At 48.9% G+C, this 55,343-nt stretch carries 59 protein-coding genes (1 of these 59 cut by a window edge); 25 read left to right on the forward strand and 34 right to left on the reverse strand.

The annotated features are described in order from the left end of the window. Positions 1-30: 30 nt before the first annotated feature. Both ACM67B_RS03760 and yciA read right to left on the reverse strand, forming a co-directional pair. Entirely contained in the window at positions 31-387 is a 357-nt protein-coding gene (locus ACM67B_RS03760) for an MmcQ/YjbR family DNA-binding protein (RefSeq protein ID WP_416190203.1), read from the reverse strand. 2 nt (positions 388-389) lie between these two features. Further along, the gene (yciA, locus tag ACM67B_RS03765; RefSeq protein ID WP_095503339.1) at positions 390-845 is read right to left on the reverse strand and encodes an acyl-CoA thioester hydrolase YciA; all 456 of its coding nucleotides are present in this window, start codon (positions 843-845) and stop codon (positions 390-392) included. 135 nt (positions 846-980) lie between these two features. Here yciA and pip point away from each other — a divergent pair, with 135 nt between their 5' ends. Further along, positions 981-1,910, forward strand: coding sequence for a prolyl aminopeptidase (gene pip, locus ACM67B_RS03770; RefSeq protein WP_416190204.1), 930 nt, complete (start codon positions 981-983; stop codon positions 1,908-1,910). Between the two features lie 227 nt (positions 1,911-2,137). Here pip and ACM67B_RS03775 read toward each other — a convergent pair whose 3' ends face one another. Together ACM67B_RS03775 and ACM67B_RS03780 are read right to left on the reverse strand one after the other, a co-directional pair. Continuing rightward, positions 2,138-2,737 (reverse strand): hypothetical protein, encoded by a 600-nt coding sequence (locus ACM67B_RS03775; protein ID WP_416190205.1) that lies wholly within the window; start codon positions 2,735-2,737, stop codon positions 2,138-2,140. A gap of 182 nt (positions 2,738-2,919) precedes the next feature. Next, a complete protein-coding gene (locus tag ACM67B_RS03780; protein ID WP_095503335.1) occupies positions 2,920-3,453 on the reverse strand; it encodes an inorganic diphosphatase in 534 nt (177 codons plus the stop codon). 194 nt (positions 3,454-3,647) lie between these two features. On the opposite strand from ACM67B_RS03780, the gene phoU reads away from it, so the two are divergent. Then, a complete protein-coding gene (gene phoU / locus ACM67B_RS03785) occupies positions 3,648-4,343 on the forward strand; it encodes a phosphate signaling complex protein PhoU (RefSeq protein WP_416190206.1) in 696 nt (231 codons plus the stop codon). 81 nt (positions 4,344-4,424) lie between these two features. On the opposite strand, the gene nudB is transcribed toward phoU, so the two are convergent. From nudB to ACM67B_RS03800, 3 genes are all read right to left on the reverse strand, one after another. After that, positions 4,425-4,880 carry a dihydroneopterin triphosphate diphosphatase gene (gene nudB / locus ACM67B_RS03790; RefSeq protein WP_416190207.1) on the reverse strand — a complete coding sequence of 152 codons (456 nt, stop codon included), beginning with the start codon at positions 4,878-4,880 and terminating at the stop codon, positions 4,425-4,427. Beyond that, positions 4,877-6,262 (reverse strand): mechanosensitive ion channel family protein, encoded by a 1,386-nt coding sequence (locus tag ACM67B_RS03795; protein ID WP_416190514.1) that lies wholly within the window; start codon positions 6,260-6,262, stop codon positions 4,877-4,879. Before ACM67B_RS03795 ends, nudB begins: the two co-directional genes overlap by 4 nt. 357 nt (positions 6,263-6,619) lie before the next feature. Beyond that, entirely contained in the window at positions 6,620-7,402 is a 783-nt protein-coding gene (locus ACM67B_RS03800; protein WP_416190208.1) for a helix-turn-helix domain-containing protein, read from the reverse strand. A 324-nt stretch (positions 7,403-7,726) separates the two neighbouring features. Here ACM67B_RS03800 and ACM67B_RS03805 point away from each other — a divergent pair, with 324 nt between their 5' ends. The 4 genes from ACM67B_RS03805 to ACM67B_RS03820 all read left to right on the forward strand — a co-directional run bounded on the left by ACM67B_RS03805 (position 7,727) and on the right by ACM67B_RS03820 (position 10,050). Then, on the forward strand, positions 7,727-7,915 hold the full coding sequence (locus tag ACM67B_RS03805; RefSeq protein ID WP_416190209.1) for a hypothetical protein: 189 nt from the start codon (positions 7,727-7,729) through the stop codon (positions 7,913-7,915). 265 nt (positions 7,916-8,180) lie between these two features. Then, complete coding sequence (locus ACM67B_RS03810) at positions 8,181-8,807, forward strand: glutathione S-transferase family protein (RefSeq protein WP_416190210.1); 627 nt, start codon at positions 8,181-8,183, stop codon at positions 8,805-8,807. Positions 8,808-9,108: 301 nt separating this feature from the next. Continuing rightward, positions 9,109-9,561: a ferritin-like domain-containing protein gene (locus tag ACM67B_RS03815; RefSeq protein ID WP_416190211.1), complete on the forward strand. Its 453-nt coding sequence runs from the start codon at positions 9,109-9,111 to the stop codon at positions 9,559-9,561. 57 nt (positions 9,562-9,618) lie between these two features. Further along, positions 9,619-10,050: an organic hydroperoxide resistance protein gene (locus tag ACM67B_RS03820; RefSeq protein ID WP_416190212.1), complete on the forward strand. Its 432-nt coding sequence runs from the start codon at positions 9,619-9,621 to the stop codon at positions 10,048-10,050. A 52-nt stretch (positions 10,051-10,102) separates the two neighbouring features. Here the strand turns inward: ACM67B_RS03820 and phoR are convergent, their stop codons facing one another. The 6 genes from phoR to pstS all read right to left on the reverse strand — a co-directional run bounded on the left by phoR (position 10,103) and on the right by pstS (position 16,121). After that, complete coding sequence (gene phoR / locus ACM67B_RS03825) at positions 10,103-11,419, reverse strand: phosphate regulon sensor histidine kinase PhoR (RefSeq protein ID WP_416190213.1); 1,317 nt, start codon at positions 11,417-11,419, stop codon at positions 10,103-10,105. Continuing rightward, positions 11,412-12,107, reverse strand: a complete 696-nt coding sequence (gene phoB / locus ACM67B_RS03830) for a phosphate regulon transcriptional regulator PhoB (RefSeq protein WP_095502632.1) — start codon at positions 12,105-12,107, stop codon at positions 11,412-11,414. Before phoB ends, phoR begins: the two co-directional genes overlap by 8 nt. A gap of 150 nt (positions 12,108-12,257) precedes the next feature. Next, a complete protein-coding gene (gene pstB, locus ACM67B_RS03835; RefSeq protein ID WP_095502631.1) occupies positions 12,258-13,013 on the reverse strand; it encodes a phosphate ABC transporter ATP-binding protein PstB in 756 nt (251 codons plus the stop codon). A gap of 55 nt (positions 13,014-13,068) precedes the next feature. Next, positions 13,069-13,911, reverse strand: coding sequence for a phosphate ABC transporter permease PstA (gene pstA, locus ACM67B_RS03840; RefSeq protein WP_416190214.1), 843 nt, complete (start codon positions 13,909-13,911; stop codon positions 13,069-13,071). Further along, entirely contained in the window at positions 13,908-14,867 is a 960-nt protein-coding gene (gene pstC, locus ACM67B_RS03845) for a phosphate ABC transporter permease subunit PstC (protein ID WP_416190215.1), read from the reverse strand. The genes pstA and pstC overlap by 4 nt, the downstream gene beginning before the upstream one ends. 120 nt (positions 14,868-14,987) lie before the next feature. After that, entirely contained in the window at positions 14,988-16,121 is a 1,134-nt protein-coding gene (pstS, locus tag ACM67B_RS03850) for a phosphate ABC transporter substrate-binding protein PstS (RefSeq protein ID WP_416190216.1), read from the reverse strand. A gap of 260 nt (positions 16,122-16,381) precedes the next feature. On the opposite strand from pstS, the gene rpsF reads away from it, so the two are divergent. The 7 genes from rpsF to ACM67B_RS03885 all read left to right on the forward strand — a co-directional run bounded on the left by rpsF (position 16,382) and on the right by ACM67B_RS03885 (position 21,699). After that, positions 16,382-16,753 (forward strand): 30S ribosomal protein S6, encoded by a 372-nt coding sequence (gene rpsF, locus ACM67B_RS03855; RefSeq protein ID WP_095502627.1) that lies wholly within the window; start codon positions 16,382-16,384, stop codon positions 16,751-16,753. Further along, the gene (gene priB, locus ACM67B_RS03860; RefSeq protein WP_416190515.1) at positions 16,750-17,052 is read left to right on the forward strand and encodes a primosomal replication protein N; all 303 of its coding nucleotides are present in this window, start codon (positions 16,750-16,752) and stop codon (positions 17,050-17,052) included. Before rpsF ends, priB begins: the two co-directional genes overlap by 4 nt. Before the next feature lie 6 nt (positions 17,053-17,058). Beyond that, a complete protein-coding gene (gene rpsR, locus ACM67B_RS03865; protein WP_054599043.1) occupies positions 17,059-17,289 on the forward strand; it encodes a 30S ribosomal protein S18 in 231 nt (76 codons plus the stop codon). 14 nt (positions 17,290-17,303) lie between these two features. After that, positions 17,304-17,756 carry a 50S ribosomal protein L9 gene (gene rplI, locus ACM67B_RS03870; protein WP_416190217.1) on the forward strand — a complete coding sequence of 151 codons (453 nt, stop codon included), beginning with the start codon at positions 17,304-17,306 and terminating at the stop codon, positions 17,754-17,756. Between the two features lie 157 nt (positions 17,757-17,913). Further along, positions 17,914-18,999 (forward strand): lytic murein transglycosylase B, encoded by a 1,086-nt coding sequence (mltB, locus tag ACM67B_RS03875; RefSeq protein ID WP_416190218.1) that lies wholly within the window; start codon positions 17,914-17,916, stop codon positions 18,997-18,999. Between the two features lie 175 nt (positions 19,000-19,174). Next, positions 19,175-21,199 carry a DNA polymerase III subunit gamma/tau gene (dnaX, locus tag ACM67B_RS03880; protein WP_416190219.1) on the forward strand — a complete coding sequence of 675 codons (2,025 nt, stop codon included), beginning with the start codon at positions 19,175-19,177 and terminating at the stop codon, positions 21,197-21,199. Between the two features lie 164 nt (positions 21,200-21,363). Continuing rightward, positions 21,364-21,699: a YbaB/EbfC family nucleoid-associated protein gene (locus tag ACM67B_RS03885; protein ID WP_095502622.1), complete on the forward strand. Its 336-nt coding sequence runs from the start codon at positions 21,364-21,366 to the stop codon at positions 21,697-21,699. A gap of 153 nt (positions 21,700-21,852) precedes the next feature. On the opposite strand, the gene ACM67B_RS03890 is transcribed toward ACM67B_RS03885, so the two are convergent. Next, positions 21,853-23,334 carry an aldehyde dehydrogenase family protein gene (locus ACM67B_RS03890; protein WP_416190220.1) on the reverse strand — a complete coding sequence of 494 codons (1,482 nt, stop codon included), beginning with the start codon at positions 23,332-23,334 and terminating at the stop codon, positions 21,853-21,855. Between the two features lie 456 nt (positions 23,335-23,790). On the opposite strand from ACM67B_RS03890, the gene adhP reads away from it, so the two are divergent. After that, the gene (adhP, locus tag ACM67B_RS03895; protein ID WP_416190221.1) at positions 23,791-24,831 is read left to right on the forward strand and encodes an alcohol dehydrogenase AdhP; all 1,041 of its coding nucleotides are present in this window, start codon (positions 23,791-23,793) and stop codon (positions 24,829-24,831) included. Positions 24,832-25,146: 315 nt separating this feature from the next. Here adhP and ACM67B_RS03900 read toward each other — a convergent pair whose 3' ends face one another. The 9 genes from ACM67B_RS03900 to ACM67B_RS03940 all read right to left on the reverse strand — a co-directional run bounded on the left by ACM67B_RS03900 (position 25,147) and on the right by ACM67B_RS03940 (position 31,305). Beyond that, positions 25,147-25,887: a pseudouridine synthase gene (locus ACM67B_RS03900; protein ID WP_416190222.1), complete on the reverse strand. Its 741-nt coding sequence runs from the start codon at positions 25,885-25,887 to the stop codon at positions 25,147-25,149. 433 nt (positions 25,888-26,320) lie between these two features. After that, on the reverse strand, positions 26,321-27,886 hold the full coding sequence (gene guaA, locus ACM67B_RS03905) for a glutamine-hydrolyzing GMP synthase (protein ID WP_416190223.1): 1,566 nt from the start codon (positions 27,884-27,886) through the stop codon (positions 26,321-26,323). Between the two features lie 95 nt (positions 27,887-27,981). Then, on the reverse strand, positions 27,982-28,992 hold the full coding sequence (gene arsB, locus ACM67B_RS03910) for an ACR3 family arsenite efflux transporter (RefSeq protein WP_416190224.1): 1,011 nt from the start codon (positions 28,990-28,992) through the stop codon (positions 27,982-27,984). A gap of 63 nt (positions 28,993-29,055) precedes the next feature. Beyond that, entirely contained in the window at positions 29,056-29,403 is a 348-nt protein-coding gene (locus ACM67B_RS03915; RefSeq protein ID WP_416190225.1) for a hypothetical protein, read from the reverse strand. Between the two features lie 216 nt (positions 29,404-29,619). Next, complete coding sequence (locus ACM67B_RS03920; RefSeq protein WP_416190226.1) at positions 29,620-30,036, reverse strand: hypothetical protein; 417 nt, start codon at positions 30,034-30,036, stop codon at positions 29,620-29,622. 28 nt (positions 30,037-30,064) lie between these two features. Then, the gene (smpB, locus tag ACM67B_RS03925) at positions 30,065-30,517 is read right to left on the reverse strand and encodes an SsrA-binding protein SmpB (RefSeq protein ID WP_416190227.1); all 453 of its coding nucleotides are present in this window, start codon (positions 30,515-30,517) and stop codon (positions 30,065-30,067) included. Positions 30,518-30,613: 96 nt separating this feature from the next. Beyond that, complete coding sequence (locus ACM67B_RS03930; protein WP_095502609.1) at positions 30,614-30,835, reverse strand: DUF1653 domain-containing protein; 222 nt, start codon at positions 30,833-30,835, stop codon at positions 30,614-30,616. Continuing rightward, positions 30,832-31,035 (reverse strand): branched-chain amino acid ABC transporter, encoded by a 204-nt coding sequence (locus ACM67B_RS03935; protein WP_416190228.1) that lies wholly within the window; start codon positions 31,033-31,035, stop codon positions 30,832-30,834. The genes ACM67B_RS03930 and ACM67B_RS03935 overlap by 4 nt, the downstream gene beginning before the upstream one ends. A gap of 66 nt (positions 31,036-31,101) precedes the next feature. Beyond that, positions 31,102-31,305, reverse strand: a complete 204-nt coding sequence (locus ACM67B_RS03940) for a cold-shock protein (protein WP_016687461.1) — start codon at positions 31,303-31,305, stop codon at positions 31,102-31,104. Positions 31,306-31,612: 307 nt separating this feature from the next. On the opposite strand from ACM67B_RS03940, the gene clpS reads away from it, so the two are divergent. Further along, complete coding sequence (clpS, locus tag ACM67B_RS03945; protein WP_416190229.1) at positions 31,613-31,924, forward strand: ATP-dependent Clp protease adapter ClpS; 312 nt, start codon at positions 31,613-31,615, stop codon at positions 31,922-31,924. A 3-nt stretch (positions 31,925-31,927) separates the two neighbouring features. After that, positions 31,928-34,213, forward strand: a complete 2,286-nt coding sequence (clpA, locus tag ACM67B_RS03950; RefSeq protein WP_416190230.1) for an ATP-dependent Clp protease ATP-binding subunit ClpA — start codon at positions 31,928-31,930, stop codon at positions 34,211-34,213. A 108-nt stretch (positions 34,214-34,321) separates the two neighbouring features. Here the strand turns inward: clpA and fumC are convergent, their stop codons facing one another. The 3 genes from fumC to ACM67B_RS03965 form a co-directional block, all read right to left on the reverse strand. Beyond that, a complete protein-coding gene (gene fumC, locus ACM67B_RS03955; RefSeq protein WP_416190231.1) occupies positions 34,322-35,710 on the reverse strand; it encodes a class II fumarate hydratase in 1,389 nt (462 codons plus the stop codon). A 234-nt stretch (positions 35,711-35,944) separates the two neighbouring features. Next, on the reverse strand, positions 35,945-36,781 hold the full coding sequence (locus ACM67B_RS03960) for a symmetrical bis(5'-nucleosyl)-tetraphosphatase (RefSeq protein ID WP_416190232.1): 837 nt from the start codon (positions 36,779-36,781) through the stop codon (positions 35,945-35,947). A 113-nt stretch (positions 36,782-36,894) separates the two neighbouring features. Then, a complete protein-coding gene (locus ACM67B_RS03965; protein ID WP_416190233.1) occupies positions 36,895-37,284 on the reverse strand; it encodes a RidA family protein in 390 nt (129 codons plus the stop codon). 209 nt (positions 37,285-37,493) lie between these two features. Here ACM67B_RS03965 and ACM67B_RS03970 point away from each other — a divergent pair, with 209 nt between their 5' ends. Continuing rightward, a complete protein-coding gene (locus ACM67B_RS03970; RefSeq protein ID WP_416190234.1) occupies positions 37,494-38,453 on the forward strand; it encodes an IS30 family transposase in 960 nt (319 codons plus the stop codon). Positions 38,454-38,540: 87 nt separating this feature from the next. On the opposite strand, the gene hemW is transcribed toward ACM67B_RS03970, so the two are convergent. The 5 genes from hemW to dapA all read right to left on the reverse strand — a co-directional run bounded on the left by hemW (position 38,541) and on the right by dapA (position 42,985). Then, positions 38,541-39,761, reverse strand: coding sequence for a radical SAM family heme chaperone HemW (gene hemW / locus ACM67B_RS03975; RefSeq protein WP_416190235.1), 1,221 nt, complete (start codon positions 39,759-39,761; stop codon positions 38,541-38,543). Positions 39,762-39,815: 54 nt separating this feature from the next. Continuing rightward, positions 39,816-40,412 (reverse strand): RdgB/HAM1 family non-canonical purine NTP pyrophosphatase, encoded by a 597-nt coding sequence (rdgB, locus tag ACM67B_RS03980; RefSeq protein WP_416190236.1) that lies wholly within the window; start codon positions 40,410-40,412, stop codon positions 39,816-39,818. Further along, positions 40,405-40,650, reverse strand: coding sequence for an NGO_0222 family membrane protein (locus ACM67B_RS03985; RefSeq protein ID WP_416190237.1), 246 nt, complete (start codon positions 40,648-40,650; stop codon positions 40,405-40,407). The genes rdgB and ACM67B_RS03985 overlap by 8 nt, the downstream gene beginning before the upstream one ends. Before the next feature lie 299 nt (positions 40,651-40,949). After that, entirely contained in the window at positions 40,950-42,092 is a 1,143-nt protein-coding gene (gene bamC / locus ACM67B_RS03990; protein ID WP_416190238.1) for an outer membrane protein assembly factor BamC, read from the reverse strand. 17 nt (positions 42,093-42,109) lie between these two features. Then, positions 42,110-42,985, reverse strand: a complete 876-nt coding sequence (dapA, locus tag ACM67B_RS03995) for a 4-hydroxy-tetrahydrodipicolinate synthase (RefSeq protein ID WP_416190239.1) — start codon at positions 42,983-42,985, stop codon at positions 42,110-42,112. Positions 42,986-43,489: 504 nt separating this feature from the next. On the opposite strand from dapA, the gene ACM67B_RS04000 reads away from it, so the two are divergent. The 5 genes from ACM67B_RS04000 to ACM67B_RS04020 all read left to right on the forward strand — a co-directional run bounded on the left by ACM67B_RS04000 (position 43,490) and on the right by ACM67B_RS04020 (position 48,960). Further along, positions 43,490-44,881, forward strand: coding sequence for a nucleobase:cation symporter-2 family protein (locus ACM67B_RS04000; protein WP_416190240.1), 1,392 nt, complete (start codon positions 43,490-43,492; stop codon positions 44,879-44,881). 189 nt (positions 44,882-45,070) lie between these two features. Further along, positions 45,071-45,601 (forward strand): anaerobic ribonucleoside-triphosphate reductase activating protein, encoded by a 531-nt coding sequence (gene nrdG, locus ACM67B_RS04005; protein ID WP_416190241.1) that lies wholly within the window; start codon positions 45,071-45,073, stop codon positions 45,599-45,601. A 40-nt stretch (positions 45,602-45,641) separates the two neighbouring features. Further along, positions 45,642-47,423 (forward strand): anaerobic ribonucleoside-triphosphate reductase, encoded by a 1,782-nt coding sequence (nrdD, locus tag ACM67B_RS04010; protein WP_416190242.1) that lies wholly within the window; start codon positions 45,642-45,644, stop codon positions 47,421-47,423. A 254-nt stretch (positions 47,424-47,677) separates the two neighbouring features. Further along, on the forward strand, positions 47,678-48,163 hold the full coding sequence (locus tag ACM67B_RS04015) for a DUF4189 domain-containing protein (protein ID WP_416190243.1): 486 nt from the start codon (positions 47,678-47,680) through the stop codon (positions 48,161-48,163). A gap of 200 nt (positions 48,164-48,363) precedes the next feature. Beyond that, positions 48,364-48,960, forward strand: coding sequence for a hypothetical protein (locus tag ACM67B_RS04020; protein WP_416190244.1), 597 nt, complete (start codon positions 48,364-48,366; stop codon positions 48,958-48,960). Between the two features lie 66 nt (positions 48,961-49,026). Here the strand turns inward: ACM67B_RS04020 and dut are convergent, their stop codons facing one another. Continuing rightward, on the reverse strand, positions 49,027-49,479 hold the full coding sequence (gene dut, locus ACM67B_RS04025) for a dUTP diphosphatase (protein ID WP_416190245.1): 453 nt from the start codon (positions 49,477-49,479) through the stop codon (positions 49,027-49,029). 106 nt (positions 49,480-49,585) lie between these two features. On the opposite strand from dut, the gene pdxH reads away from it, so the two are divergent. From pdxH to ACM67B_RS04040, 3 genes are all read left to right on the forward strand, one after another. Then, complete coding sequence (gene pdxH, locus ACM67B_RS04030; protein ID WP_416190246.1) at positions 49,586-50,218, forward strand: pyridoxamine 5'-phosphate oxidase; 633 nt, start codon at positions 49,586-49,588, stop codon at positions 50,216-50,218. Between the two features lie 249 nt (positions 50,219-50,467). Further along, a complete protein-coding gene (locus ACM67B_RS04035; RefSeq protein WP_416190247.1) occupies positions 50,468-51,598 on the forward strand; it encodes a pseudouridine synthase in 1,131 nt (376 codons plus the stop codon). A gap of 83 nt (positions 51,599-51,681) precedes the next feature. Continuing rightward, complete coding sequence (locus tag ACM67B_RS04040) at positions 51,682-52,611, forward strand: aldose 1-epimerase (RefSeq protein WP_416190248.1); 930 nt, start codon at positions 51,682-51,684, stop codon at positions 52,609-52,611. 275 nt (positions 52,612-52,886) lie between these two features. On the opposite strand, the gene rlmB is transcribed toward ACM67B_RS04040, so the two are convergent. After that, entirely contained in the window at positions 52,887-53,636 is a 750-nt protein-coding gene (gene rlmB / locus ACM67B_RS04045; RefSeq protein WP_416190249.1) for a 23S rRNA (guanosine(2251)-2'-O)-methyltransferase RlmB, read from the reverse strand. Positions 53,637-53,799: 163 nt separating this feature from the next. Continuing rightward, positions 53,800-55,343, reverse strand: partial view of a phospho-sugar mutase gene (locus tag ACM67B_RS04050; protein WP_416190250.1) — the 3' portion only. 175 nt of this gene lie beyond the right edge of the window; the window shows 1,544 of its 1,719 coding nt (coding positions 176-1,719); the start codon falls outside the window, past its right edge; it ends in the stop codon at positions 53,800-53,802.

Below are 55,343 nucleotides of genomic sequence, written 5' to 3' on the forward strand. Positions count from 1 at the left end.
TATTTTCCCAAAAAAGAGAGGCACATTTCATCACTTTTGCGTCAGCGCAAAACTTTGCGCCAGCAATTCCCACACCAAATCCGCATCTACTTCCGCTAAAACCAAGCTCACCCAATGCGTTTTGTTCATGTGGTAAGCCGGCAAAACGCCTGGCATCTGCCGCAAGCTGCCGACCATTTCCGGCGGGCATTTCACGTTTAGCAAAGCCACATTGCCAGCGCCTTTGCGACCGATTTTTTCAGCAGCCACCGGCAGATAAGCGCCGAACCATTTCTGTTTGCCATCAGCATGGCGGAACACGGCGTATTTGGGAAATTTCGCCCACAAATACTGCGGCTCGGCGCCGAAGCGCTTTGCAATGCCGCTGAATAAAGTTGCCTGATTCATATTCAGACGGCCTGTTTCGGCGATAGAAATGCATCCAAGCGCGGATTATTGTCGCGTGGAATCGGGCGCGGACGGCCTTCGTGGTCAATGGCAACGAAGGTGAATACCGCTTCTGTGACCAGCTCAAGCGGAATATTCGGCTCATCGGCGACAAATGGTTTCACCCACACTTCCACTTCGATTTTCAGCGAGGTATTGCCCACGCCCAAACAACGCGCATACACGCCGACCACATGGCCGACTTTGACCGGCCGCAGAAAACTCATTTCCTGTACCGAAACCGTGACAATCCGCCCCTGCGCGATTTCCGCCGCTAAAATGCCACCGCCCAAATCCATCTGCGACATAATCCAGCCGCCGAACACATCTAAATTGGTGTTGGTGTCTTTTGGCCGCGCGACCGTGCGCAGCATCAATTCGCCTTCGGGCTTGGCGTGTGTGGTTTGATTTTCGCTCATGTTTCTTCCTTTGTTGTCATACCAATCAAACTTTATTTTACGATGAAAACAGGCCGTCTGAAACCTTTATCCCGACTTTCAGACGGCCTGTTTTCAATGCTAAAATTTTGTTTCACTTCAAATCAGGATTTTCCCATGCACCCGATTCGCGAACCGCACCGCAGCGGCTTATTGCCCGTATCCGCACGCCATCAAATTTATTGGGAAGAATCCGGCAATCCCGACGGCTTGCCGGTGATTTTTCTGCACGGCGGCCCCGGTGCAGGCGCTTCGCCGGCGTGTCGCGGATTTTTTCATCCCGATGTGTACCGGATTGTGATCATTGACCAACGCGGTTGCGGCCGCTCGCTGCCTTATGCCTGCATCGAAGACAACACCACTTGGGATTTGGTGGCCGACATCGAAGCCGTGCGCCGCATGCTCGGCATTGAAAAATGGCTGGTGTTCGGTGGCTCATGGGGCAGCACCTTGGCCTATGCCCAAACCCATCCCGAGCGCGTGGCCGGATTGGTGTTGCGCGGCATTTTCCTGTGCAGGCCGTCTGAAACCGCTTGGCTGAACGAGCAGGGTGGTGTCAGCCAAATTTATCCGCAGCAATGGCAGCAGCTTCTCGCCCCAATTCCCGAACACAAACGCAACAATCTGATTGCCGCTTATCACGAATTATTACACGGCGAAGACGAACAAGGCCGTCTGAAAGCGGCCAAAGCATGGGCAGATTGGGAAAGCTATTTGGTGCAATTTGAACCGAAAGACGTGGACGAAGACGCGCAAGAATCACTCGCCATCGCCCGCATAGAAACGCATTATTTTGTGCATCAAGGCTGGTTGCAAGGCGATAAAGCGATTTTGAACAACATCAATCCAATCCGCCATATCCCAACCATCATTTGTCAAGGCCGCTACGATTTATGCACCCCGATGCAAAGCGCATGGGAACTGGCGCAAGCCTTTCCCGAAGCCGAATTGCGCATCGTGCAGGGCGGGCATTCTTCGTTTGATGAGGGGTTAAATACGGTATTGAAAGAAGCGGTGGCGGAGATGGTGGACAAGGCGGATTGGTAAGATTGGGAAAGGCCGTCTGAAATTTCAGACGGCCTTTAGGCTTTTTAAAGCACTGGTATATATAAAACTGGCGTCATTCCCGCGCAGGCGGGAATCCATTTTTTGATAAAAACAAACCTTTGAATAAAATCAGTCTCTTAAAATTTAAGATGGATTCCCGCCTGCGCGGGAATGACGGTTTAAAGATATGTAAAAAAATTACTACTTTTCAAAGTGTTATCATTTATTTAGAGCCCGACGACAGCTTTTAAGAATCCAATAACTTGCATTGCAGGAATGGTTTCAATTGCTTTTTCTGTAAGGGTTTCTAGTGCAGAGTTTTGTACAGTTTTTAAAGCTTCTTTTAATTGATTTTTTTCTTCTTCAGGAATTTCAGCTTCTGAAATTTTTGCAGTTAATAACTGTTGGATTGTCTCGGAATGCAATTTTACAGTTACAACATTTAGAATGGCTGATAATCCGCCATCTTGCTCTATAAAGTCTATACCTTTAGCTGTTATGCTAATTCTAGAGCCTTCTGGTATTAAGTTATCTTCATATTGAGATAGAATTTGAATTGATATAAGCGAATGCTCTTCCAAGTATAATAAATTTCTAATTAAATCTTTTTGAAATGGCAAATTCCGAATTGATTCATTAGATTCATCACTTGAACAATCTTCAGACTCTGATGATTCTTCATTATAATTTTGCATACCATTTATAATATTGTCATTATTTTCATGATCTAAATAATGCTCGAGCATCCAGAATTCTAAGGGATTCGGATATTGATCACGTAAGCTATGAAGAATATTGTTTTGTAATTCTCTACTTATCCAAGACATACTTTATCCTTGTTTTGAGTTAAATATGGATGAGTAAATTTTTAATAAATTTGATATTACTAGATAGAAAGGCCATCTGAAAAGCTAAATTAACCTTTCAGATGGCCGTTTGATTATTTTTGTAGTTGTAGGCTTAGCTTTGCTTAAAACTAAATTCAACTATCAGCTGCATTTAAATCTTGTTAAGCCTGTTCGTTCCAGCGCTCAATCGATTCTTTAATCACTTTTTTGGCTTCTTCCACATCGCCCCAAGATTCAACTTTGGTGGTGCCTGCTTTTTTCAGGTCTTTGTAGTGGTTGAAGTGGAATTCGATTTGTTTGATTAATTGTTGCGGCAGGTCGGCCAGTGATTGGTAGGCGTTGCCGTTGTTGCGGTCGTCGGCCGGTACGCAGACGATTTTGTCGTCCACTTCGCCGTCGTCCACGAATTTCATCACGCCGATCACACGGGCTTCTAAGAAGATGCCGGTGGCCAATGGCTGCTCAGTCACCAGCAATACGTCGAGTTCGTCGCCGTCTTCATCCAAAGTTTGCGGGATAAAGCCGTAGTTGGTCGGTTTGGCGAAAATTGCAGGCTCTACGCGGTCGAGTTGGAAAGCGGCTAATTTGCGGTTCCATTCGATTTTGTGGTTGCTGCCGCAAGGGATTTCGTTGACTACGTTGATGATGCCGCCGTCTACATCGCCCGGGGTCAGGATTTGGTTAAAATCTGCCATGTGTGTTTCCTTTGAAAATAGGTTGGGTTAAACGGGCAAAGTATAGCAAACAAAAGGCCGTCTGAACACTTGGGCGGGGTTGGTGTGGTGGCAAGGGGCTGATTGATGACAACAGATGCGCGTTGAAATATTTTTGTCAAAATATTGTCATAATAACCTGATATTTTAAGGGCTTCTTAATCTAGGAGACGAGAATGTCCGAGCATATTTCATCGCATTTCCATCAGGAATTGGAACAGGTGCGCACCGATGTATTGGCCATGGGCGGTTTGATTGAGCAGCAGCTCGGACAAACTCTGGAAGCCTTCAATGATGCCAACAAGGAAATTTTGGCGCAGGTGGTGCAAAACGACGATAAAATCAATGAGTTGGAAGTATCGATTGATGATGCCTGCCAAACGATTTTGGTGCGCCGCCAGCCGACTGCCAGCGATTTACGTTTGGTGTTGACCGTGAGCCGCGTGATTGTGGATTTGGAGCGTATGGGCGATGAAATCAAGAAAATCGCTTTGCACGCCAATGGTTTGATTGCGAAACACCATGTCAGCTACAAGCAGCTTTATGATACGCGCCGTTTGTTGGAAATGACGGTGCCGATGCTGCGCCAATCTTTGGATGCGTTTGCGCGTTTGGATGATGAAACCATTCTGAAAATCAATGAGTTGGATAAGTCTTTAGACATGGCCTACCACAATCAGTCGCGTGCCTTGCTGACGTATATGATGGAAGACCCGCACAGCATCGGTATTGGCATGGAAACAATGTTGATGAACAAAGCGGCCGAGCGGATTGGCGATCATGCGAAAAACATTTGCGAACATGTGGTTTATTTGGTGCGCGGGATTGATGTGCGCCACGTGCCGGTGAATGAGATTCACAAGAATTTTTAAGGCCGTCTGAAGGTTTGGGGAGATGAATCTGCTGTGTTTCCCGAAAAAAATGCCGTCTGAAATGTGTTCAGACGGCATTGATTATTTGTTCCCCAGCCTTTTTTGCAAAGCCAAAATCGCCCGTTTATTGGAGGGCGAAAACACTTTTTCCGCCGCTTCTTCGGCGCTAAACCAGCCATAAGCCACATGTTCCGCCGCTTGCAGCGTGATGACCGTATCGCGCGGAATTTCAGCGGAGAAGATGTGTTCGCGGTTTTCAAACACGCCTTTGGGGTAGCGGTGGCGCCAGTGGTGGTAGATTTCATAGACCGTGCTTTCATACCAATCAATCAATTGGCCGTCTGAAAGCGAAATGCCGGTTTCTTCCCGCACTTCACGCTTGGCGGTGGCGGCGATGTTGTCGTCTTCCGGTTCGATGCTGCCGGTGACGGATTGCCAAAAGCCTTGCGGGGCGGTGCGCTCGATTAAGAGAATATTGCCGTCTTTATCGTGCAGCACCACCAAGGCGGAGACAGGGTATTTCAGCGGTTTGCTCATCGGTCGTCGTGTTCCGCTTCAAAATTTTGGTCGGAACGCGTGTCCTTTTTCACTTCCATACCGGCACGCAGCATGGCGACATTGTCGGGCGCGCGCTCTTCATTAAGAATGCGGATTTCGCGTTGTGGGAATGGAAACTCAATATCGCTTTCGTTAAAGCGTTTCCAAACGTCCAGCAAAATCGCCGAAAACAGGCCAACAAAGCCGTTTTCCGGGTCTTTTACCCAAAAGCCGACGCGCAGATTCACGCCGTTATCGCCAAAGCTGATTAAAAAAGCTTTGGGGGCAGGGTCGGTTTGTATGCGTTCTTGTGCCTTAGCCGCTTCTTCCATAATCTTCATCGCCAAAGTCAAATCGGTGTGGTAAGCGACTTGCACGTCGATGCTCTGCCACAAAGATTTGGCGGTGTAGGATTCGTTGATTACGGTCGAGGTAATGAACGTCTCATTCGGAATCAAGGCTTCGCCCCCAGCGACGCTTTTTAAGACCACAAAGCGCGAAGTGATTTTGGTGACGTAGCCGGTGAAATTGTCCACTGTCAAACGGTCGCCTGGGCGGATGGAGCGGTCGCCCAAAATGATAAAGCCGGAAATATAGTTACTCGCCACTTTTTGCAGGCCAAAACCAATACCGACACCAAGTGCACCACCAAATACCGATAATACAGTCAAATCAATGCCCACCAGCGGTAACGCAATCAAAATCGCTAACACGGTTAAAAATGCTTTGACGACTTTCGACATCACGATGCGCAGGTTGAGATCCATGTGCTCGTTTTTCATCAGCCAGCCTTCAATCAGGCGGCCCAGCCACATGGCAAATGTCAACACCACAGCCACCCACATCAAGCCGGTGAGAATGGTGTACACGCTTAAGTCAATCGAACCGATACTCAGTTTGGTATCTTTCAAAATATCGATGAGTAAGTCATCAATACCCGACACCCAAATCACGAAACATACCCACAAAGTACCGGATAAGAAACGTTCCAACCAATCGGTTACTTTATGGCTCGGCAAGGCAGCATGCACCAAAGACAATACCAAGCGAATCAGAATCATCCAGCGTGCAGCCATGATGAGTAAGCGCAGCCATACCGAACGCAATTCAAACAGGTTCCATGTATAAAGTGCGATAATCGAAAAAATCAGCAGCAAAAAAGGCCACAGCAAGCGGTTGCCGATATGGCGGATACTTGCCCATTTACGACCGGGCAGTACAGGATATTTGCGAATCAGAAATTCCGACAAATAATAAGTCGTGATCATTAGCGCAATGGTGATGCCGATTTCCAGCCAACCGATCGGCTCGCCGAAGCTGCGTTCCAGTAGGTGGGAAGTAAATTGGTTCCGCGCAAACAGATTAAAGAAAAATTCTTTCAAACCATTGCCGGTCGATTCCAAAAGATGATTGGCGGCGTCTGTTACAGGCTTGGCTGTATGAGCAAATGAAAAAAGCATAGGCATTCTCGTGAATGGGTCGGAAATAGGATTGGGATAGCAAGGAACTACTGTGGCCGGATAATGGATTTTAACATTTCTTTCGATAAGGAAAGCATATATAGGTTAAGTTATCCGTTTATTTGAATTTATTGTGAAATCAAGAGGGTTGAAGCCATCTGAAACGGCAAATATAGTCGTTAAAAAAGGAATAAGATAAGGCTGCAGCGACCGTCGCAAACAACCGGTAAAGGGTATCAGTAACGCTGCATTATTTTTATTTTAAACGACTATAGTTTTTCAGACGGCCTGATGGTCTTCTTTAGGTGTGGTACCAAACATGCGTTTGTATTCGCGACTGAATTGGTTGGCGCTCTCATAGCCCACTTGATAGGCGATTTGAGTAATGGGCAAATCACGTTTCAAAATCAGGTTTTTGGCATGATTCAGACGAATTGATTTTTGATACTGTAAGGGCGTGTAGCCGGTAATCATCTTGAAATGCTGATAAAAAGCTGATTGCCCCATGCCCGATAATTCAGTTAAGCGGGCAACAGTTAATTTTTCGGCCCAATGCACCTGCAGATAATGGCAGGCTTTTTTGATTTTCTGCAATTGGCTGTTTTGATTGCAAAAAGCGAGCAAATGATTTTTCAGACGGCTTTCAAGTAAATAAAGCGCTAATTCGTGTTTGTAGCATTCGGCTAAAGCATGGCGCGTGGGGGAAGACGAGCCCAGCAGTGCAATCAGGCGGTACAGGCAATCTTGGATGGCCGGCGATATGCTGTCAAATCCCACGCCGAAAACTGGCACATTATCGCTGAGCAGTGAAGTTCGCGCAGCAATGTCGGCCAGCCATTGTTCGTCTAAAACCAAACTGACGCCTGTAAATTGCGCTTGAGCATGAGGCAGAAAGCGGGTTGAAATAGGCAGTTGGAACGGAATAAACAGCATATTTCCGCCACCCGCAATGAAAGATCGGTCACCCAGCCGCATATTTTGCTCGCCCGATAAAATAAATGTTACGGTGGTATATTCGGAAATTAAGTCAATTTCAACCGACGGCTTAGTAGCATGTAACATGATGCCTTCAAAAGGAAAAAATCTTGGTTGATTAAGGGTTTGAATATGTCGGCTAATGGTTTCAATGGCTGTAGAATTCATAACAAAATCTTTTGATACGATAAAACGATTCTAAACAATTCGTAGGATTGGGCAAGTTTTTTAAAGAATCGGGCAAGTATTATCCATTAAGATATTTATAATAAAAAACAAATTAAGCTCATAAAAAAATCTCATAAATAAAAAAGATAATGTGCGCTTACGCTTTTCACGCATCAACATGCCGTCTGAACCTTTCAGACGGCATGTTGAAATACGCTTTGTAAACAATGAAAGGAACCTGCCATGGAAATCCGCAGCCATATCTATTGTCCGAATTGTCAATTTGCTTATTGTCACCATACCCCTGACGGTTTGTTGCAATGTACACAATGCGGCCACACTTGGCAAAAAGCACAACAAGAATTAGCCAAACACGTTACTTACCAAAATGGTGAGGTCAAAGAAGTTAATCCAAGCGAAGGGGCAGATTAGAGCCATAAAATTATTATGGGGTAAAAGTTTATGCTTTTTTATCTGCATTGTTATCAGGCTGTCTAAGTTTTTAAACAGCTTGTTGAATATACATAATTTTTTAACCGATATCTCTAAAATAACCAGTTTAAATATATTTTATAAAATTATATTGTTCAAAATATAATTTTAGCGTATGATTGTATTGTTTTCATAAAAAATCAGCATGCCTTAAAGACGTTGCTTTCTTGTAACAAATCATTAACGATACTTTGGAGTAATTACCATGATCAAGCTGCATTACTTAAACAACTCTTGTTCGCACCGCATTGCGTGGTTGTTGGAAGAATTGGGTGTGGATTACGATGTGGCGGTGTATCACCGCCTGCCTGAAACTTCATTAGCGCCGGATGAGTTGAAAACGTTGCATCCTTTGGGCAAAGCGCCAGTGTTGCAAGATGGTTCGCTGACCTTGGCTGAGGGTAATGCGATGATTTTGCATTTGCTTGACCGATATGATAACGAACGCCGATTTACGCCGACTGCAAAAAGCGATGAATATTCACAATTTGCTTATTGGTTAAGCGTGGCGGCTTCGATGTTTTCTGCCAATTTATTGGGCATGATGTCGAAGAAATTCGATTTCGGTGCCTACAATGATTACGCATCAGGGCAGGTAGCTTTGTATTTTAATCATGTTGAGCAAACCCTTAACGGTAAAACATGGATTACCGGCGAGCAGCTGACCGGCGCAGATTTTGCCTTGAGTTTTCCGTTGCAATGGGGTTTGGGTCAGGTGAATCCGGCCGATTACCCGAATATTGTGCGCTATGTGCAGCAAATCGAATCGCGTCCGGCTTATCAGCGTGTGGCAGAAAAAACCGGCTGTGAATTGTGCTTAAACCAATTCTGATTTAAATTTTCAGACGGCCTGAAACAATAGGAATCCATAAAAACCTATTAGTTTATTAAACCCAACAACGGTGTATTGCTTAAAAGCGACCTTGTGATTGCGTAAATAATCAGGCCGTCTGATTTTTCTGTTGGGCAGTGAGCCCGATTAAATTTAGGTTGGGTGGTGCAGCTTTGGTTTAATCACAGCATGGATTTTCGATGAGTAATTACCTACTGAATTAAAAATTTTACAAAATTATATTGCACACAATTTAATTGTTAGATATAATGTTTTCAATGTCTAAGTTTGGAGCAAGCAAATGAATAAAATCCACGATTTATTAAATGAGATGTTGGCGGTTTATTGGTCAGCAAGTATTCAGCACCGTAGTCATGTGGCGGTGATTGATGCGGAAGGGGCAAGCTTGCTGGCGACTGAGATGGAAAGCAAAATTGCTGATGAGCCGGAAACGATTATCAAGCTGCAAAATCGCCTGCTTGATTTGGGTGGCCAAATTCGTTTTACCATTAAACAACCCAATATAGGCACCAATCTGCGTGAGGCGCTGGAAAATGATTATGAGCTGCAAAAAAATGCGCGTATCGGTTTAAATCAATGGGCAGAAACAGCAAGCAACGAACACGATGCCACCACGCGCATCTTAATTGAAGAAATTTTGGCAGACGAAGAAGAGCATTTGTCTTGGTTGGAGCAAGAATTGAATTTGCTGGAAAAACTGGGCGAGCCGCTTTATTTGTCGAAAAGAATGTAATTTAAGTTTAATTTTATTTTTGATTTTCCCAACTTATTAAATTGAAAGGAATGTAACATGAAAATTTTCTACCACACTTCAGCCACAGCTACCGGCGGCCGCGATGGTCGCACTCAAGTTGATGACGGCTCAATCGGTTTCGATTTGGTCGGCTTTCAAAACGAAAGCGGCAAAACCGGCACCAATCCTGAGCAGCTTTTCGCCATGGGCTATGCGGCTTGTTTCGACAGCGCGATGAACCACGTTGCGCCGACTTTGGGTCTCAAACCAACTAAATCCAGCACTACCGTGGGTGTGGGCATCGGCCAAAAAGCCGGCGGCGCATTCTCTTTGGATTTGGATATCACCATCACCGTAGAAGGTTTGAGCGTAGAAGAAGCGAAAACACTGATCGAAAAAGCGCACGAAGTCTGCCCATATTCAAATGCGACCCGTGGCAATGTGGACGTACGCTTGCATGTGAATGTGGTACAAACATTTGATTTGTAAAATCAAGCAAGAGGCCGTCTGAAATTTCAGACGGCTTATTTTTTATGCAAACCTACAATTTAATTTCAGTCGGCATTTCAGATGCCAATTCAAACAATACGGAAAACGTGCTGCCTTCGCCCAATGCACTTTCCACTTCGATTTTGGTGTCGTGCGCGGCCAAGGCGTGTTTGGCGATGGCGAGCCCTAAGCCGGTGCCGCCGCTTTGGCGCGAGCGGCTGGTGTCGACGCGGTAGAAGCGTTCGGTCAGACGCGGAATGTGTTCGGGGGCGATGCCGGGGCCGGTGTCACTGACGCTGAAGCGGACATGGTGTTCGCCTTCGGGCTTCAGGCTGATATGTACTTTGCCGCCTTCGGGCGTGTAGCGCACGGCGTTGAACGCGAGGTTGCTTAAGGCGCTGTACAACACGGGCTGAATGCCGCGAATGTTTAATTCCGGCTCGATGTCTTCGGTGATGTGGTGGCGGCCGTCTGAAAAGGTTTTGGTGCTTTCAAACAATTGTCGGCTCAGTAAGCTTAGGCTGATCAGCTCTTTGTTTTGCTCTTGGTGGTGCTGGCTTTCAAGTTTGGAGAGGGTGAGCAAATCGTTGAGCAAATCGAGCATGCGGCTGCCTTCTTTTTGCATCAGGCTGATGAATTGCTGGCGTTGCTCATTAGGAATATCAGGCATGTCGCGCATGGTTTCCAAAAAGCCGTTGATGACGGTTAGCGGTGTGCGCAATTCGTGCGACACGTTGGCCACAAAGCTGGTGTGGCTGGCTTGCACTTGCTCGATGGTGCTGACGTCTTGGCTGATGAGCATTTGGGTGTTTTTTTCAAACGGGCAGCGGGTAATCAGCAGCGTGCGTGGAATCGGGTGATTTTGCGGCACGGCCAAGCGGATTTGCACCTGCTCGGTTTGTTCCATAAAGGCATGAAACTCGGGTAGGCGGATGAGATTGAGCAAAATGCCGTTGCGGTCGCGCTCGCGGTTAAGGTTGAAATGAGTGGCGGAAAGGCGGTTTTGCCATTCGATGCGCATGTCTTTATCCAAAATCATCACGCCGGTGGGCAGGGCTTCGGCGGCGCGGTTGAAGCGCATCAGGGCGTTTTTCAGTTTGCGCTTTTGCTTGCGGCGGTTGCGGCTTTGCTTGAGCAGAGTGGAAAACACTTCGTCCCAAATGCCGCTGGCAAAGGGAATGGATTCCGGCTCGGGATTTTTCAGCCAGTCGAGCAGTTTGTACATCTGGCGGATGTGCAATAAGCTGATGAAGCTGAGCGTGGCAAAGGCGGCAATAAACGCGCCGGACACGCCCCAAAAGGCCAGTCCGGCGGCTGCAGCAAACAAAATGCCGAATATGGAAGGAATCAGGTAAACGAGATTATTCATTGTTGTTACCGAAACGGTAGCCGCCGCCGCGGACGGTTTGCACTAAATGTGACAGTTGGGCTTTTTCCAAGCCTTGACGCAAACGGCGGATGTGCACGTCAACGGTGCGCTCTTCGATAAAAACGTGGTCGCCCCAAATCATGTCGAGCAGTTGGCTGCGGCTGTAGAGGCGGTTGGGGTGCGCCATGAAAAAATGTAGGATTTTGAATTCGCTTGGGTTCAGTTGCAATTCAATGCCTTCGGTGGTGCTGACTTTGCGGTTTTCCGCATCCAAGCGGATGCCGAAAATTTCCAAAACCTGTTTGCTTTTTTGCGGTGCCATGCGGCGTAGCAGGGCGTTGATGCGGGCGATGAGTTCGCGCGGTGAGAAAGGTTTGGTGATGTAGTCGTCGGCGCCGATGTTCAAACCCAGCTCTTTGTCGCTCTCTTCGCTGCGGGCGGTGAGCATGATGATGGGCAGGTTTTGCGTGCGGGTCTGGCCGCGCAATTGTTGGATGTATTCGACGCCGGACACGTCGGGCAGCATATAGTCCATCAAGATAAGATCGGGCAATTCGTTTTTCAAAAGCTTCTCGGCATCGCTGACGCGCTCGGCGGTGGCCACGCGGTAACCGGCGGCTTCGAGATTAAAACGAATCAAGGTGGCAATCGCCGGCTCGTCTTCTACAATCAGGATATAGGCGGACATGTTTTTCTCTCTTTGTTGGGTTGCGTTTGGCTTTCAGACGGCCTTGCAGTTGGTTTGAAACACCATACGCAACATGGTTTTCATCAGGCCGTCTGAAAGGCGTTGCTTAAGTTTCAGACGGCCTATTATTAAAGGTTAAGCGATTGAAGCTTAACCAAATTTGCCGGTAATATAGTCTTCGGTTTCTTTTTTGCTCGGCTTGGTGAAGATGGTTTTGGTGTCGCCCACTTCGACCAATTCGCCCAAATACATATACGCCGTGATGTCGGACACACGCGCGGCCTGCTGCATATTGTGGGTCACGATGGCGATGGTGTAATCGTGTTTGAGCTCGGTCACCAATTCTTCAATATAGGCGGTAGAGATTGGATCGAGTGCGGAAGTCGGTTCATCCAGCAGCAAAACCTCGGGCTTGGTGGCAATCGCGCGGGCAATGCACAAACGCTGCTGCTGACCGCCGGATAGTGAATTGCCGCTTTGCTTGAGTTTGTCTTTTACTTCGCCCCACAAAGCCGATTTGTTTAATGCCCATTCTACACGGTCGTCCAATTCGCTGCGACTGAGTTTTTCATACAGTTTCACGCCGAAAGCGATGTTGTCGTAAATCGACATCGGAAACGGTGTTGGCTTTTGGAACACCATGCCGACTTTGGCACGCAGCAGGTTCAAATCGACGTTTTTATCGAAAATATTGCGGCCGTCGAGCAAAACTTCACCTTCGCCGCGGTTGCCCGGATACAGGTCGTGCATGCGGTTGAGTGCGCGCAGCAGGGTGGATTTACCGCAGCCCGATGGGCCGATAAAGGCGGTGACTTGTTTTTCCGGAATTTCTAAATTGATGTTTTTCAACGCATGGAACGAGCCATAGTAGAAGTTGAAATCTTTTGTCACGATTTTGGCGGTCATTTTGTTTCCTTAATAGGATGAATGGTGTGGAGGGCGTATCGCTGGTCGGCTGACCTTATGATTTTTTCGCCGCCCCTAAATAGCGTGCCAGAATGTTGGCGACTAATACCGTTACGGCAATCAGCAAGGCCGCAGCCCAAGCCAGTTCGTGCCAGTCTTCATACGGGCTCATGGCAAATTGGTAGATGACGTTGGGCAAGTTGGCAATCGGCTGATTCATGTTGGTGCTGAAAAATTGGTTGTTCATCGCGGTAAACAGCAGCGGGGCGGTTTCGCCGGTGATGCGGGCAAAAGCCAAGATAATGCCGGTCAACACGCCTGCTTTGGCGGATTTTAAGGTCACCATCGTTACCAGCTTCCATTTCGGCGCACCGAGCGCAAACGCCGCTTCACGCAGGCTGTTCGGTACCAGCTTCAGCATGTTTTCAGTAGTGCGAACCACAACCGGAATCACCAATAGCGACAGTGCCAACGAGCCAGCCCAGCCGGAAAAGTGGCCTTGTTTCACAACAACCAATTCATAGATAAACAAACCGATCACAATCGACGGCGCCGACAGCAAAATATCGTTCATAAAGCGCGTGGCTTGTGCCAGTTTGCTGTTTTGGCCAAATTCCGCTAAGTAAATGCCGCACATCAGGCCGATAGGCGTGCCGACCAACAGGCCGAATAAGGTAATCATAAAGCTGCCCAAAATGGCGTTGCGCAAACCGCCTTCCATGCCTGGCGGCGGGGTGTCGAGCGTAAACAGCGTGCCCGATAAACCGCTGAAGCCGTTGCTCAATAAGGTGTAGAAAATCCACGCCAGCCAAAATAAGCCGAATGCCATGGTGACGTAAGCCACGCCCAGATAAAAGCGGTTTTGCCACAAGCGGCGTTGGTAAATGCTGTTGCTCATGATTTTTTCCCTTCAGATTGCTGCATTCTGAGCAATAAGATTTTGGCGAAACACAGCACCACAAAAGTGATGAAAAACAGAATCAAGCCCAAGTAGAGCAGCGAGGATAAGTGCAGCGGGTCAACCGCTTCGGCAAATTCGTTCGCCAGCGCGGAAGTAATCGATACGCCGGAATTAAACAGGCTCGGGCTGATGTTGAAGGTGTTGCCAATCACGAAGGTCACCGCCATGGTTTCGCCCAAAGCGCGACCCAAGCCCAAAATAATGCCGCCGATGACACCGGCTTTGGTGTAAGGCAAGACCACGTTGCGGATGACTTCCCATTGTGTGCTGCCCAAGCCGTAAGCTGCTTCTTTCAAAGGCTGCGGCGTGATTTCAAACACATCACGCATCACGGAAGCAATAAACGGAATAATCATAATTGCCAAAATCAGCGAAGCGGTGAAAATACCGATACCCATCGGCGCACCTTGAAAAAGCGAACCAATCACCGGAACCGCGCCGAAATATTCAATGAAAAACGGCTGAAAGTGTTCGGCAAAGAAGGGCGCAAACACAAATAAACCCCACATGCCGTAAATAATTGAAGGAATACCGGCCAATAATTCCACGCAAATGCCCAAAGGCTTGCGCAGCCAAACCGGACAGAGTTCGGTCAAAAACACCGCAATACCGAAGCTCACCGGCACGGCAATCAGCAAGGCCAAACCGGATGTCACAATCGTGCCGTAAATCGGTGCCAGTGCGCCATATTCGCTGGCCACGGCATCCCAGTTGGAAGAAGTAAAAAAGCCGAAACCGAATTTTTCAATACTCGGCATCGCGCCCAAGATCAGCGAGAGCAGAATCCCGCCCAAACTGGCCAGAACCAGTATGGCAAAAAAACGCGTCGAGCCGACAAACAGCGCATCAAGCTGCTGCTGGCGTTTGAGTTTCTGTGCGGAAGAGGTTTGCATGAGTGTGCCTTTTATAGATTTAATGAGGCCGGATACGCAGGGTGTGATGTAAAGAGGCCGTCTGAAAAAATGTATTGGCTAAAGAATACATTTTTGCTTTCAGACGGCCTGATTCATACATTATTTAGTGAAAACCGCCTGACCGTTTTCATCTTGGATGTTGGCCCATTCTTGACGTACCAAGTCTTTTACTTCGGCAGGCAAAGGCACATAATCCAGTTTTTGAGCCGCTTCGTCACCGCTGGTGTAGGCCCAATCAAAGAATGCTAAAGCTGCTTTCGCTTTTGCCGCATCCGCATTTTTCTTGTGCATCAAGATGAATGTCGCCGCCGCCAAAGGCCATGCGTTGGCATCAGGTTGGTTGGTCAACACCAAGCTGAAGCCTTTTACGCTCTTCCAATCCACTTTAGAAGCCGCTGCGAAGGTTTCTTGCGAAGGTTGCACGAAATTACCGGCCGCGTTTTTCAATTGAATGTGCGACATATTGTTTTGTTTGGCATAGGCATACTCAACATAACCAATAGAATTCGCTACGCGTGATACATAGTTCGCTACACCTTCGTTGCCTTTACCGGCCACGCCGCTGGCAGCCGTCGGCCATTTCACGGTATTGGCCGCGCCGACTTGGTCTTTCCAGCCGCTAGATACTTGGCTCAAGTAAGTGGTGAAAATGAAGCTGGTGCCTGAGCCGTCTGAACGGAATACAGTGGTAATATTCGCGTCAGGCAGTTTTACATCGGCGTTTAATTCTTGGATTTTTGGGTCGTTCCATTTGGTGATGGTGCCCAAGTAGATTTCGGCCAACACTTCACCGGTTAATTTCAATTGGCCGGCTGCTACGCCTTCAACATTCACCACAGGCACTACGCCGCCAATCACGGTAGGGAATTGAACCAAGCCTTCTTGTTCTAATTTTTCAGCATCCAAAGGTGAGTCGCTGGCACCGAAATCAACGGTTTTCGCGGTAATTTGTTTCACACCGCCGGAAGAACCAATCGACTGGTAGTTGATGCGGTTGCCGCTTGCTTGTTGGAAAGCATTTGCCCATTGCACATAAACAGGTTGTGGGAATGACGCACCGGCACCGGTTACATCCAAGCCCACAGGCTGCTGCTGGCCGTCAGCCGCTTTAGGCGCTTCATTTGTTGTTGCCGCCGCACCGGCTTTAGGTGCTTCAGGCGCTTTGGATTCGCCGCCACAAGCAGCCAATGCCAAAACAGTTGCGATACTTACCACGAAAGCAGATTTTTTCATTTTAGGTGTCCTTGTTAGGAGGGTTGTTTGGATAACGCGGCCAGTTTATCCAGCAAGTATTACAACTTCATGACAAATTCAAGGAAATGTTACAAACTGTTACATCATTCTGAAATGATACAAATCCGCCACGACGCAGCATTTAAAATCATCAATAGCTTGTGTACTCAATCCATAAACGTTATAATCGAACGTTTTCCAACCTTGCCTTTTACTTTTCGCATGGTAGAAGGCTGTTTATGAATCCATAAGGAGATAACATGCGTCATTACGAGATCGTGTTTATCGTTCATCCTGATCAAAGCGAGCAAGTGCCTGCGATGGTTGAACGTTACAAAGCCATGATTACCGAAGCCAACGGTACCATTCACCGTTTGGAAGATTGGGGTCGTCGTCAATTGGCTTACCCAATCAATAAAATCCACAAAGCACACTATGTTTTGATGAACGTAGAAACCACACCTGAAGTTGTGGCTGAGCTGGAAACCGCTTTCCGCTTCAATGATGCCGTATTGCGTCATCTGACCATCAAAACCAAAAATGCTGTTACCGAGCCATCTGTGATGATGGGCGGCGAGAAAACCAAAAACTTGCTGAACGGTGCGGCTGAAGAAGTTGCAGCAGCCGAATAAGATTGAATAATCTTATCCGCCTTACCGCCCGGCTCGCCGAAATCGGCACGCTGAGGTACACACCGGCAGGCATTCCTGTATTGGATATCGTGCTCAAGCACGAATCATGGCAGGAAGAAAACGGACAACAATGTCTGGTCAAATTCGACATGCCCGCGCGGATTTTAGGTAAGCACGCTGAAGAATGGCAGTATCGGCAAGATATGATGGTTGAAGCAGAAGGCTTTTTAGCGCAACGCAGTCAACGTTTCCCACGACCGATACTCCGCATACAGAACATTAAAGAATATAAAGGTTAAACGACAATGGCTCGTCAATCATTCAAACGTAGAAAATTCTGCCGTTTCACGGCTGAAAAAATCCAAGAAGTTGATTACAAACAAGTTGACTTGTTGAAAGACTTCATTTCTGAAAACGGCAAAATCATCCCTGCCCGCATCACCGGTACTAAAGCACACTACCAACGTCAATTGGCGGTTGCTGTGAAACGCGCACGTTTCCTGGCTCTGTTGCCTTACACCGATCAACACAAATAATTGGAGCTTAGAACATGCAAATTATTCTGTTAGAAAAAATCGGCGGCTTGGGTAATCTGGGCGACATCGTGACCGTGAAAAACGGCTATGCCCGTAACTTCCTGATTCCAACTGGTAAAGCGAAACGCGCTACCGAAGCCAACATGAAAGAATTCGAAGCACGTCGTGCCGAATTGGAAGCCAAACAAGCCGAAATCTTGGCCGATGCTAAAGCACGTCAAGAAAAATTGGACGGTCAAACTGTTACCATCGCGCAAAAAGCCGGTGTTGACGGTCGTCTGTTCGGTTCTGTAACCAATGCCGACATCGCTGAAGCCATCGTTGCTTCAGGCGTTGAAGCTGTTAAAGCCAACGTACGTTTGCCAGAAGGCCCATTGAAAGCCGTTGGCGAATACGAAGTTGAAGTGGCTTTGCACACTGACGCTGTTGCGAAAATCAATGTTGTGGTGGTTCCTGCTGCCGAATAATCATTGATGAATCGTGATTGATTAAAAAGGCCGTCTGAAATTCAGACGGCCTTTTTATATGGGTTTTATAAAGGCATTTTCTGCTGAATCTTAAAGGGTTTATCTAAGCGCTTAATTTTGTTACACTCAAGCCCTTCCTCACATTTACGGATATCCCATGAAAAAGTCTCTTGTATTCCTTTCTATTGCCGTTATCGCGGCATTGGCTGCGTGCAGCACATCGAACAAGCCGAGCATCACCCGCGATGCGCAACCATTGAAACCGGTGAAGCAAGCCGAAAAACGCCCGACTTTTGATGCGGCAGCTGAATCAGTGGCGAGTAGTGGTTTTAATGCTAATCCGAATGTGCAGAATTTTATCCGTTACGAAGCCGCCAAAGGCCGCTTGAGCGCTGCCGAATTGCAAAATTTCTTTGATGGCGTGGTGTACAAAGGCAACATCATCAATATCATGTACCGCCCGGGTACATCGCGCCCATGGTATGAATTCCGCACCGGCAATTCGGGCGCGGCTAAATTCAATAATGGCCGCCAATTCTATGCCGACAACCGCGCGGTGATTGACGATGTGGCGCGCAAATACGGCGTGCCGGCTGAGTTGATTGTGGCGATTATCGGCATTGAAACCAATTACGGCCGCAATACAGGTAGCTTCCGTGTCGCCGATGCCTTGAGCACGTTGGCGTTTGACTATCCGCGCCGCGCTGAGTTTTTCCAAAACGAATTGAGCGAATTGCTGCTGATGGCCAAAGAAGAAAGCCGCGATGTATTCAGCTTCAAAGGCAGCTACGCCGGTGCGATGGGCGTGCCACAATTTATGCCGTCGAGCTTCCGTAAGTGGGCGGTGGATTACGATGGTGACGGCCGCCGTGATATTTGGAACAACATCGGCGATGTGGCCGCATCGGTTGCCAATTACATGAAACAACATGGCTGGCAGACCGGAGGTAAAATGGTGGTGCCTGTGCGCCTGAACATCACGCCGCATTTGCAGGCGATTATCGATGAGAAAACCGCGCTTACCCGCACAGTGGCAGATTTCAAAGCCTTGGGCGTGATGCCGCAAACGCCGGTAGCTGACCATGAAAAAGCAGTATTGTATCGTTTGGAAACCAGCCCGGGCGTTTACGAATATTATTTGGGCTTGAATAATTTCTACAGCGTTTGGAAATACAACAATAGCCGTATGTATGTGACCGCTGTGCGCGATATTGCCAATGCCGTTGGCGCTGCCGGTTTGTAATCTCACTTACGCCAAAACCACTTTGTTGCCGCAACAAAGTGGTTTTGTTTATGGCGGCAAACAATGCATTTGCACGTTTATGCGCCAAAAATGTTAAAATGCATCATCTTTCAATAGGCCGTCTGAAAGAATAGATTGTTCAGACGGCCTGATTATTATGAAGTAGAGAAAAGACATGGCTTATCAAGTGCTTGCCCGTAAATGGCGTCCGAAAACATTTGCCGATTTAGTCGGCCAAGAACACGTTGTCAAAGCATTGCGCAACGCTTTGGACGAAGGCCGTCTGCACCATGCCTATCTCTTGACCGGTACGCGCGGTGTCGGCAAAACCACCATTGCACGTATTTTGGCCAAAAGCCTCAACTGCGAGCATGCCGATCACGGCGAACCGTGTGGCGTGTGTCAAAGCTGCACGCAAATTGATGCCGGCCGCTATGTCGATTTGCTGGAAATCGATGCCGCTTCAAATACCGGTATCGATAATATTCGCGAAGTATTGGAAAACGCGCAATACGCGCCGACTGCCGGAAAATACAAAGTTTATATCATCGACGAAGTGCATATGTTGTCGAAAAGTGCGTTCAACGCCATGCTGAAAACGCTGGAAGAACCGCCCGAGCATGTGAAATTCATTTTGGCGACTACCGACCCGCATAAAGTGCCGATTACCGTGTTGAGCCGCTGCTTGCAGTTTGTGTTGCGCAACATGACCACGCAGCAAGTGGCCGACCACTTGGCGCATGTGTTGGACAGTGAAAATATTCCTTACGAAGCCACTGCTTTGCAATTGCTGGGCAGGGCAGCGGCAGGCTCGATGCGCGATGCCTTGAGTTTGCTAGATCAGGCGATTGCAATGGGTTCGGGTAAGGTGGCCGAACACGATGTGCGTCAGATGATTGGTGCAGTGGATAAACGCTACCTGTATGAATTGCTGCAAAGTGTGGTCAATCAAGACGGCCAAGCCTTGCTCAACAAAGCGCAAGAAATGGTCGCCCGTGCGATTGGCTTCGACAGCGCATTGAGCGAACTGGCGATGCTGTTGCAACGGTTGGCGCTGATTCAGGCCGTGCCCTCTGCCTTGGCCAACGACGACCCCGAGCGCGAAGCCTTGCTGCAATTGAGTCAAGCCATGAGCGGCGAGCAGATACAGCTTTATTACCAATGCGCGATTCACGGTAAACAAGATTTGAGTTTGGCGCCCGACGAATACGCCGGATTTGTGATGACTTTGCTGCGTATGCTGGCATTTGCGCCTTTGGCCGCACAAGCCCACGGCGTGAATGATGTGGTTGAACACACGCAATTGCAAGAAGTGGAACATAAGGAAACCGCTGCAAAAAAGCCGCTGACGATTCCGACGCCGTCTGAAAATCAACACAATATTCAGACGGCCTCAACTGCTGCGACCATGCCGTCTGAGAAAGAACCGCAGGCAAAAGACATTCCTCCGTGGGAAGAACAGCCGGTCAATAAAACGGTAGAAACCGAGCCGCTTCAGACGGTCTCTGTTTCAAATGAGCCGCCTGCTGTTATAGAAGAAACTCAGCCGCAATACATTGAGGCGGAAAATATTCCGGTTGAACGCCCAGCAGAAATTCAGACGGCATCTGACGAATCTTATCAGCCGTCTGATCTCGATGAAGAAGACATGCCGCCGCCTTATTTTGACGAAGATTCGTATGATTTTGCGGCAGAGCCTGATACGCTGCCTGTGCCGCCGATTGCGGATGAAAGCCCTGAAGCCGATGATGAGGAAGAAGACGAGCCGCAATTTATTGCCTTGCCTGATTTCAAGCCGGAAAATTGGGCGTTGTTGGTACAGCGTTTTGCGAAAAAGCTTGGTGCCGCGCAAATGTTGGCGCAGCATGCCGCTTGGGTGAATTACAATCCTGATACGCATTTGATGACCTTGTCGCTCACCAGCGAAGCCAAAGCCACCACCAACAAAGAGCGTTTGGACAAAATCCAAAACGTGTTGGCCGCAGCTTATAATTTGCCGCTGAAGCTGCAAACCCAGCCGTGGCAAGATGATCAAGGTTGGGAAACGCCGACCATGCGCCGCCGGCGTTTGCAGCAAGAAGGGCGGCAACAGGCACAGGATTTGTTGGATGCCGATCCGACCGCGCAGCAGATTTTGCAAACCTTTGAAGCGCAATGGCTGCCGGATACGCTGGAATTAAAGCAAGCAAATGAATCTTGATGTTAGGAATCAAAACTTGAAAGGCCGTCTGAAACGGATTGCTAAAAAATATACGTTCAGACGGCCTTGAATCCTATTTCATCATTAGCCCGTGCAAGCAGGGGCAAAACCTGATAGGATTCGCCTTGAATAATTTTCTCATACACGCAAATTAGGAGCATACGATGTTCGGAAAAGCCGGATTAGGCGGGCTGATGAAGCAAGCCCAACAAATGCAGGAAAACATGAAAAAAGCCCAAGCCAAATTGGCTGAAACCGAAGTAAGCGGCGAAGCAGGCAACGGTTTGGTGAAAGTAACCATGACTTGCGCGCATGTGGTGCGCAAACTCGACATCAGCGAAGACTTGATTAAAGAAGCGGCTGATGACAAAGAAATGTTGGAAGATTTGATTTTGGCCGCAGTAAACGATGCGTCTGCCAAAGCCGAAGAAACCAGCAACAAAACTATGGGCGCATTTACCCAAGGTTTGCCGGCCGGTATGGGTGATTTTTTCCGTTAATCGGTAAAAGCGTTTGCTTAAAAATCAGAAAACCGCTGTTTTGCTCAGGCAGAAACAGCGGTTTTTAATTGCTTTGTTTAAATAAAGAAACGACTAAAAAAGCCGTCTGAAAGATAATCTTTCAGACGGCCTCATTCAATCAATCATGAAAAATCAATACATGCCTTCGCGCTCTTCGCGGGTAGAAATGTAGATGTTTTTCACTTGGGTGTAAGCAGCCAACATCATTTTGTGGGTTTCGCGACCGATACCGGAAGTTTTGTAGCCGCCAAACGGTGCGTGTGCAGGCAAGCGGTTGTAGCAGTTTACCCAAACGCGACCAGTTTCCAAGGCACGTGATACACGCAAGCAACGGTTGATGTCGGTACTCCAAACACCGCCGCCTAAGCCGTATTCCGAATCGTTGGCCATTTTGATGACTTCTTCTTCAGTTTTGAACTTGATAACAGTTGCTACTGGGCCGAAGATTTCTTCTTGGGCTACGCGGGCATCGTTGTCTTTGGCTTCGATCAGAGTTGGCTCCAAGAATGCGCCGCCGGCCAAATCGCCTTCAGCTTTTTTACCGCCGGTAATGATGCGGCAGCCTTCTTGTTCACCGATTTTGACGTATTTCAAAATGGTTTCCAATTGGCCGGCGTTGACTTGCGCGCCCATTTGGGTGTCGTCTTCCCAAGGCAGGCCGACTTTGACTTTCTTGAATTCTTCTGCCAAGGCTTCAACGAATTTGTCGTAAATACCTTCTTGCACGAAAATACGCGAACCGGCACAGCACACTTGGCCTTGGTTGAACAAAATACCTTTTTGCGCACCTTCAAGCGCTTTGTCAAACGGCATGTCGTCGAAGAAAATGTTGGCTGATTTACCGCCCAATTCCAAAGTAGCCGGAATCAACATTTCTGCAGCAGCGATACCGATGCGGCGGCCGACTTCGGTCGAACCGGTAAAGGCCAGTTTGTTGAAGCCTTTGTGATGCAACATGTATTCGCCGGATTTCGAACCTTTACCGGTGATCACGTTGAACACGCCTTTTGGCAACACATCATTCACTTTTTGCGCGAAAGACAGCAGGCTCAGTGAAGTGCTGGAAGAAGGGTGCAATACGATGGTACAACCGGCCGCCAATGCAGGCGCGATTTTCCAAGCAGCCATCAAGAATGGGAAGTTCCACGGAATGATTTGGCCAACTACGCCGATTGGCTCGCGCAGAATCAGCGACAAATCTTCTTCGTCCAATTGGGTGGCCGTGCCTTCTTCACCGCGAATCACGCCGGCAAAGTAGCGGAAGTGGTCGGAAGCCAATGGAATGTCGGCAGCGCGGGTTTCACGAATCGGTTTACCGTTATCCAGCGTTTCTTGCAGTGCAAACAATTCGGCGTTTTCATCAATGATGTCGGCGATTTTGTTCAAAATCGCAGCGCGTTCGGTAACGGTGGTTTTTTTCCAGGTTTTGAACGCTTCTTGCGCAGCGGCAACGGCAGCATCCACGTCAGCATCGCTGGCATCAACGAATTTCGCCAATTCTTCGCCATTGGCCGGATTGGTGGAAGTCAATAATTTGCCTTCGCTGCCTTTGGTCCATTCGCCGTTGATTAATAAGCCGTATTCTTTGTCAAAAACGTTTAAATCTTTTGCCATGATGCTGTCTCCTGTATTTTTTTAGCAGTTGTAGTTGACTGTAAGCGAAACGCTTCATCGCTAGAATATTATTTTTTGCTATGGAGTTCAAGCGCTAAAAATGCAAAGAAACATGAATTAACACAGCCAAAGAGTAGGCTGAAAAGGTAATTCATGCAATAAAATCAATTGGTCAGATTATCTAGGCTGTCTGAAAAATAAAGATTATTTTATTTAAATGTAATCAGTTGATTTTTTCAATTATGAAATATGTGAATAAATATGTTACGGTATAACAAAACATAATAAATTCAACAGCCTAAGGCTTGACGAGCGCGATTCTAAAGTACATACTTAAATCGTGATGCAGCCAATAAATCATCATACAGGTAGTTTGTTTATATGTGATTAAATGTGTGCATCCCGTTATACAATGAAATACCGTTCTATCAATTAAGCCAAACAAGGAGTGTTACCATGAAAATGCGTGCAGTGGTGGTGAATCAAGCTGTTGAAGGTGATGTAGAAGTTGTAGAGCGCGACATCCGTGAATTGGAATCGGGTGAAGCTTTGGTAGAAGTTGAATATTGCGGCGTGTGTCATACCGACTTGCACGTTGCTGCCGGTGATTACGGTGAAAAACCGGGTCGCGTTTTGGGCCATGAAGGCATTGGTAAAGTCAGCAAAGTGGCTGATGACGTGAAAAGCCTGAAAGTTGGCGACCGCGTAAGTATTGCGTGGCTGTTTGAAAGCTGTGGCTCTTGCGAATATTGTAATACCGGCCGCGAAACCTTGTGCCGTAGCGTCGTAAACGCGGGCTATACTGCGGATGGCGGCATGGCGACACATTGTATCGTTACTGCAGATTATGCGGTGAAAGTGCCGGATGGTTTGGATCCTGCGCAAGCCAGCTCGATTACTTGCGCCGGTGTGACCACTTATAAGGGCGTGAAAGTATCGAATGTGCGTCCGGGTCAATGGATTGCCGTGTATGGCGCCGGCGGCTTGGGTAACTTGGGCGTGCAATACGCGAAAAAAGTATTTGGCGCACATGTGATTGCTATCGATATCAATGACGACAAACTGGAATTTGCTAAAGAAAGCGGCGCTGATTTGGTGATTAATCCGCAAAAAGAAGACGCAGCCAAAGTAATTCAAGAAAAAGTTGGTGGCGCGCATGCCGCGATTGTGACGGCGGTTTCTTCTGCTGCATTTAATTCTGCTGTTGATGCCGTGCGTGCCGGTGGCCGCGTGGTGGCTATCGGTTTGCCGCCAGAGTCTATGGATTTGTCGATTCCGCGCTTGGTATTAGACGGTATCGAAGTAGTCGGCTCTTTGGTGGGTACGCGCCAAGATTTGGCTGAAGCCTTCCAATTCGGTGCTGAAGGTTTGGTGGTGCCAAAAGTACAATTGCGCGATTTGGATGAAGCGCCTGCAATTTTCCAAGAAATGCGCGAAGGTAAAATTACCGGCCGCATGGTAATTGACATGAAATGCGCTTGCGGTCACGAGCATTAATCTGATTTATTCATAAAGATAAAAGCCGTCTGAATTGTTTCAGACGGCTTTTTTGTTGGGGAATGAATAGAATCAGGCCGAGATCTTTGCGAGACTAGTCAATTTTTAGAAATCTTTAAACCGTCATTCCCGCGTAGGCGGGAATCTAGGACTATCGGATTCAGAAATATTAACTATATCAGCAGTTTGACGTACTGGATTCCCGCCTACGCGGGAATGACGAACATAGTTTTCTTGGTTTAAATTGAGTTTTACAAAGGTATCAGGCCGTCTGAAATATTGAATATTTCAGACGGCCTGATTCATGTCATTGAATCAAAACGATTCATTGGCTTTCAAATAGCGCCATTTACCCGGCGGCAGTTTGCCTAATTTCACTTTGCCCATGCGGATACGTTTCAAACCCACCACGCGTAAACCCACCAGCTCGCACATACGGCGGATTTGGCGTTTCTTACCTTGTTTCAAAATAAAGCGCAGTTGATCTTCATTTTGCCATTCGACTTTGGCAGGGCGAAGCTTTTCACCGTCTAAGCTTAAGCCGTGGTTGAGTAAGGCCAAGCCTTTGTCGTCTAACTTGCCGCGAACACGCACTAAATATTCTTTTTCGCTGTTGCTGGTTTCGCCGATTAGTTGCTTGGCGATGCGGCCATCTTGTGTCAACACCAGCAAGCCCACCGAATCGATGTCCAAACGTCCGGCAGGGGCGAGGCCGAATTTGTGTTTTTCGCTGAATGAAATGCGGCTGTCGTCGCCTTCCCATTGGTTTTCGGCGGTAATCAGCTCCGCCGCCGATTTATAACCTTTTTCCGCCTGCGCGCTAACATAACCAACGGGTTTGTTTAGTAAAATCGTTACACGGTTGGCTTGCTGCTCATGCGCTTGTTTGTTTAAATCGATGCGGTCGCTTTCGACCACTTTTTGGCCGAGTACCGCGGTTTGGCCGTTGACTTTGACCCAGCCTTGTTCGATATAACTGTCGGCTTCGCGGCGCGAGCAAAGGCCGAGTTGCGCCATGCGTTTGGATAGGCGCATGGCTTCGTTGTTGGATTCCATGATTTTTCGCTTTGTGAAAATATGGTCGGATTATAGCATTAACGCAACTTTTAGGTTTTTGTGATTTTTTTCAGACGGCCTGAGGCCTTTGTAAAACTTAAAATCCGTCATTGTCGGGCTTAGATTATACAATCCAGCCGTTTCTCATTGATAACTGTGCTAAAAATTCCGAAATTTAAATCATTGACTTAAAAAAATTATTTTTCAATTTGGGTGTCTTTGAGATTCAAAGACTGGATTGTCGGATCTAAGCCTGACAATGACGGCTACAGGTTTGTTGATTGAATCAGGGGAGGAGAAAAGTTTTCGGATTTTGTGATATCGATATGAAGGGAACAGTTTTTGTATATCGGTCTGGGTTTGTATTGAAAAAATGCCGTCTGAAAATTTCAGAAGGCATTCTATCTGCTTTGATTAATTAACAATCAAATGCTTATTCCCACTCGATTGTGGCTGGCGGTTTGCCGCTTACGTCGTACACCACGCGGTTGATGCCTTTGACTTCGTTGATGATGCGGTTGGATACGCGGCCGAGCAGTGAGTATGGTAGCTCTGCCCAATGTGCGGTCATGAAGTCACTGGTGACAACAGCGCGTAAAGCAACAACATAATCGTAGGTGCGGCCATCGCCCATCACACCCACGGATTTCACCGGCAGGAACACGGCGAAGGCTTGGCTGGTGAGGTCATACCATGATGTGCCGTTTTCATCGGTGGTATTGCGCAATTCTTGGATGAAGATGTCGTCGGCTTGGCGCAGCAAGTCGGCGTATTCTTTTTTCACTTCACCCAAAATACGCACGCCCAAGCCCGGACCCGGGAATGGGTGGCGGTACACCATTTCGCGTGGCAGACCGAGCGCAACGCCCAGTTCGCGTACTTCGTCTTTAAACAAATCGCGCAATGGCTCCAGCAATTTGAGCTTCATGTTTTCCGGCAAACCGCCGACATTGTGGTGTGATTTGATGGCGTGGGCTTTTTTGGTTTTTGCGCCGGCGCTTTCGATCACGTCAGGGTAAATGGTGCCTTGTGCCAACCATTTGGCGTTGGTGAGTTTTTTCTCTTCGGCATCAAATACTTCAATGAACTCACCGCCGATGATTTTGCGTTTTTTCTCAGGGTCGGTTTCGCCGGCGAGTTTGGCCATGAATTGGTCTTCGGCATCAACGTGAATCACGCGCACGCCTAAGTTGCGGGCGAACATGTCCATCACATTTTTGCCTTCGTTCAGGCGCAGCAGGCCGTGATCCACGAAAACGCAGGTCAGTTGGTCACCGATGGCGCGGTGAATCAGTGCGGCGGCTACCGATGAATCGACACCGCCGGACAAGCCCAAAATCACTTCGTCGCTACCGACTTGCTCGCGGATTTTGGCCACGGCTTCTTCGATGTAGTTTGGCATGGTCCAGCTAGGTTGCGCGCCGCAGATGTCGAGCACGAAGCGGTTAATCAGCGCACGGCCTTGTTTGGTGTGGGTGACTTCCGGGTGGAATTGAATGCCGTAGAATTGTTTCTCGGCGTTTTCCATCATGGCAATCGGGCAAGACGGGGTGTCGCCGATCACGGCAAAACCTTCCGGTAATTTGGATACTTTGTCGCCGTGGCTCATCCACACGTCAAGCGTGTTTGGCTGGCCGTCGAAAATGTCGCGGGTCAGTTCGCTGTCGATGGTTTTCACTTGTGCATAACCAAATTCACGTTGGTTGCCCGGAGACACTTCGCCGCCCAAGTGGTGCGCCATAAACTGCATGCCGTAGCAAATGCCCAATACCGGCACGCCCAAATCAAACAGGCCGGTGTCGGCTTGGTAGTCGGATTCGTAAACGGAATTAGGGCCGCCTGAAAGAATAATGCCTTTCGGATTAAAGGCTTTGATGTCTTCCAATGACATGTCGAACGAATGCAGCTCGCAGTAAACATGGGCTTCGCGTACGCGACGGGCGATGAGCTGGGTGACTTGTGAACCGAAGTCGAGAATCAGGATTTTGTCTTGGGTCATGATGTTGGGCTTTGTGGAATGAAAAGAGAATGCGGCGCAATAAAAGGCCGTCTGAAAAATGGCGATATTGTACCAGTTTCAGACGGCCTATACCATTATCCCAGTGATTTATTGCGGCGGTTGATCCAGGTGACTAACGACAGCATCACCGGTACTTCTACCAACACGCCGACGACCGTAGCCAATGCGGCGCCGGAGTGTAAGCCGAATAGGGAAATGGCAACCGCAACAGCCAATTCAAAGAAATTACTGGTGCCAATCAGGCAGGCGGGAGCGGCGATTTCATGCGGCAAATTCAGGCGCTTGGCGACCCAATGGCCGAGAAAGAAAATGCCGTAGGTTTGCACCAGCAACGGAATGGCAATCAGCACAATGATAAACGGCTGGCTTAAGATGGTTTGCGCTTGAAAAGCAAACAACAGCACCACCGTCAGCAGTAAGCCGAAAATCGAAAAAGGCTTGAGTTTGGCGGTGAACGAGCCAACTGGAAGGCGTTTGCCCAGCAGTATTTTGCGCGTGATTAATCCGGCCAAAAGCGGCAGCAACACATATAAAATCGTGCTGTACACCAAGGTTTGCCAAGGAATGCTGATGTCGCTCACGCCCAATAAAAATCCGGCAATCGGTGCAAAGGCAAAAATCATGATGATGTCATTGACCGAGACTTGAACCAGCGTGTAATTCGGGTCGCCTTTAACCAATTGCGACCACACAAAAACCATGGCTGTGCAGGGTGCGACACCGAGCAGAATCATGCCGGCGATGTATTCTTGTGCCGACTGCGGATCAACCCAAGGCGCAAACAGCCAGCGGAAAAACAGCCAGCCAATAAGCGCCATGGTAAACGGTTTCACCAGCCAATTGACCACGACCGTCATCAGCAAACCTTTCGGTTTTTGCCCGGCATCTTTGATGGCCGACCAATCGATTTGAATCATCATCGGATAAATCATCAGCCAAATCAACACGGCGACGGGTAAGTTGATGTGCGCCACTTCCATTAAGGCGATGTGTTGTATGGCGTGTGGAAAAAGTGTACCGATGCTGACACCGGCGATAATGGCGAGCGCTACCCAAATACTGAGAAATCGTTCGAAAATACCCATGTTTATCTAAAAATCATTAGTGGTTAGCAAAGAAAAAGGCCGAGTGATTCTCGGCCTTTCGGTTTAGTGAGACAAGCGGTCTGGCTGCTTGGGCATTTTATATGGAATCATGTTGCTGCGCGAGAGCAACAACAAGCAGCCCAGCACCATCATGCCTAAGGCGATCAGTGGCGAATAGGCAAACCAGTATTCGGTACGCAGATAAATGGCCGCACCGATATACATCAAAATCGGACCGGAAATAATCGATTGCTTGTTGATACCGTCCATAATCATCACGGCCAATCCGGCAACGCCCAAGCCGATGGCAATCAAGGTGGCGGTGGCGGGCAGGATGCCGGTGGTTTTTAAAAACCAAACCGCGCCAAACAGAATTAAAAACAAAGGCAGGGCAAGTGAGGCTTGTCGCATGGTGTTTTCCTTCGCAGGATAATGGGTTTTCAGACGGCATTATTATTGTGGCAGAAGCGCATCTTGAAAAGCGGATAAAGTGCAATCTTGCGTGTTTTTGAGAAAGGATTGAGATGGAATATGTAAAACGCTATCCGCTGCAAATATTTCAGACGGCCTATAATGACCATCATCTTACTTGGGTCAAAAAAGCCGTCTGAAAAGATGTAGAGCAGATTATTTCGTTGTTTTGCCAAAGAGGCGTGAAATTAGGCTGTCAGTTTGCTTTTGTAAATCCTGCTTCTGATTGAAATTGTCACGTAGGCTGGCAACGGGATGCTCTGGTGTGCGCACTAGTAGGGAAATGGCATTGGTGCGCGTGCTGTAGCGCAAGTTGTAACGGCATTCCGGCTCGTACAGACGCTTGCGGTTTTCAGTGATGTTGACGTTTTCGCTGCTGATGCCGAGTTTGTCTAAAGAAGTCGAAAGATTCTGTATTAAGGCACGATTAGGTGTTTTGGGGTTATCTAAAATGCAGACGTGGTTAATTTTTTGTAACTCTTGTGGGCCGTAATTGCCGATGCGGGTTTTGCCGCTATGGCAGGCTGTCAGGACAATCAAGCCGGTCGCGATGAATAAGGTTTTTATTTTCATGGGTTTCTCCTGTTTCGGGGGGTTGGTTTTAAGATGAAGTCACATTTTTCATCAAACGCTGTTTCTCACGCTTCCAATCGGCTTCTTTCAGGCTTTGGCGTTTGTCGTGTTGTTTTTTACCTTTAGCCAAACCGATTTCCATTTTGATGCGGCTACGATTGTAATGCAGATTGAGCGGCACAATGGTGTAACCCGCCCGCTCGGTTTTGCCGATAAGCTTGTTAATCTCGGCTTGATTGAGCAGTAATTTACGCGGACGCACCGGATCGGGTTTGACGTGGGTTGAGGCAGTCGGCAGAGCCGTTACGTGGCAGCCGACCAGATAAAATGCGTCTTTTTTCCAGTAGATATAGCTTTCTTTGAGCTGCACACGACCGGCGCGGATGGCTTTTACTTCCCATCCTTCCAGCACCAAACCGGCTTCGATTTGGTCTTCAATAAAGTAATCGTGAAAGGCTTTTTTATTATTGGCAATACTCATAATGCTGATTCTTGATAGGTTTTCAGACGGCCTATTTTATCAGGCCGTCTGAAAAAGGGAAATAACAGGTCAAAGGCTTTGAGGCCGTCTGAAAATTTAAAACGCTTTCACGAGGGCAAAACGTGCCACTGTTTCGCCGTTGAATTCAACGGTTTCGGCAAACATGGCGGCAGGGCGCACCCACAAACCGAATTCGCCGTATAAAGCGCGGTAAACCACCAATTCTTCTTCGGTTTCGCTGTGGTGGGCAAGGCCGGTGACTTCGTACAGATTGCCTTTGTAATGGCGGTAAATGCCTGCAGGAATGGAATGTTTCATGATCGGATATGGCGCTGGTAAAAAAGGTTGATGTTGGCGATGTCTTGGGTGTGCTGCGGTTTTAAATCGATTTTTAAATCCGCCAGCTTGATTAACAGGCGGTCTTCCGCTTCTGCAACAGCGCAGGAAACTTCGCCTTGGCTGCGAAAATGTGCAATTAACTCATCGAGTTGCTTTAATGCACGTTGATAATTGTCCATGTCGTACCCACAATAAAAAATGGCGGGAAATCCCGCCATCACATTACGGCTGACGCCGCGCACTCATTAAGCAGCTTGAATGTTAGCAGCTTGTTTGCCTTTAGGGCCGGTGGTCACTTCGAAAGACACGCGTTGGCCTTCTTTCAGGGTTTTGAAACCATCCATGTTGATCGCAGAGAAGTGAGCGAACAAATCTTCGCCACCTTCATCTGGAGTGATGAAACCAAAACCTTTAGCGTCGTTGAACCATTTTACGATACCGGTTGCCATTGAGAACTTCCTATACTTAAAAAATTTAACAAAAACAGCAAATAAGGCAATACGTCAAACCAAAAAGTTTCAAGTTTCTCCCTAAAAACAATTATGCTTTTTCGAGTGCCGACTCTGCTTAACCGTCTTTTTACATTCGTTAATGTCTGTAGTCAAGTAATGTTTGGGAAAAAGCGAAAATTTTATTAAAATAGTACAAAATACAACAGAAATAACCCGTTTTTTATTTATTAAGCATAGATTTGCGCATGGTGCGTGATATTGTACTAAGCCCAGTTTAAAAACGGTTTTGGAGCCATATATATACATGAGCAATAGCCATACTCATCACGAATCGGAAACATTAATAAATGACCGACAAACCCAGCCGCCGAAACGTTACGGCGTTTTCCTGTTAAACGACGATTACACGACCATGGATTTTGTGGTGGCGGTGTTGACCGAAATTTTCATGTTGAGCGAAGAACAAGCCGTCGCGGTGATGCTGCTGGTTCATCATGAGGGCAAGGGTTTGTGTGGCACATACACACGCGACATTGCCCAAACCAAACAGCAGCAAGTCATGCAGCGAGCCAAGGTAGAAGGCCATCCGCTGCAATGTATCGTTGAGGAGGTTTAATCCATGCTGTCATCAGAATTAGAACGCATTTTACAAGTGCTTTATACCGAAGCGCGCGGCGAACGTTATGAATTCATCAGCTTAGAGCATTTATTGCTGGTGTTGATTGATGAAAACGAAGCCGTCAGAAACACGCTGGCTGAGTGTGGTGCCGATTTGAAACTATTGTCCGATCAGCTTACCGACAGTGTGACCGAAAACACGCCGCAGATTCCCGAGCATTTGTTGGACAGCACCGAAACGCAGCCGACTTTAGGCTTTCAGCGCGTGATCCAACGTGCCATGGTGCACACCCAATCAGCAGGCAAAAGCGAAGTTTCGCCGCTGGACTTGCTGGTGGCGCTCATGAGCGAGAGCGACAGTCATGCCGTGTATTTCCTGAAACTGCAATCCATGAGCCGTTTTGAAATTTTGCGCAGCATTGCGCATGGCGGTTTGAATGCCGCCGCGCAAGAATCTTTAGACGGCCAAGATGCCGAAGCAGGCGAGCAGGGAGAAGAAAAAGGTAATCCGTTGGCCAAATACTGCGTGAATTTGAATGACGAAGTGAACGCCGGCCGCATCGATCCGCTCATCGGCCGCAAACATGAAATGGAACGCCTGGTGCAGATTTTGTGCCGCCGCCGCAAAAACAATCCTTTGCTGGTGGGGGAAGCTGGTGTCGGCAAAACCGCCTTGGCCGAAGGTTTGGCGCATCAGATTGTCAACGGCAATGTGCCGGAAACGCTGAAGAATGCGGTGGTGTATTCGTTGGATATGGGCGCATTACTAGCCGGCACCAAATACCGTGGCGACTTTGAAGCGCGTGTGAAAGCTGTGTTGAAACAATTGGAAAAAGTTGAACACGCCATTTTGTTTATCGACGAAATTCACACCATTATCGGCGCGGGCAGTACCAGCGGTGGTACGATGGATGCGTCCAACCTGCTCAAACCGGCATTGGCCAAAGGCCTGTTGCGTTGCATTGGTGCGACCACTTACGACGAATACCGTACCATTTTCGACAAAGACCATGCCTTGAGCCGCCGTTTCCAAAAAATCGACATTGTCGAACCGACTGTGGACGAAACCGTACAAATCCTGCGTGGCTTGAAGCCGATGTTTGAAACCTTCCACCAAGTGCGCTACACCCAAGGCGCATTGGAAGCCGCCGCCGAGCTTTCTGCCCGCTACATCAACGAGCGTTTCCTGCCGGATAAAGCCATCGATGTGATGGACGAAGCTGGTGCGGCGCAACGTATTTTGCCGAAATCCAAGCAGAAAAAAGTTATCGGCAAGGCGCAAATTGAATCGGTAATTGCCAAAGTTGCCCGCATTCCGGAAAAAACCGTGTCACACGACGATAAACAAGTGCTGCAATTCTTGGCGCGTGATTTGAAAAACATGGTTTACGGCCAAGACGATGCCATTGAAGCCTTGGTTGCCGCTGTGAAAATGTCGCGTTCTGGTTTGGGTTTGCCTGACAAACCGATCGGCAGCTTCCTGTTTTCTGGTCCGACCGGCGTGGGTAAAACCGAAGTCGCCCGCCAATTGGCCTTCTCGTTGGGTGTACCGCTACAACGTTTTGATATGTCGGAATACATGGAACGCCATGCCGTGTCGCGCTTAATCGGTGCGCCACCGGGCTATGTCGGTTTCGATCAAGGCGGCTTGCTGACGGAAGCCGTGAATAAGCAACCACATTGCGTGTTGCTGTTGGATGAAATCGAAAAAGCGCATCCCGATATTTTCAACGTGTTGCTGCAAGTGATGGATGCCGGCCGCTTAACCGACAACAACGGCAAAAGCGCCGATTTCCGCAACGTCATTTTGATTATGACCACCAATGCCGGTGCCGAAAGCTTAAGCCGTCCGACCTTCGGCTTTACCAGCAAACGTGAGCGTGGTGATGAAATGCAGGCCATCAACAAAATGTTTACGCCTGAATTCCGCAACCGTTTGGATGCGATTATCCCGTTTGCGCCGTTGTCTGAGCCGATTATCATCAAAGTGGTGGACAAATTCCTGCTGCAATTGGAGCATCAGCTGCTCGACAAAAAGGTCGAAGCCGAATTCACACCGGCATTGCGCCAATACTTGGCTGAAAAAGGATTTGATCCGCAAATGGGCGCGCGCCCGATGCACCGCCTGATTCAGGAAAAAATCCGCAAAGCCTTGGCTGATGAGTTGCTATTTGGCAAATTGGCAGATGGCGGCTACGTCAAAATCGACTGGAACCGCGAGAAAGGTGAAGTAGTGTTGAAGTTTCAAAAAGGTGCAGCCAAGAAAAAAACGCAAGAGGCCGTCTGAAAAAGATGTGTTTATGTGTTGAATTAAGTTGGTATTGAAAGAAGGGCCGTCTGAAAACTGATTTTCAGACGGCCTTTTATTGTGTTCTAAATCTGATTTAAAACTGTTTTAACGCGGATGCACCATATCGGCAGGCACGACCAATTGGTCAAATTCTTCGCCGCTCAATAAGCCGAGCTCGATGGCGGTTTCGCGCAGGGAGCTGTCGTTTTTATACGCGGTTTTGGCGACTTTAGCGGCATTTTCATAGCCGATTTTTCGGTTTAAGGCGGTAACCAGCATTAATGAGTGATGCAGGAAATAATCGATTTTTTCCGGTACCGGTTCGATGCCAACGGCGCAATGCTCGTTGAAGCTGTTGCAGGCATCACCCAACAGGCGGATGGATTGTAGCAGGTTGTAGCCGATAACGGGCATATAAACGTTCAATTCGAAGTTGCCCGATGCGCCTGCCATGCCGATGGTGACGTCGTTGCCGAATACTTGGCAGCACACCATGGTCAGCGCTTCACATTGGGTCGGGTTGACTTTGCCCGGCATGATGGATGAACCCGGCTCGTTTTCCGGAATTTTGATTTCACCCAAGCCGCAACGCGGGCCGGAAGCCAGCCAGCGGATATCGTTGGCGATTTTGTTCAAGCTCGCGGCCAAGGTTTTCAGTGCGCCCGAAGCGTATACGGCGGCATCGCGCCCAGCCAGGGCTTCAAATTTGTTCGGCGCAGTAATAAACGGCAACCCGGACAATTCGGCGAGTTTGGCGGCTGATTTTTCGGCGTATTCTGGATGGCTGTTCAAACCGGTGCCGACGGCAGTACCACCCAACGGCAATTCATAAAGCCCTTGCAAAGCATCGTTCAGACGGCCTAAACCGTGGTCGAGCTGGGAAACGTAGCCGGAGAATTCCTGGCCCAAAGTCAGTGGCGTGGCATCCTGCAAGTGGGTGCGGCCGATTTTGACAATCGGTTCAAACGCTTTGGCTTTGTCATCAAGTGTATCGCGCAGGGCTTTGACAGCCGGAATCAGCAGGCGATTGATTTCGATGGCGGCGGCAACGTGAATGGCGGTTGGAAAGCTGTCGTTGGTCGATTGCGCGTGATTGACGTGGTCGTTGGGGTGGACAGGCTGGTACGCCGCCAAACCGCTGCCTGCGATTTCATTGGCACGGTTGGCGATGACTTCGTTCATGTTCATGTTGGACTGCGTGCCCGAACCGGTCTGCCACACCACCAGTGGGAATTGGCCGTCGAGCTTGCCGTTTAACACATCATCCGCCGCCTGTGTAATTAAATCGCCTTGCTCAGCTTTGATGCGTCCCAAACACACATTGGTCGCGGCGGCCGCTTTTTTAACCAAGGCCATGGCGTAGATCAACGGCTGCGGCAGGGTTTCGCCGCCGATTTTGAAATTGTCGCGGCTGCGCTGGGTTTGCGCGCCCCAGTAGGCTTCAGACGGCACTTCAACATCGCCCATGGTGTCGTGTTCGATACGGGTAGTCATGATTTCTCCTGTTTTAATTTAAAATGCGAACCATTCGCATAAATTAATTATAGCCAGTCATGCTCCTTATGAAAAGGTGGGTTGAATTTTTAAATGTATCGTTGTTCTGGATAAAAAATAATACAACGCTGCCAGCTCCCTTATGTATTAAATGTACAAAGCAGTCGTTGTTGTCTTGTCTTATTTTTCTTTGAAACAGCTATCATCAAGATGATTCATTGGTTATGGCTAGTTTTAATCTTTTTTCAAGGCCGTACGCCAATCCAAGCCGTTGATGGCGGGGATTTGGGTCACGACTTCCGTGTCGAGGTTGATAGCGGTGAGTTCGCCACCCCACAATGCGCCGGTGTCGAGCGAGATGATGCCGTCGGTGTTCATGTAGCCGAGTGACGACCAATGGCCGAACACGATTTTATGGCTTAGGTTTTGGCGGTTGGGTACGCGGAACCATGGGCGCAGGTAGATCGGCATTTTGTCGAGCGTGGCTTTAAAATCGAAATCGAGTTCGTTTTGATAAGTGAGCGCGCGCATTCGGCTGAACACGTTGACGATAAAGCGTAAACGGCTGTAACCGCTTAAATTTTCGTCCCACGCGATTGGGGTGTTGCCGTACATTTTGGCAAAGAATTTTTCGTATTTACTGCCTTGCAATTCGGCTTCAGCTTCACGCGCCAATTCTTCGGATTGGGCAACCGACCATTGCGGCAGGATGCCGGCATGCACCATCACATGGTTGTCGTTGCGGATCATCAAGGGCTGATGACGCAGCCAGTCGAGCATTTTGCGGCTGTCGGGGTGATTCAGAATTGGGGTGATGGTGTCGCTGCGTTTGGTGGTGCCGTAACCATAGCCGACGGCAAGCAGGTGGAAATCGTGGTTGCCGAGAATGATTTGAACGCTGTCGGGATGCTGCATGGCAAATTGCAGCGATTCCAAGGATTTGGGGCCGCGGTTGACGATGTCGCCGGTGAGCCACAGGGTATCGGTGCCGTGGTTGAAGTCGAGTTTTTGCAGCAAAACCGAAAGTTCGTCGTAGCAGCCTTGGATGTCGCCGATTGCATAATGCGCCATGTTGATTTTGATTCCTGATGTGGGATTTCAGACGGCCTACAGAAAAATAGGCCGTCTGAAAACAATATTGCTTGAGGCCGTTTCAGACGGCCTTTATTTTTGAAATAAATAGTTTACGCGTTTAACACCAATACCGCTTCGGCTTCAACCTGCACACCTTTAGGCAGGCTGGCGATGCCGACGGCGGCGCGGGCTGGGAACGGCTCGGGGATAAATTCAGCCATCACTTCGTTGAAAATGGCGAAGTTACTCAAGTCAGTCAGATAGGCGTTGACTTTAACGATGTCGCTCAAAGAGCCGCCGGCCGCTTCTGCTACGGCTTGCAGGTTTTTGAATACTTGCACCGCTTCGGCACGGAAATCGCCGTCGCCGACTACTTGCATGGTGGCCGGGTCAAGCGGGATTTGGCCGCTCATGTAAACAGTATCGCCCGCCCGCACGGCTTGGCTGTAAGCGCCGATGGCGGCAGGGGCGTTGTCGGTGTGAATGATGGTTTTCGCCATGATGTTTCTCCTGAAAAAAGCAGTTGGAATAGGCTGTTATGATACAAAATTTTGCGTGGCTTAGGAAGCTGGGCGGTGTGTTTGACTGCGTTTCAGACGGCCTGTTTTGAATCAAGGCCCTTACATTCGCCTAACAAGTGCAATTTCCAATAACAGAAAAGGCCAGTATGCGGTAGTATACTGCCTTTCCTGACAAGAAAGATTGCAATATGGCCTACACACAACTGACCTCACACCAAAGATACTACATTTCCAGACATTACCGCAACCTACCCCTAAACCAAATCGCACAGAACATCGGTTGTCATCCCGCCACCGTCAGTCGGGAAATCAGACGGCATTCCGTCAACGGAACCTACTGTTACCGAAAAACACAACAGCAAAGCGAAGTTAAAAAGAAAAACAAAAAGCCAACCAAACTGACTACTGCCGTCAAACAGACTGTTAACAAACTGATTACCCAAAAATACAGCCCCGAACAAGTCTGCGGCTACCTGCTGAAACATCAACACATCAAACTGCACCACAGCACCCTTTACCGCTATCTCGCCAAAGACCGTCAAAACGGCGGCGACCTGTACACCCATCTGCGTATCGTTTCCAAACCCTACCGCAGAAAATACGGCAGCGGTGCATGGACAAAAGGCAGCGTACCGGACAGAACCGACATTGAACACAGACCTGCCATTGTTGATCAAAAAGAGCGGGTCGGCGATTTCGAGATGGACACTATTGTCGGTAAAGACCAAAAAAGCGGACTGGTGGTTGCTGTTGAAAGAAAAACCAAATTTGTCGTTATCCGCAAAATCAGCAATTTCAAAGCAGAAGATGTAGCCCGGGTAGTGATTCGGGCATTGAAGCCGTTTAAAGATATCATTCAAACGATTACTTTGGATAACGGTAAAGAGTTTTACCGGCATAAAACCTTTGCCAAAGCCCTGGGTGCGGAAACTTACTTCTGCCGTCCATACCATTCTTGGGAAAAAGGCTTGGTGGAAAATACCAACGGGCTGATCAGACAATACTTCCCCAAAGGGACGGATTTTAGGAAACTGGGTGCTAAAAAGATTAAAGCGGTTGAGGAGGCCCTTAACCGCCGACCGAGAAAGACATTGGACTATGAGACACCGGGTGATCTGTTTTCAGCAGCCCTTGCCAATGGCATTTGAGCGTTGCACTTGAAATGTGAATGTAAGGCCGTCTGAAAAAGTTTAAGGATAAATTTCAGACGGCCTTTATCTTGTTTTATCAATATTCTATAAAAAACATTGCAATAAATCGTTTAAAAACAGGCGGCCTTGTGCGGTGGGTTTCAACACGGTCGGATCTGCTTCAAGCAAGCCTTTTTGGCGTGCGGTTTCGATTTGCGGCATGATGTGGGCAGTTGAAATGCCGGTGCGCTGTTGCAGCATGGCTGCGGGTACGCCGTCGGTCAGGCGCAGGGCGTTCATCATGAATTCAAAGGCCAAATCATCGTGCTGAATGATTTTGCGCTCGATGCCGCTGGTCGGATTGCTTTGCATGGCGGCAAGGTAATCGTTGGGATGGCGGCGGCGGGTGGTGCGCTCGATGTGGTCGGCGTAGGAAATTTTGCCGTGCGCCCCCGCGCCGATGCCGATGTAGTCGCCAAACTGCCAATAATTGAGATTGTGGCGGCACTGCATTCCGGCGCGGGCAAAAGCGGAGGTTTCGTAATGGATGAAACCGGCTTGTTCTAACGCGGCATGCACAGCGTCTTCAATGTCTAAAGCGTTTTCATCGCTCGGCAAACCGGGCGGTGGCGTGTGGCCGAAAGCGGTGTTCGGTTCCATGGTGAGGTGATAGGCGCTGATGTGGCTTGCGCCGGTGGCGATGGCGGTGCGGACATCGTCTAAGGCCGTCTGAACGGTTTGGTTTGGCAGCGCATACATTAAATCGATATTGACTTTATCAAATAAATTCAAAGCAGTAGCGATAGCAGTTAAAGCTTCGCGGCTATTGTGCACGCGGCCTAGGCGGGTCAGCATATCGTCGTTGAAACTTTGCACGCCAATGGAAAGGCGGGTAATGCCGGCTTCTTTAAAGCCTTGAAATTTTTCGATTTCAAACGTGCCGGGGTTGGCTTCGAGCGTGATTTCTGCATTGGGCTGCAATCGCACCAGTGAACGTACGCCGCTCAGCAGCCTGTCGATGGCTTGTGCGCTGAACAGGCTCGGTGTGCCGCCGCCAAAGAAAATGGTTTCGACCGGCCGCCCCCAAATATTGGGCAATTCGGTTTGCAAATCGGCCAGTAAGGCATCGATATAAGCATCTTCGGGTAAACCGTTTGGGGTAGTTTGTGCAGGCGTGATGGTGGCAAGTGGTTGATAACGCGAAATATTGTGTGAATTAAAATCGCAATACGGGCATTTTTTGATGCACCACGGGATATGGATGTAGAGCGATAAAGGCGGCAGGGCGGTGAGTTGGCCTGCTTGGTTGAAGGTGATTGGGGTCATGGTGTGGAGTGTGTGCGGCCGTCTGAAAGCTTTCAGACGGCCTGTTTGAATGAATTAGATGGCGGCTTGGATTTTTTTGAGCAATTCTTGCAATGCTAAACCGCGGTGGCTGACAGCATTTTTGACTTCAGGCGCGAGTTCGGCGGCGGTGCAGCCGTGTTCGGGTAGGTAAAAATGCGGGTCGTAGCCGAAACCATTGCTGCCGGTGGCTTGTTGTTGCCACTGACCGCGCCAAATACCTTCGGCGATAATCGGTTGCGGGTCGTGTTCGTGGCGCACGAAGACCAACACGCACACGTAATAGCAGCTTTGGTCGGCTTTATCGGCCAAGTCGGCAGAGAGTTTGGCGTTGTTGGCGGCATCGGATTTTGGGTCGGCTCCGGCATAACGGGCAGACAACACGCCCGGTGCGCCGCCTAAAGCATTGGCACAAATGCCGCTGTCGTCGGCTAAGGCAGGTAAGCCGCTGTGTTTGGCAGCATGGCGGGCTTTGGCCAGCGCGTTTTCAACAAAGGTGAAATACGGCTCGGGGCATTCGGGCGTGTCAAATTGCGATTGCGGTAAGATGTCGATATTGTGTTCGGCAAACAAGCGGGAAAATTCTTTGAGTTTGCCGGCATTGCCGCTGGCCAAAACGATTTTGTCAAACATGATTTTTTCCTTGATTGTCTTGTGCCTGTATCTGCATATATTGCATTTTGGCTTTTAAACGCAGATAAAGTGCCAAGCTAGCAATTTGGCCGAAGATAGCGGCAAATGCAAATAAAAATGCGGCCACGGCAAATTGTTTGCTGCCGATGGAAAGCAGATAGCTGCCCAGTAGCACCAAGGCCATAAACAGCAGGGTAAAAAAGACAATGCAGAGTAGGTAGGTTTTGCGTTGGTTCATGAGCCGATTTGCCGCAGAGTGAAATGCCGTATTATAGCGGATAGAGAAGGCCGTCTGAAACTATTTGCATTTCAGACGGCCTGAGACCTTTGCAAAATCCCTATCTTTGGCACATTTCTTCGTTGTGCGCTGCTCGAAATCTTGCCTATCTATTTGATATGTATGCGCTTTCTGCTCTGCTACAACTTTGAACTGTACTCAAATCTAGGGTTTTGCAAAGGTCTCGGCCTTGTATAGACAAACAAAACCGCTTTTGAATATTGAATTCAAAAGCGGTTTAATCTATTTAAATAAATGGCTTAACGCAATTCTGAATGCAGGCGGCCGATCAGGGTGGAGGCATCGTTGCCTTTGTAGCTGCTGCCGTCTTTGTTTAACAGGCTGATACGTGCACCATTATTCACCGGCTCAACGTAAACAATCAGCTCAGGGTATTGCACTTGTTTGGTTTCAGCTTTTTTGCCTTTGCCAAACCAGCGGCTGAACATGCCCGGCTTTTGATTTTTCACGGCTTCGCTTTCGGTTGGCGCTTGTTGTACCAAGAAGGCGTGGCGTTCGGCATTTTGACCCAATACGGTCAGACCAATGCGATCCAGTGCCAGCGCAGTGCGGCGCCAGTTGCGGTCGTAGTCGCCATTGAGCAGCAGGGTTTGGCCTTCTACTTTGGCCAAATCACCGGCATTGGCGCGTGGTGCCACGCTTTGACCCAAAGCGTTTTCAGCTTGTTTTTCGTCCATGCCCAAATATTGCATGAAACGCGCCAAGAAGGCGGCTTCTAAATTCGGGTCGTTCGGGCGCGGCTGCCACATGGTGGTATCTTTGTTTTTGTCGCCATACACTTCTTCCATGCCTTTGTGGGCGAAGAAGACATCGGTGGTGCCGTTTTTGCCTTTTTCAACGCGGATAATGAATTTGTCGCGCTCACCGGTTGAATACACACCGCCTAAGCCAACTTTGTCAAATAAGCGGCGTAAAGTGTCTTGCGGGATTTTGGCGCGGTTTTCCGCCCATTCGGTTTCCATTTGACCGATGGCAGGTTCTTCCGATTTGATGTCAAAGCCGTTTTCTTGCCAGAAGGCTTTCAATAATGGCCACAATTCGGCCGGCTGTTTGCCGTCAACCACTACCCAGCGTTGGCTGCCGTCACGCTCTAAGCTCACGCCTTTTACCGATTGCAACACGGCTTGGTTGGCCGGTTGCTGCGTGGCTTGGGTGCGGCTGCGGCGGTTGTCGAGTTCGGTCGCACGCACGGCACCATTACCCGCAGGCAGGTTGTAGAGATTGCCTTGATCCGGATTGGTCAAATCAGGCGGTACTTCCAAATTCACGATTTTGCGTGTTTGGCTTTGGTAATCCAGCTTAGGTTGCTCTTTTTTGCCGCTAGAGCAGGCGGTCAGGCTAATCAGGGCGATAGCCACGGCTATCGGTTTGAGGTAAGTCATCTCGGTTTCCTGTGAGGTTAAATCAGTTTGGCTGCTTCCAATGCGCGGCGTACTTTGGCTTGGCCATCTTCAGTCAGGGCAACCAAAGGCAGGCGCACATGCGCTTCACATTTACCCAATGCTGCGGCTGCCCATTTTGGTGCGGCAGGGCTTGGTTCGCAGAACATGGTGTTGTAGATTGGAATCAGTTGGTTATTGAGTTGACGTGCCGCCGCAATGTCGCCGGCCAATGAGGCGCGGCACATATCGGCAAATAATTTTGGTGCAACGTTGGCTGCAACGGTAATCACACCGTGGCCGCCAGAGAGCATAAAGGCCATGCCGGTCGGATCGTCGCCCGACAATACGGTAAAGTCTTCCGGTGCGTTGTTAATCAGCTCGATGTCGCGGCCGATGTCGCCACTGGCTTCTTTGACGCCGACAATATTCGGGATTTCGGCCAAACGCAGAATGGTTTCATTGCTCATGCTCACAACGGTACGACCCGGTACGTTGTACACAATCATCGGAATCGAAGTGGCTTCGGCAATGGCTTTGAAATGTTGGTAGATGCCTTCTTGTGAAGGTTTGTTGTAATAAGGAACCACCGACAAGCTGTAATCGGCGCCGACTTTTTCTGCGGCTTTCGATAAAGCGATGGCTTCGGCGGTGTTGTTGGCGCCAGTGCCGGCAATCACAGGCACACGCTTGTTGACGTGTTTCACCGTGGCTTCAATCACGGCCAAGTGTTCGTCAACATCTAATGTTGCGCTCTCGCCGGTGGTGCCGACTGCAACAATGCCGTCGGTGCCGTTGTCGATGTGCCAGTCAATCAGGCTTTTCAGGTGTTCGAAATTAATGCTGCCGTCTTGATTCATGGGGGTAATCAGGGCAACCAAGCTACCTTTTAACATAATGAAACCTTTATTCGATAATGATGAGGTCGGTTATGTCGGCGATTGTAGCTTACTTTGTTGTTGCTGTGAAACACTGCTTAAACAGACGGGGCCGTGCAATGGATGGGTGTGTTAGGATGGTTTTAACGAATAAATTTATTAAAAACAGATAATTGCTTGTGAATTTGTGGCTTTTTTGTGTCAAGGCTAAAAAGTGTTAAATATTCAAAAATGGACTCATGCCGTCTGAAAGTAATAGGCTTTCAGACAGCCTTTATATTGGCATCCTTCCTATGCATCTAAAACTTATCTTGTGACAGCGGAAGCATTTGAGAAGCTCAAACAATCAATTGCCAATATTGATGTATCAGAAATCAAATTGAGTCAACTATTTAGCAAGTGTTGCGACTACATGTCATTACGCCTTGCAGGCCGTCTGAAAAATTGCCCAAATGTCAAAGCTTGTATACAATTTCGCCCTTACAAAAATTATCTGTTTATTACTAACTTTAAAGGATAGGTATGGCGCACGTGACGGACAAACAGGCTCAATCGCCTGATTTGGTGTATGGTTTGGAAGACAAACCGCCTTTTATGAATGCTTTGTTGAGTGCGATTACGCACTTGCTGGCGATTTTTGTGCCGATGATTACGCCTGCACTGATTGTCGGCGGTGCGTTGAATCTGCCGGTGGAAATGACCGCTTATTTGGTGTCGATGGCGATGGTGGCTTCCGGCATCGGCACTTATCTGCAGGTAAACCGCTTCGGGCCGATTGGCTCGGGTATGCTGTCGATTCAGTCGGTCAACTTTTCGTTTGTGACCGTGATGATTGCCTTGGGTACAGGCATGAAAGAAGGGGGTCTGACTGAGAGCGCGATGATTTCGACTTTGCTGGGCGTGTCGTTTGTTGGTGCGTTTTTGGTGTGTTTTTCTGCGTGGCTGCTGCCTTATCTGAAAAAAGTGATTACGCCGACTGTGAGCGGTGTGGTGGTGATGTTGATCGGTTTGAGCCTGATTCACGTCGGTATTACCGATTTCGGTGGCGGCTTCGGCGCTAAGGCGGATGGCACATTCGGCTCGATGGAAAATCTGGGTTTGGCGTCGCTGGTGTTGTTTATCGTGTTGTTGTTTAACTGCATGAAAAATCCGCTGCTACGCATGAGCGGCATTGCCGTGGGCTTGATTGTGGGCTATATCGTGGCGCTGTTTTTGGGTAAAGTGGATTTTTCCGCGCTGCAAAACCTGCCGCTGATTACCATTCCTGTGCCGTTTAAATATGGCTTTGCGTTTGATTGGCACGCGTTTATCGTGGCCGGTGCGATTTATTTGTTGAGTGTGTTTGAAGCGGTCGGCGATTTAACCGCCACGGCGATGGTGTCGGATAAGCCGATTGAAGGCCCTGAATACACCGAACGCCTGCGCGGCGGCGTACTGGCCGATGGTTTGGTGTCGGTGATTGCGACCGCGTTGGGTTCGTTGCCGTTGACCACGTTTGCACAAAACAACGGCGTAATTCAAATGACCGGCGTGGCTTCGCGCCATGTGGGTAAATACATTGCTGCTATTTTGATTTTGCTGGGCTTGTTCCCTGTAATTGGCCGCGCGTTTACCACGATTCCGAGTCCGGTATTGGGCGGTGCGATGGTGTTGATGTTCGGTTTGATTGCGATTGCCGGTGTACGCATTTTGGTGAGCAACGGCATCCGTCGCCGTGAAGCGGTGATTGCGGCCACTTCGGTCGGCATCGGTTTGGGCGTGGCGTTTGAACCAGAAGTGTTTAAAAATCTGCCGGTGTTGTTCCAAAACTCGATTTCTGCCGGCGGTATCATGGCGGTGATTTTGAACTTGGTGTTGCCGGAAGACAAAACCGATACCACAATTCATGTGAATACCGACAGTTTGGAACACTAATTTAAAAGCGAATGAAAGACCGTCTGAAACGATTGTTTCAGACGGTCTTTTTCTATATTAATTAGCTAAGTTAAATCATATCTATAAAATTTTTCTATGTTAAGCAAAAATCAGATTTAAACTTAAAAATACCATATTTAGTATTAATGTGATTAAATGAGCACTAAATATAGTATTTAAACATCCAATATGCAAACGCTCACTTTTACTACCGAACACATCGTCTGGCAGGAAGTGCCAAATGAAACCTCACTGGCATTCCTGATTGCCGGTTGTCCGCTGCGCTGCGTGGGCTGCCACAGTGCCGACAGTTGGAAAGCCGGTTTAGGCAAGGCGTTAACTGCCGAATATTTGGCAGACCGTCTGAAACGCTATCGAGGCTTGATTAGCTGCGTGTTGTTTATGGGCGGTGAATGGCAGCCTGAAGCATTGCTGCCGCTTTTGAAGCTTGCTCAATCCGCCGAATTGAAAACCTGCCTCTATACCGGTTTGGAACGCACCGAACTGGAAGCGGTTTCAGACGGCCTGATTGAGCATTTGGATTATTTGAAAACCGGCCGCTGGGTGAGGGAATTGGGCGGACTCGATAGCCCGACGACCAATCAACGGTTCACCGATTTGCGCACAGGCGAAGTGCTGAATCACTGGTTTATCAAAGACCATCCGCAAAAAACGTTCGCCATCACACCGGTACACCCCAACTTTTTTCAGACGGCCTGACCGTCGCTGCTTATTAACCAACCTTATTTAGGAGAACAACATGATTCGGCTGCATCCCGAACAGTTAAACGGCAAACTTAATTTTATGCACGATTACATCCACGCGACCAATGCGGCCGACGGCTCGAAGATGGACGCCAATGCCAATGTGACGCAGAAAAACATTGCCACGATGGAAGCGGAATTGATGAAAGATTTTTTTGTTCAGATTAATCGCAGTCAGGTATCGCGCAAGATTGCCGAATTGTTCGGGCAGGGGGCAGCCGATGAGTACATCCGCCAAATCGAGGCGCACGAAATTTATGTGCACGATGAAACCAGCTTGAAACCCTATTGCGTGTCGGTGACGTTGTATCCGTTTTTACTCGACGGCTTAACCAAGCTAGGCGGCGAATCGAAAGCGCCCAAGCATTTGGCTTCGTTTTGCGGCTCGTTTGTGAATTTGGTGTTTGCCATCAGTGCACAATTTGCCGGTGCGGTGGCGACGGTAGAATTTCTGACTTATTTCGACCACTTTGCCCGCCGCGATTTCGGTGACGATTATTTGCAAACCCATGCTGATGAGGTGGCCAATCACTTGCAGCAGGTGGTGTACAGCATCAACCAGCCCGCCGCTGCACGCGGTTATCAGAGTGTGTTTTGGAATATTTCCGTTTATGACCAATATTATTTTGAAGCCATGTTCGGTGATTTTGTGTTCCCCGATTTCAGCAAACCCGATTGGCACAGCGTGGCCAAACTGCAAAACTTTTTCCTGAAATGGTTTAATCAAGAGCGCACCAAGGCTGTGTTGACGTTCCCTGTCGTTACCGCCGCCATGCTCACCGATGAAGGCAAGTGCAAAGACACGCAGTTTGCCGATGAAATGGCGCAGGAGTTGGCGGAAGGCAATTCGTTTTTCGTGTACCTATCCGACAACCCCGATTCGCTGGCTTCGTGCTGCCGTTTACGCAACGCCATCGAAGACCGCACCTTTTCCTACACCTTAGGTGCGGGCGGCGTGGCAACCGGTTCGATTAATGTCATCACCATTAACATGAACCGCTTGGAGCAAGACGGGCGCGATTTGGCTGCGGAAGTGGCGAAAATCCATCAATACCAATATGCCTACCGCAAGTTGATGGAAGAATACCAAGCCGCGGGCATGTTGCCGGTGTATGACGCAGGCTTTATCACACTGGACAAACAGTTTCTCACCATCGGCATCAACGGCATGGCCGAAGCGGCAGAGTTTCACGGCATCAAGGTCGGTTACAACGAAGACTATGTCGCGTTTGTGCAAGGCCGTCTGAAAACCATTTTTGAAGCCAATCAAGCCGCAAGCAAACATTACGGCGTGAAGTTCAACACCGAATTCGTACCGGCAGAAAACCTCGGCGTGAAAAACGCCAAATGGGACAAAACCGACGGCTACCAAGTCAGCCGCGACTGCTACAATTCCTATTTTTATGTAGTGGAAGACGAAGAAATCAACGCCTTGGATAAATTCCTGCTGCACGGCAAAGAAATGGTCGATTGGCTCGACGGCGGTTCCGCCCTGCATTTGAACTTAGGCGAAGCCCTGCCGAAAAGCGGCTACCGATCGCTGCTTGATATTGCCGCACAAACCGGCTGCAACTATTTCTGCGTCAATGTGCGCATCACCATCTGCAACGAATGTAGCCACATCGACAAACGCACCTTACACGCTTGCAGCAATTGTGGTTCGCACGACATCGACTACGGCACACGCGTCATCGGCTATCTCAAACGCGTGTCGGCATTCAGCAGCGGCCGACGTAAAGAACATGCTTTAAGGCATTATCACCGCCAAGCGGCGTAAGGTTGGTAAACGGATAGGCCGTCTGAAAAAGTTGTTTCAGACGGCCTATTGTTGTTGGGTCAGATCAATATAGGATCAGGTATGATATTTCATTAATGATTATGCTAAGAAAGGAGGTGGGGCTGAAATGTTGCATAAATTCAAGTTAAAATAAATGAAAATAGTTTGAAAATGCATCATCTGAGCCCATAATCACTAATAAACTATTTTTTACTTTATAATTAAAATTCATCTGGACATCATCGAGAATCACCATGAAGAAAGTTCTCTACGCATTGATACTCAGCAGCGTGGCGGCTGCAGCAACGGCCGCCGACACTTATGGCTATTTGGCCTTTTGGCAGAATCCAAGTGACAGCAGTGATGTGCTGCATATTAAAACCACACGTGAAAATCTCAACCAGCTCGATGCCAGCAACGAGCTGGCTGAATATTGCCGGGGGCAGGATGCCTTAGCCGGCGTACAGAAAGACCAAGCTACCGGGTGCCAATCGGTAATGCCTTTGCAAAATACCTGCGTTGCCGTGGCCTATCCGCGCGCGCACAACCGGATGACAACTGATAATGTTGTCATTATCAGTTCGCCGTTGTTTAAAAATATTCATCAAAAGGCGATTACCCAGTGCAGTAAAAAATTCGGAACACAAGGTCAATGTGCCATTGAGGCCTCGTATTGCACTTCAAGTGATTACTATGGCGGAACCATGAAAACTTTATGGAGCAGAATCAAGTCTTTATAATGTTTATATAAAAGGCCGTCTGAAATAGACCGATTTCAGACGGCATAAGCTATGCCCTCCAACAGTAGCTGGATGGATTGTTTGGGTTGTTGTTAAGAATTGCCTAAATTCATGAATAATGATGATTGGATGGTAAAATAAAAAAACAAAATATGCTCAGATAAGCGGGTAAAGGCTTTGTAGTTTTTAGGATAAAAATTATGCGGAATATCCGTTTCCCCTTAAATTTCCAATTCAAAATCTTCACGCCGTCGAACGATTTTTCTGTGTTCGATGCCGATGGCAAGGAAATTGCCTATACGCGGCAGAAGATTTTTAAAATCAAAGAGTCGGTGCAGATTTTTCGCAGCAGCAGCGACAAAACCGAATTGTTCAACATTCAGGCCGACCGTATTATTGATTTTAATGCGGTTTATACCGTGCGCGATTCAAGCGGTAAGCTTATCGGTAAAATCCAGCGCCACGGCATGAAATCGTTGTGGAAAACCAGCTATGTGCTGTTTGACGAGCAGGGGCGTGAAGTGTATCAATTGCGTGAAACCAATCCGATGGTGGCGTTGGTCAACGGTTTGATAGGTGAGATTCCGCTGCTCGGTTCGCTGACCGGCTACTTTCTCAACCCGACTTACGCACTTACTGCGCCGGATGGGCAGGAAGTGTATCGCCTGAAAAAAGAGCCGTCGTTTTTTGAGCGTAAATTCAGCTTGGACAAACTCGTCCAAACAGATGAGCGCGATGATGTGCTGGTATTGAATGCGGTGATGATGGTGATGTTGTTGGAGCGTGGTGACGGGTAAATGGTTATCAGTAAAAAAGCCGTCTGAAAACGTTCGTTTTCAGACGGCTTTTTTTAAATCATAGATTTAAGCTTTACCTGTGCTGCCGAATCCGCCTTCGCCGCGTTCGCTGGCGGCAAATTCGTCCACCACTTTAAACGCTGCCTGAATCACCGGCACAATCACCATTTGCGCGATGCGTTCCATCGGTTCGATGGTGAAGGCGGTTTGGCTGCGGTTCCACACCGACACTTTCAATTCGCCCTGATAATCCGAGTCGATTAAGCCCACCAGATTACCCAACACAATGCCGTGTTTGTGGCCGAGACCGGAGCGTGGCAGCAAGACGGCGGCGTAGGCAGGGTTGGCCAAATGTACGGCCAAGCCGGTTGGCACCAGATAGGTTTCGCCCGGTTGCAGCGTCACGGCTTCGTCCAAACACGCGCGCAAATCCAAACCGGCAGAACCGGGGGTGGCGTAGGCGGGCAGCTGCTCGGCCATTTTCGGGTTTAAGATTTTCAGTTCGACTTCTGTTTGCATGATTTTTCTCACATGGATATTTTTCAGACGGCATTATAACAAATAACAAGCTTGAGGCCGTCTGAAAAAAAAGCGTATCATTAGAGCAAACCACAGGAGAACCATCATGGATCTGCACAATATCCGCGAAGACTACAGCAAACGCGAGCTGTCGGAATCAGAATGCGACAGCAACCCCATTACCCAATTTGAACAATGGCTGCAAGAAGCCATGCATTCGCAGGTCAACGAGCCAACGGCGGTGAACGTGGCTGCGGTCGGTGAAGACGGCCGCCCCAACAGTCGCATGGTGCTTCTGAAAGAAGTGAACGCGCAAGGCTTTGTCTTTTTTACCAATTACCACAGCCGCAAGGGCAAATCGTTTGCCGCAAATCCGTTTGCCGCGATGACGTTTTTCTGGCCGGAATTGGAGCGCCAAGTGCGCATTGAAGGGCGCATTGAAAAACTGGATGCCGCTGCTTCTGATGAGTATTTTGACAGCCGCCCTTACACCAGCCGCATCGGCGCATGGGCGAGCAACCAAAGCGAAGTGATTTCCGGCAAAGCCATGTTGGTGGCGAAAGCGGCGGCAGTCGGTGCAAGACACCCGCTGCATGTGCCGCGTCCGCCGCATTGGGGCGGCTACATCGTGATTCCCGACCGCATTGAGTTTTGGCAGGGTCGCCCGAGCCGTTTGCACGACCGCATTCAGTATCGCTTGGAAAACGGTGTGTGGGTGAAAGAGCGTTTGGCGCCCTGATAGGCTTGAGTTTCACGATGGGGATAAATGGCTGAAATAAGTTGTGTTCAGACGGCTTTTTCTCAATTAAAACCAACACAAATTCAATAAAATAGGGTAAAATCGCGATTGATATAAAAGGCCGTCTGAAAGCGCTTATTTTTCAGACGGCCTCAGTATTCCCTCAGTATTTATTGTTCAACCATCCTGCCGCATTTGCCGCAGAAGAACCGTTGTTTTCAACATATCCAACGTGTTAGGAGATTCATCATGGCCAAAAAGCCGACCAGCAAGCGCGAATGGCGTGACGGCGTGTCCACCACCGCTAAAAAGCCCGCCAAGAAAAGCGTATCATTCAAAAGCAAGCCGAAAGCAGAATCCGGCTTTAAATCCAAATCACAAGAAACCGAATTCAAAGGCGGCCGCCGCTCACGCGGTGAAGCCGTTTCAGACGGCCTGAAAGCAGGCAAAAACGCGAAATCAAGTTTCCGTGACCAAGCGGCCGAACAAAATCCGCGTGCGCCGAAACAGCGTGCATCCAAAGCGAAAAAGCTGATGGTGCGCAACCCGAACCAAAAAATCATGGAACACGCACGCGATTTGAAAGAGCGCCGCAGCGATTTGTCGCGCTTCGAGCCGGAGCGTTTGCAAAAAGTGCTGGCCGCTTCGGGCGTGGGTTCGCGCCGTGAAATGGAAGAATGGATTACCAACGGCTGGGTGACGGTTAATGGCCGTGTGGCCGAGTTGGGCGAAAAAGTTACGCCCGATGACCATGTGACGGTGAAAGGCAACGTCATCAAGCTGAAATGGGCCGACCGCCTGCCGCGCATTATTCTGTATTACAAACAAGAAGGCGAAATCGTGTCGCGCGACGACCCGCAAGGCCGCGTGAGTATTTTCGACCGTTTGCCGCAAGCGGCCAGCAGCCGTTGGGTGGCGATTGGCCGTTTGGACATCAACACCAGCGGTTTGCTGATTTTGACCACGTCGGGCGAATTGGTGCAGCGTTTTGCCCACCCGAGCTTTGAAGTCGAGCGCGAATACGCCGTGCGCGTGTTGGGCGAATTGAGCACCGAGCAAATGCGTATGCTGACGCAGGAAGGCGTGATGCTGGAAGATGGTCTGGCCAAAGTCGAGCGCATTTACGAGCAGGGGGGTGAGGGCATGAATAAGTGGTATAACGTGGTGATTAAAGAAGGTCGCAACCGCGAAGTGCGCCGTATTTTTGAAAGCCAAGGCTTGACCGTGAGTCGCTTGGTGCGGGTGGGTTTTGGCCCGATTGGTCTGCCGAACCGTTTGAAGCGCGGCCAGTTTTACGAATTGAATCCAGCCGAAGTCGCCAACATCATGAAATGGGCGGATATGCTGCTGCCGGGCGAATATCGCCGCCGCCGTTCGTAAGTAGTTGAGTGGAAATTGATGCCGTCTGAATGTCTGTGAAATGATTTTCAGACGGCATTTTGTGTATGGAGAAATGAGCGAAGATGTTCAGCCTTGATTTATTGGAAGAAACCATTGTATTAACCTACAGCGGCCAACGCCGCGCCGAAATTTACACCTTTGGCGCTTTACTCAACCGCTATGAAATCATGCAGCCGGACGGCATTTGGTTCAACGCCATCAAAGGCCATCAATCGCCAGCGCAATGCCGCCAAACGCTGACCGAGGGTTTTCACAGCGCCAAGCTTAGCCCGTTTGCCTGTCGCGTTCGGCATGGCAAATATGAGTTTGACGGGCAGTATTATCAGCTTGAGGGTAAATTTCAGGCAGCCGGCCACGCGTTGCACGGTTTGATGTATGACCGTGATTTTGTCATTGTCGATAGCGGCGCGGATGCGCAATCGGCTTGGGTAGAATTGGCGGCAGATTACCGCCAAGACGACAGCGGCTATCCTTTTGTCTATCGCCTGAATATTGTGTACCGATTGGCTTCAGGCGGCCTGAGTGTCACCACGCGCGCAACCAACACCGGCCATCGCGCCATGCCGCTGGCCGACGGCTGGCATCCTTATTTCACGCTCGGTGGTAAGGTAGATGAGTGGACGATGCAGCTTAACAGCAGCGAGCGTTTAGAATTCGACCAAGATTTGGTCGCCAACGGCAATATCCTGTCCGACACCCGCTTTCAGACGGCCTTGAGTATGCAGGGCATCACGCTGGACAACAGTTTCGTGTTGGCCGATTTTGACCAACCGGCTTGCGTGTTGAGCAGCGAACATTTGCAACTGAGCATTTATTCGGACTCAAGCTATCCTTATCTGCAAATCTATATTCCGCAAACGCGCGATTCGATAGCCTTGGAAAACTTAGGCGGCGCGCCGGACAGTTTCAATAATGGCTTGGGCTTGCAGGTGTTGCAGGCAGGGGAAACGCAGGCGTTTTCTACGCGCTATGTGTTGTCTTGGCAGGAATGATGTTTAAAACTGAGATTGTTGTCGAATTGCTGTAGATTTTTTATCAACACAAAGATAAAGATGACGTCATTCCCGCGTAGGCGGGAATCCATCTTAAAATTTAAGAAACCTTTTTATTCAAATAGCTGCTTTGTGATTAAAAATGGATTCCCGCCTGCGCGGGAATGACGTCGGTTTAATGTTGCCGGGGTGATAAAGAATTTTGCAAAAGTCGTTCTTCATAAGAAAAAAAGCCGTCTGAAAACATTTTCAGACGGCATTTTAATGTTGTAGGTTTACTGTTCTTCTTTCAACACCCGCTGACGGCGTGTTTCGCTCAACACCATACCGGCGGATACCGACACATTCATGCTTTCGACCGTGCCGAACATCGGAATCGATACCAGCATATCGCAATGCTCGCGAGTCAGGCGGCGCATGCCTTCGCCTTCGTTGCCCATCACCCATGCCACGCTTTCGGGCAGGTCGGTGTGGTATAAATCCGATTGGCCGCCCATATCGGTGCCGACAATCCAAATGCCGTATTCTTTCAATTCGCGCAAGGTGCGTGCCAAATTGGTGACGGTAATGTAAGGCACGGTTTCGGCCGCGCCGCAGGCCACTTTGCTGACGGTGGCATTCAAGCCCGCGCTTTTGTCTTTGGGCGCGATTACCGCATGCACGCCCATGGCATCAGCGGTACGCAGACACGCGCCGAGATTGTGTGGGTCGGTGATGCCGTCGAGTACCAATAAAAAGGCCGGTTCGCGCAGGTTTTCTATGACGTCTTCCAAGTGGACGTGGTTTTTAGACGCGTCGATAAAGCCGACCACGCCTTGATGGCGCGCACCTTTGGCGATGGTGTCAAGACGGCTGGCATCGGCAAAATGCAGGCGCACGTTTTCGGCGGAGGCTTTTTCCAACACTTCGCGTGTGCGGGCGTCGTTTTTGCCTTCTTGAACGTAGAGTTCGGTAATGGATTTCGGGTTTTGCCACAAGCGGGCGTTAACGGCGTGAAAGCCGTAAATCAATCTTTGGTTGGCCATTGTTTTACTTAAGAAAATGTTTCAGACGGCATTATACGGGATTTGTGTGTCGGCGCGTGAAAATTGTGGCATTTAAGAGTAATAATCTGAATTTGTATATGAAGAAAAGGCCGTCTGAAAATTGATTGTTCAGACGGCCTTGTTGTCGAAAAATCAAACCCAATCAAGCAATAAAGGCTTTGATTTCTTTATCCATTTCTTTGAACTTGCCTTCGGCTTCGCTCATGCTGCTGCCAACGGCGGAAATGTAGAATTTGATTTTCGGCTCGGTGCCGGAAGGGCGCACGGCTACCCAAGAACCATCAGCCAAGTAGTATTTCAAAACATTGCTTGGTGAGGTGTTCAAAGCGGTGACCTTGCCGTCTGAATCGGTGGCGGTTTGCGCTTGGAAATCTTCTACTTTTACGATATCGGTACCGTTAAACTGCTTCGGCGCGTTGGCACGGAATTTGTCCATAATCGCTTGGATTTCCGCCGCACCATCGATGCCGGTCATGGTGATGGAAATCGGTTTGTCGAAATAATAGCCGTATTCGCGGTAGATTTCGTCAAGACCGTCGGCCAACGTCATGCCGCGAGAGCGGTAGTAGGCGGCGATTTCGGCAAACATCACGGCGGCTTGCACTGAGTCTTTATCACGGGCAAACGGTTTGATTAAGTAGCCGTTACTCTCTTCAAAACCGAACAAATATTCATAAGCTTGCGTGCGCTCGAATTCGGCGATTTTTTCGGCCACGAATTTGAAACCGGTCAAAACATTGAATACGGTCACGCCATAACTTTCGGCGATTTTGCCGACAAGTTCGGTGGAAACGATGGATTTACAAATCGCGCCGTTTTGGGGTAGCGTACCGGCTTGGCGATGGGCTTCCAAAATGTATTTCGCCATGACCGCACCGATTTGGTTGCCGGTTAAGGTCAAGTAGCTGCCGTCGGCTTGGCGGATTTCCGCGCCCAAGCGGTCGGCATCAGGGTCGGTGCCGAGCAGCAAATCAGCGCCGACTGCTGCGCCCAGTTTTTCCGCCAAGGCAAATGCGGCTTGGCTTTCGGGATTTGGCGAAGGTGCGGTGGTGAAGTTTGGATCGGCGATGGCTTGTTCTTCAACCAGTTCAAACGACTCAAAACCGGCCTGTTTCAAGGCGCGGCGCACCATCATTTCGCCGGTGCCGTGCAGCGGGGTATAGACGATTTTCAGGTCTTTGCCGTGTTGGGCAATCAATTCGGGATTGATGGTGACGGTTTTGACGGCGGCCAGATATTTTTGGTCCATCTCTTCGCCCAACAGTTTGATTTTGCCGTCAGCTTTGGCGGTTTCGAAATCGGCCACTTGAATGGTGAACGGGTCGTCCACGGCGCGGATGAGTTTGGTCAACGCCGCAGCATCATCTGGCGACAATTGGCCGCCGTCTTCACCATAGACTTTATAGCCGTTGAATTCAGCGGGATTGTGGCTGGCGGTAATCATGATGCCGCCGGCGGCTTTGAGTTCGCGCACGGCAAAGGATAATTCAGGGGTCGGGCGCAAAGATTCAAACACATACGCCTGAATGCCGTGTTGCGCCAACAAAGCAGCGGAATCAAAGGCAAATTCTTGCGAAAAATGGCGCGAATCATAGGCAATCACCACGCCGGCGCATTTTGCTGCTTCGCCTTTGGCGGCAATCAGTTGGGCAAAGCCTTCGGTGGCTTGGCGTACCACATAGCGGT

The sequence above is a fragment of the Neisseria sp. CCUG17229 genome, from assembly GCF_047839235.1.
In the GTDB taxonomy this organism is placed as follows: Bacteria; Pseudomonadota; Gammaproteobacteria; order Burkholderiales; family Neisseriaceae; genus Neisseria; species Neisseria brasiliensis.

Bases quoted from the DNA above. Each gene is read 5' to 3' on its own strand.
- rlmB (WP_416190249.1), bottom strand. From the start codon at position 53,636: ATGGCCAACCAAAGATTGATTTACGGCTTTCACGCCGTTAACGCCCGC.
- pip (WP_416190204.1), top strand. From the start codon at position 981: ATGCACCCGATTCGCGAACCGCACCGCAGCGGCTTATTGCCCGTATCC.
- ACM67B_RS03965 (WP_416190233.1), bottom strand. From the start codon at position 37,284: ATGGCGAAAACCATCATTCACACCGACAACGCCCCTGCCGCCATCGGC.
- pstB (WP_095502631.1), bottom strand. From the start codon at position 13,013: ATGACCGCCAAAATCGTGACAAAAGATTTCAACTTCTACTATGGCTCG.
- ACM67B_RS03920 (WP_416190226.1), bottom strand. From the start codon at position 30,036: ATGAAAATAAAAACCTTATTCATCGCGACCGGCTTGATTGTCCTGACA.
- ACM67B_RS03935 (WP_416190228.1), bottom strand. From the start codon at position 31,035: ATGGACAATTATCAACGTGCATTAAAGCAACTCGATGAGTTAATTGCA.
- nudB (WP_416190207.1), bottom strand. From the start codon at position 4,880: ATGAGCAAACCGCTGAAATACCCTGTCTCCGCCTTGGTGGTGCTGCAC.
- fumC (WP_416190231.1), bottom strand. From the start codon at position 35,710: ATGACTACCCGTATCGAACACGACACCATGGGCGATGTTGAAGTGCCG.
- ACM67B_RS03810 (WP_416190210.1), top strand. From the start codon at position 8,181: ATGATCAAGCTGCATTACTTAAACAACTCTTGTTCGCACCGCATTGCG.
- ACM67B_RS03915 (WP_416190225.1), bottom strand. From the start codon at position 29,403: ATGCGACAAGCCTCACTTGCCCTGCCTTTGTTTTTAATTCTGTTTGGC.
- nrdG (WP_416190241.1), top strand. From the start codon at position 45,071: ATGCAAACGCTCACTTTTACTACCGAACACATCGTCTGGCAGGAAGTG.
- rpsF (WP_095502627.1), top strand. From the start codon at position 16,382: ATGCGTCATTACGAGATCGTGTTTATCGTTCATCCTGATCAAAGCGAG.
- ACM67B_RS04000 (WP_416190240.1), top strand. From the start codon at position 43,490: ATGGCGCACGTGACGGACAAACAGGCTCAATCGCCTGATTTGGTGTAT.
- hemW (WP_416190235.1), bottom strand. From the start codon at position 39,761: ATGACCCCAATCACCTTCAACCAAGCAGGCCAACTCACCGCCCTGCCG.
- mltB (WP_416190218.1), top strand. From the start codon at position 17,914: ATGAAAAAGTCTCTTGTATTCCTTTCTATTGCCGTTATCGCGGCATTG.
- ACM67B_RS03900 (WP_416190222.1), bottom strand. From the start codon at position 25,887: ATGGAATCCAACAACGAAGCCATGCGCCTATCCAAACGCATGGCGCAA.
- rdgB (WP_416190236.1), bottom strand. From the start codon at position 40,412: ATGTTTGACAAAATCGTTTTGGCCAGCGGCAATGCCGGCAAACTCAAA.
- ACM67B_RS03985 (WP_416190237.1), bottom strand. From the start codon at position 40,650: ATGAACCAACGCAAAACCTACCTACTCTGCATTGTCTTTTTTACCCTG.
- yciA (WP_095503339.1), bottom strand. From the start codon at position 845: ATGAGCGAAAATCAAACCACACACGCCAAGCCCGAAGGCGAATTGATG.
- ACM67B_RS03960 (WP_416190232.1), bottom strand. From the start codon at position 36,781: ATGGCGCATTATGCAATCGGCGACATCCAAGGCTGCTACGACGAACTT.
- phoB (WP_095502632.1), bottom strand. From the start codon at position 12,107: ATGTCCGCCTATATCCTGATTGTAGAAGACGAGCCGGCGATTGCCACC.
- dut (WP_416190245.1), bottom strand. From the start codon at position 49,479: ATGCAAACAGAAGTCGAACTGAAAATCTTAAACCCGAAAATGGCCGAG.
- ACM67B_RS03780 (WP_095503335.1), bottom strand. From the start codon at position 3,453: ATGGCAGATTTTAACCAAATCCTGACCCCGGGCGATGTAGACGGCGGC.
- ACM67B_RS03890 (WP_416190220.1), bottom strand. From the start codon at position 23,334: ATGGCAAAAGATTTAAACGTTTTTGACAAAGAATACGGCTTATTAATC.
- rplI (WP_416190217.1), top strand. From the start codon at position 17,304: ATGCAAATTATTCTGTTAGAAAAAATCGGCGGCTTGGGTAATCTGGGC.
- ACM67B_RS03815 (WP_416190211.1), top strand. From the start codon at position 9,109: ATGAATAAAATCCACGATTTATTAAATGAGATGTTGGCGGTTTATTGG.
- ACM67B_RS03800 (WP_416190208.1), bottom strand. From the start codon at position 7,402: ATGTTACATGCTACTAAGCCGTCGGTTGAAATTGACTTAATTTCCGAA.
- clpA (WP_416190230.1), top strand. From the start codon at position 31,928: ATGCTGTCATCAGAATTAGAACGCATTTTACAAGTGCTTTATACCGAA.
- ACM67B_RS04015 (WP_416190243.1), top strand. From the start codon at position 47,678: ATGAAGAAAGTTCTCTACGCATTGATACTCAGCAGCGTGGCGGCTGCA.
- ACM67B_RS04040 (WP_416190248.1), top strand. From the start codon at position 51,682: ATGTTCAGCCTTGATTTATTGGAAGAAACCATTGTATTAACCTACAGC.
- pstS (WP_416190216.1), bottom strand. From the start codon at position 16,121: ATGAAAAAATCTGCTTTCGTGGTAAGTATCGCAACTGTTTTGGCATTG.
- arsB (WP_416190224.1), bottom strand. From the start codon at position 28,992: ATGGGTATTTTCGAACGATTTCTCAGTATTTGGGTAGCGCTCGCCATT.
- pstC (WP_416190215.1), bottom strand. From the start codon at position 14,867: ATGCAAACCTCTTCCGCACAGAAACTCAAACGCCAGCAGCAGCTTGAT.
- ACM67B_RS04020 (WP_416190244.1), top strand. From the start codon at position 48,364: ATGCGGAATATCCGTTTCCCCTTAAATTTCCAATTCAAAATCTTCACG.
- ACM67B_RS03940 (WP_016687461.1), bottom strand. From the start codon at position 31,305: ATGGCAACCGGTATCGTAAAATGGTTCAACGACGCTAAAGGTTTTGGT.
- pdxH (WP_416190246.1), top strand. From the start codon at position 49,586: ATGGATCTGCACAATATCCGCGAAGACTACAGCAAACGCGAGCTGTCG.
- ACM67B_RS03885 (WP_095502622.1), top strand. From the start codon at position 21,364: ATGTTCGGAAAAGCCGGATTAGGCGGGCTGATGAAGCAAGCCCAACAA.
- smpB (WP_416190227.1), bottom strand. From the start codon at position 30,517: ATGAGTATTGCCAATAATAAAAAAGCCTTTCACGATTACTTTATTGAA.
- phoR (WP_416190213.1), bottom strand. From the start codon at position 11,419: ATGAATAATCTCGTTTACCTGATTCCTTCCATATTCGGCATTTTGTTT.
- bamC (WP_416190238.1), bottom strand. From the start codon at position 42,092: ATGACTTACCTCAAACCGATAGCCGTGGCTATCGCCCTGATTAGCCTG.
- ACM67B_RS03970 (WP_416190234.1), top strand. From the start codon at position 37,494: ATGGCCTACACACAACTGACCTCACACCAAAGATACTACATTTCCAGA.
- dapA (WP_416190239.1), bottom strand. From the start codon at position 42,985: ATGTTAAAAGGTAGCTTGGTTGCCCTGATTACCCCCATGAATCAAGAC.
- pstA (WP_416190214.1), bottom strand. From the start codon at position 13,911: ATGAGCAACAGCATTTACCAACGCCGCTTGTGGCAAAACCGCTTTTAT.
- phoU (WP_416190206.1), top strand. From the start codon at position 3,648: ATGTCCGAGCATATTTCATCGCATTTCCATCAGGAATTGGAACAGGTG.
- ACM67B_RS03805 (WP_416190209.1), top strand. From the start codon at position 7,727: ATGGAAATCCGCAGCCATATCTATTGTCCGAATTGTCAATTTGCTTAT.
- adhP (WP_416190221.1), top strand. From the start codon at position 23,791: ATGAAAATGCGTGCAGTGGTGGTGAATCAAGCTGTTGAAGGTGATGTA.
- dnaX (WP_416190219.1), top strand. From the start codon at position 19,175: ATGGCTTATCAAGTGCTTGCCCGTAAATGGCGTCCGAAAACATTTGCC.
- clpS (WP_416190229.1), top strand. From the start codon at position 31,613: ATGAGCAATAGCCATACTCATCACGAATCGGAAACATTAATAAATGAC.
- ACM67B_RS04035 (WP_416190247.1), top strand. From the start codon at position 50,468: ATGGCCAAAAAGCCGACCAGCAAGCGCGAATGGCGTGACGGCGTGTCC.
- ACM67B_RS03930 (WP_095502609.1), bottom strand. From the start codon at position 30,835: ATGAAACATTCCATTCCTGCAGGCATTTACCGCCATTACAAAGGCAAT.
- ACM67B_RS03775 (WP_416190205.1), bottom strand. From the start codon at position 2,737: ATGTCTTGGATAAGTAGAGAATTACAAAACAATATTCTTCATAGCTTA.
- rpsR (WP_054599043.1), top strand. From the start codon at position 17,059: ATGGCTCGTCAATCATTCAAACGTAGAAAATTCTGCCGTTTCACGGCT.
- ACM67B_RS03760 (WP_416190203.1), bottom strand. From the start codon at position 387: ATGAATCAGGCAACTTTATTCAGCGGCATTGCAAAGCGCTTCGGCGCC.
- ACM67B_RS03820 (WP_416190212.1), top strand. From the start codon at position 9,619: ATGAAAATTTTCTACCACACTTCAGCCACAGCTACCGGCGGCCGCGAT.
- nrdD (WP_416190242.1), top strand. From the start codon at position 45,642: ATGATTCGGCTGCATCCCGAACAGTTAAACGGCAAACTTAATTTTATG.
- guaA (WP_416190223.1), bottom strand. From the start codon at position 27,886: ATGACCCAAGACAAAATCCTGATTCTCGACTTCGGTTCACAAGTCACC.